The sequence below is a fragment of the Paenibacillus tabacirhizosphaerae genome, assembly GCF_040812395.1.
In the GTDB taxonomy this organism is placed as follows: domain Bacteria; phylum Bacillota; class Bacilli; order Paenibacillales; family NBRC-103111; genus Paenibacillus_E.
On the sequence record NZ_JBFNXH010000024.1, the window covers coordinates 1 to 57,671 of the forward strand.

At 46.1% G+C, this 57,671-nt stretch carries 56 protein-coding genes and 2 pseudogenes (1 of these 58 running past the window's edge); 23 read left to right on the forward strand and 35 right to left on the reverse strand.

Translation table 11 applies throughout. The annotated features are described in order from the left end of the window. Positions 1-293: 293 nt before the first annotated feature. The gene (locus tag ABRS97_RS25535; protein ID WP_367818672.1) at positions 294-1,280 is read right to left on the reverse strand and encodes a Gfo/Idh/MocA family protein; all 987 of its coding nucleotides are present in this window, start codon (positions 1,278-1,280) and stop codon (positions 294-296) included. A gap of 203 nt (positions 1,281-1,483) precedes the next feature. Here ABRS97_RS25535 and ABRS97_RS25540 point away from each other — a divergent pair, with 203 nt between their 5' ends. Then, a complete protein-coding gene (locus ABRS97_RS25540) occupies positions 1,484-2,521 on the forward strand; it encodes a LacI family DNA-binding transcriptional regulator (protein ID WP_367818674.1) in 1,038 nt (345 codons plus the stop codon). 193 nt (positions 2,522-2,714) lie between these two features. Here the strand turns inward: ABRS97_RS25540 and ABRS97_RS25545 are convergent, their stop codons facing one another. From ABRS97_RS25545 to ABRS97_RS25560, 4 genes are all read right to left on the reverse strand, one after another. Further along, positions 2,715-3,455 (reverse strand): polysaccharide deacetylase family protein, encoded by a 741-nt coding sequence (locus ABRS97_RS25545; RefSeq protein ID WP_367818676.1) that lies wholly within the window; start codon positions 3,453-3,455, stop codon positions 2,715-2,717. Positions 3,456-3,513: 58 nt separating this feature from the next. Continuing rightward, positions 3,514-4,695, reverse strand: coding sequence for an MGDG synthase family glycosyltransferase (locus ABRS97_RS25550; protein ID WP_367818678.1), 1,182 nt, complete (start codon positions 4,693-4,695; stop codon positions 3,514-3,516). After that, positions 4,692-5,366: a phosphatase PAP2 family protein gene (locus ABRS97_RS25555; protein WP_367818680.1), complete on the reverse strand. Its 675-nt coding sequence runs from the start codon at positions 5,364-5,366 to the stop codon at positions 4,692-4,694. Before ABRS97_RS25555 ends, ABRS97_RS25550 begins: the two co-directional genes overlap by 4 nt. Before the next feature lie 228 nt (positions 5,367-5,594). Continuing rightward, positions 5,595-8,270, reverse strand: coding sequence for a YhgE/Pip family protein (locus ABRS97_RS25560; RefSeq protein WP_367818682.1), 2,676 nt, complete (start codon positions 8,268-8,270; stop codon positions 5,595-5,597). Positions 8,271-8,690: 420 nt separating this feature from the next. On the opposite strand from ABRS97_RS25560, the gene ABRS97_RS25565 reads away from it, so the two are divergent. From ABRS97_RS25565 to ABRS97_RS25575, 3 genes are all read left to right on the forward strand, one after another. Beyond that, a complete protein-coding gene (locus ABRS97_RS25565; RefSeq protein ID WP_367818684.1) occupies positions 8,691-9,401 on the forward strand; it encodes a metallophosphoesterase family protein in 711 nt (236 codons plus the stop codon). 143 nt (positions 9,402-9,544) lie between these two features. Further along, on the forward strand, positions 9,545-9,967 hold the full coding sequence (locus ABRS97_RS25570; RefSeq protein WP_367818686.1) for an SRPBCC family protein: 423 nt from the start codon (positions 9,545-9,547) through the stop codon (positions 9,965-9,967). Position 9,968: 1 nt separating this feature from the next. Next, entirely contained in the window at positions 9,969-10,349 is a 381-nt protein-coding gene (locus tag ABRS97_RS25575) for an ArsR/SmtB family transcription factor (RefSeq protein ID WP_367818777.1), read from the forward strand. Positions 10,350-10,614: 265 nt separating this feature from the next. On the opposite strand, the gene ABRS97_RS25580 is transcribed toward ABRS97_RS25575, so the two are convergent. Continuing rightward, positions 10,615-10,941 carry a catDE operon transcriptional regulator CatR gene (locus ABRS97_RS25580; RefSeq protein ID WP_367818688.1) on the reverse strand — a complete coding sequence of 109 codons (327 nt, stop codon included), beginning with the start codon at positions 10,939-10,941 and terminating at the stop codon, positions 10,615-10,617. Positions 10,942-11,105: 164 nt separating this feature from the next. Between ABRS97_RS25580 and ABRS97_RS25585 the strand changes: the two genes are divergently transcribed. Together ABRS97_RS25585 and ABRS97_RS25590 are read left to right on the forward strand one after the other, a co-directional pair. Beyond that, positions 11,106-11,873, forward strand: coding sequence for a DODA-type extradiol aromatic ring-opening family dioxygenase (locus ABRS97_RS25585; RefSeq protein WP_367818690.1), 768 nt, complete (start codon positions 11,106-11,108; stop codon positions 11,871-11,873). A 40-nt stretch (positions 11,874-11,913) separates the two neighbouring features. Continuing rightward, positions 11,914-12,270 carry a DoxX family protein gene (locus ABRS97_RS25590; RefSeq protein WP_367818692.1) on the forward strand — a complete coding sequence of 119 codons (357 nt, stop codon included), beginning with the start codon at positions 11,914-11,916 and terminating at the stop codon, positions 12,268-12,270. Between the two features lie 48 nt (positions 12,271-12,318). Here the strand turns inward: ABRS97_RS25590 and ABRS97_RS25595 are convergent, their stop codons facing one another. Beyond that, entirely contained in the window at positions 12,319-12,771 is a 453-nt protein-coding gene (locus tag ABRS97_RS25595; protein ID WP_367818694.1) for a RidA family protein, read from the reverse strand. 26 nt (positions 12,772-12,797) lie between these two features. Then, complete coding sequence (locus ABRS97_RS25600) at positions 12,798-13,385, reverse strand: GNAT family N-acetyltransferase (RefSeq protein WP_367818696.1); 588 nt, start codon at positions 13,383-13,385, stop codon at positions 12,798-12,800. Positions 13,386-13,583: 198 nt separating this feature from the next. Between ABRS97_RS25600 and ABRS97_RS25605 the strand changes: the two genes are divergently transcribed. Together ABRS97_RS25605 and ABRS97_RS25610 are read left to right on the forward strand one after the other, a co-directional pair. Next, complete coding sequence (locus ABRS97_RS25605) at positions 13,584-15,098, forward strand: MDR family MFS transporter (protein WP_367818697.1); 1,515 nt, start codon at positions 13,584-13,586, stop codon at positions 15,096-15,098. A gap of 45 nt (positions 15,099-15,143) precedes the next feature. Next, the gene (locus ABRS97_RS25610; protein ID WP_367818699.1) at positions 15,144-15,752 is read left to right on the forward strand and encodes an acyl-CoA-like ligand-binding transcription factor; all 609 of its coding nucleotides are present in this window, start codon (positions 15,144-15,146) and stop codon (positions 15,750-15,752) included. 49 nt (positions 15,753-15,801) lie between these two features. Here ABRS97_RS25610 and ABRS97_RS25615 read toward each other — a convergent pair whose 3' ends face one another. Continuing rightward, positions 15,802-16,650 carry an NAD-dependent epimerase/dehydratase family protein gene (locus tag ABRS97_RS25615; RefSeq protein ID WP_367818702.1) on the reverse strand — a complete coding sequence of 283 codons (849 nt, stop codon included), beginning with the start codon at positions 16,648-16,650 and terminating at the stop codon, positions 15,802-15,804. A gap of 116 nt (positions 16,651-16,766) precedes the next feature. Between ABRS97_RS25615 and ABRS97_RS25620 the strand changes: the two genes are divergently transcribed. The 3 genes and pseudogenes from ABRS97_RS25620 to ABRS97_RS25630 form a co-directional block, all read left to right on the forward strand. Beyond that, positions 16,767-17,597, forward strand: coding sequence for a helix-turn-helix transcriptional regulator (locus ABRS97_RS25620; RefSeq protein ID WP_367818703.1), 831 nt, complete (start codon positions 16,767-16,769; stop codon positions 17,595-17,597). 165 nt (positions 17,598-17,762) lie between these two features. Then, positions 17,763-18,005: an ester cyclase gene (locus ABRS97_RS25625; RefSeq protein ID WP_483312500.1), complete on the forward strand. Its 243-nt coding sequence runs from the start codon at positions 17,763-17,765 to the stop codon at positions 18,003-18,005. Positions 18,006-18,082: 77 nt separating this feature from the next. Further along, positions 18,083-18,391 (forward strand): annotated as a pseudogene (locus ABRS97_RS25630) (NADPH-dependent FMN reductase); the annotation flags it as partial. An 82-nt stretch (positions 18,392-18,473) separates the two neighbouring features. On the opposite strand, the gene ABRS97_RS25635 reads toward ABRS97_RS25630, so the two are convergent. Continuing rightward, positions 18,474-19,160 (reverse strand): DUF6022 family protein, encoded by a 687-nt coding sequence (locus tag ABRS97_RS25635; protein WP_367818706.1) that lies wholly within the window; start codon positions 19,158-19,160, stop codon positions 18,474-18,476. Positions 19,161-19,273: 113 nt separating this feature from the next. On the opposite strand from ABRS97_RS25635, the gene ABRS97_RS25640 reads away from it, so the two are divergent. Beyond that, positions 19,274-19,996 carry a TetR/AcrR family transcriptional regulator C-terminal domain-containing protein gene (locus ABRS97_RS25640; RefSeq protein ID WP_367818708.1) on the forward strand — a complete coding sequence of 241 codons (723 nt, stop codon included), beginning with the start codon at positions 19,274-19,276 and terminating at the stop codon, positions 19,994-19,996. A gap of 91 nt (positions 19,997-20,087) precedes the next feature. After that, entirely contained in the window at positions 20,088-20,612 is a 525-nt protein-coding gene (locus ABRS97_RS25645; RefSeq protein ID WP_367818710.1) for a 5' nucleotidase, NT5C type, read from the forward strand. Between the two features lie 180 nt (positions 20,613-20,792). On the opposite strand, the gene ABRS97_RS25650 is transcribed toward ABRS97_RS25645, so the two are convergent. From ABRS97_RS25650 to ABRS97_RS25670, 5 genes are all read right to left on the reverse strand, one after another. Next, entirely contained in the window at positions 20,793-21,896 is a 1,104-nt protein-coding gene (locus tag ABRS97_RS25650) for a glycoside hydrolase family 88/105 protein (protein ID WP_367818712.1), read from the reverse strand. A 66-nt stretch (positions 21,897-21,962) separates the two neighbouring features. Next, positions 21,963-22,838: a carbohydrate ABC transporter permease gene (locus ABRS97_RS25655; protein WP_367818714.1), complete on the reverse strand. Its 876-nt coding sequence runs from the start codon at positions 22,836-22,838 to the stop codon at positions 21,963-21,965. Between the two features lie 49 nt (positions 22,839-22,887). Beyond that, positions 22,888-23,838: an ABC transporter permease gene (locus tag ABRS97_RS25660; RefSeq protein ID WP_367818716.1), complete on the reverse strand. Its 951-nt coding sequence runs from the start codon at positions 23,836-23,838 to the stop codon at positions 22,888-22,890. 102 nt (positions 23,839-23,940) lie between these two features. Then, a complete protein-coding gene (locus ABRS97_RS25665; protein WP_367818718.1) occupies positions 23,941-25,470 on the reverse strand; it encodes an extracellular solute-binding protein in 1,530 nt (509 codons plus the stop codon). A gap of 190 nt (positions 25,471-25,660) precedes the next feature. Beyond that, a complete protein-coding gene (locus ABRS97_RS25670; RefSeq protein ID WP_367818720.1) occupies positions 25,661-27,178 on the reverse strand; it encodes an extracellular solute-binding protein in 1,518 nt (505 codons plus the stop codon). A gap of 156 nt (positions 27,179-27,334) precedes the next feature. Between ABRS97_RS25670 and ABRS97_RS25675 the strand changes: the two genes are divergently transcribed. After that, entirely contained in the window at positions 27,335-29,659 is a 2,325-nt protein-coding gene (locus tag ABRS97_RS25675) for a helix-turn-helix domain-containing protein (protein WP_367818722.1), read from the forward strand. A gap of 87 nt (positions 29,660-29,746) precedes the next feature. Here ABRS97_RS25675 and ABRS97_RS25680 read toward each other — a convergent pair whose 3' ends face one another. The 5 genes from ABRS97_RS25680 to ABRS97_RS25700 form a co-directional block, all read right to left on the reverse strand. After that, a complete protein-coding gene (locus ABRS97_RS25680) occupies positions 29,747-30,235 on the reverse strand; it encodes a MarR family winged helix-turn-helix transcriptional regulator (RefSeq protein WP_367818724.1) in 489 nt (162 codons plus the stop codon). A gap of 42 nt (positions 30,236-30,277) precedes the next feature. Next, positions 30,278-31,402, reverse strand: a complete 1,125-nt coding sequence (locus ABRS97_RS25685; RefSeq protein ID WP_367818726.1) for an NADH-dependent flavin oxidoreductase — start codon at positions 31,400-31,402, stop codon at positions 30,278-30,280. Positions 31,403-31,601: 199 nt separating this feature from the next. Then, positions 31,602-31,946, reverse strand: coding sequence for a YkgJ family cysteine cluster protein (locus ABRS97_RS25690; RefSeq protein ID WP_367818728.1), 345 nt, complete (start codon positions 31,944-31,946; stop codon positions 31,602-31,604). A 481-nt stretch (positions 31,947-32,427) separates the two neighbouring features. Continuing rightward, a complete protein-coding gene (locus tag ABRS97_RS25695; protein ID WP_367818730.1) occupies positions 32,428-32,853 on the reverse strand; it encodes a MarR family winged helix-turn-helix transcriptional regulator in 426 nt (141 codons plus the stop codon). A 300-nt stretch (positions 32,854-33,153) separates the two neighbouring features. Continuing rightward, on the reverse strand, positions 33,154-33,954 hold the full coding sequence (locus tag ABRS97_RS25700; protein ID WP_367818732.1) for a putative protein N(5)-glutamine methyltransferase: 801 nt from the start codon (positions 33,952-33,954) through the stop codon (positions 33,154-33,156). A gap of 761 nt (positions 33,955-34,715) precedes the next feature. Between ABRS97_RS25700 and ABRS97_RS25705 the strand changes: the two genes are divergently transcribed. Beyond that, positions 34,716-35,390: a Crp/Fnr family transcriptional regulator gene (locus tag ABRS97_RS25705; RefSeq protein ID WP_367818734.1), complete on the forward strand. Its 675-nt coding sequence runs from the start codon at positions 34,716-34,718 to the stop codon at positions 35,388-35,390. Positions 35,391-35,479: 89 nt separating this feature from the next. After that, entirely contained in the window at positions 35,480-36,049 is a 570-nt protein-coding gene (locus tag ABRS97_RS25710; RefSeq protein ID WP_367818736.1) for a peroxiredoxin family protein, read from the forward strand. Positions 36,050-36,164: 115 nt separating this feature from the next. On the opposite strand, the gene ABRS97_RS25715 is transcribed toward ABRS97_RS25710, so the two are convergent. The 3 genes from ABRS97_RS25715 to ABRS97_RS25725 form a co-directional block, all read right to left on the reverse strand. Beyond that, positions 36,165-36,773: a transglutaminase-like domain-containing protein gene (locus ABRS97_RS25715; RefSeq protein ID WP_367818738.1), complete on the reverse strand. Its 609-nt coding sequence runs from the start codon at positions 36,771-36,773 to the stop codon at positions 36,165-36,167. Positions 36,774-36,942: 169 nt separating this feature from the next. Continuing rightward, complete coding sequence (locus ABRS97_RS25720) at positions 36,943-38,250, reverse strand: NAD(P)-binding domain-containing protein (protein WP_367818740.1); 1,308 nt, start codon at positions 38,248-38,250, stop codon at positions 36,943-36,945. Positions 38,251-38,334: 84 nt separating this feature from the next. Then, positions 38,335-38,676, reverse strand: a complete 342-nt coding sequence (locus ABRS97_RS25725; RefSeq protein ID WP_367818741.1) for an ArsR/SmtB family transcription factor — start codon at positions 38,674-38,676, stop codon at positions 38,335-38,337. A 117-nt stretch (positions 38,677-38,793) separates the two neighbouring features. Here ABRS97_RS25725 and ABRS97_RS25730 point away from each other — a divergent pair, with 117 nt between their 5' ends. Genes ABRS97_RS25730 through arsC form a run of 4 tightly spaced genes read left to right on the forward strand, consistent with a single transcriptional unit; the run spans position 38,794 to position 41,065 of the window. Continuing rightward, positions 38,794-38,964: a cation transporter gene (locus ABRS97_RS25730; protein ID WP_367818779.1), complete on the forward strand. Its 171-nt coding sequence runs from the start codon at positions 38,794-38,796 to the stop codon at positions 38,962-38,964. A gap of 30 nt (positions 38,965-38,994) precedes the next feature. Beyond that, positions 38,995-39,318: an ArsR/SmtB family transcription factor gene (locus tag ABRS97_RS25735; protein ID WP_367818743.1), complete on the forward strand. Its 324-nt coding sequence runs from the start codon at positions 38,995-38,997 to the stop codon at positions 39,316-39,318. A 9-nt stretch (positions 39,319-39,327) separates the two neighbouring features. Further along, the gene (locus tag ABRS97_RS25740; protein ID WP_367818745.1) at positions 39,328-40,617 is read left to right on the forward strand and encodes an arsenic transporter; all 1,290 of its coding nucleotides are present in this window, start codon (positions 39,328-39,330) and stop codon (positions 40,615-40,617) included. 25 nt (positions 40,618-40,642) lie between these two features. Next, positions 40,643-41,065 carry an arsenate reductase (thioredoxin) gene (gene arsC, locus ABRS97_RS25745; protein WP_367818746.1) on the forward strand — a complete coding sequence of 141 codons (423 nt, stop codon included), beginning with the start codon at positions 40,643-40,645 and terminating at the stop codon, positions 41,063-41,065. Between the two features lie 234 nt (positions 41,066-41,299). Here the strand turns inward: arsC and ABRS97_RS25750 are convergent, their stop codons facing one another. Continuing rightward, a complete protein-coding gene (locus tag ABRS97_RS25750; protein ID WP_367818748.1) occupies positions 41,300-42,127 on the reverse strand; it encodes an alpha/beta fold hydrolase in 828 nt (275 codons plus the stop codon). 148 nt (positions 42,128-42,275) lie between these two features. Here ABRS97_RS25750 and ABRS97_RS25755 point away from each other — a divergent pair, with 148 nt between their 5' ends. Continuing rightward, positions 42,276-42,758 carry an Lrp/AsnC family transcriptional regulator gene (locus ABRS97_RS25755; protein ID WP_367818749.1) on the forward strand — a complete coding sequence of 161 codons (483 nt, stop codon included), beginning with the start codon at positions 42,276-42,278 and terminating at the stop codon, positions 42,756-42,758. 79 nt (positions 42,759-42,837) lie between these two features. Here the strand turns inward: ABRS97_RS25755 and ABRS97_RS25760 are convergent. Then, a pseudogene (locus ABRS97_RS25760) lies at positions 42,838-42,912 on the reverse strand (hypothetical protein); the annotation flags it as partial. A 247-nt stretch (positions 42,913-43,159) separates the two neighbouring features. Continuing rightward, positions 43,160-45,508 (reverse strand): tetratricopeptide repeat protein, encoded by a 2,349-nt coding sequence (locus tag ABRS97_RS25765; protein ID WP_367818751.1) that lies wholly within the window; start codon positions 45,506-45,508, stop codon positions 43,160-43,162. Positions 45,509-45,684: 176 nt separating this feature from the next. Between ABRS97_RS25765 and ABRS97_RS25770 the strand changes: the two genes are divergently transcribed. Together ABRS97_RS25770 and ABRS97_RS25775 are read left to right on the forward strand one after the other, a co-directional pair. After that, on the forward strand, positions 45,685-46,068 hold the full coding sequence (locus ABRS97_RS25770) for a tautomerase family protein (protein ID WP_367818753.1): 384 nt from the start codon (positions 45,685-45,687) through the stop codon (positions 46,066-46,068). A 38-nt stretch (positions 46,069-46,106) separates the two neighbouring features. Beyond that, the gene (locus ABRS97_RS25775; protein WP_367818755.1) at positions 46,107-46,418 is read left to right on the forward strand and encodes an EthD family reductase; all 312 of its coding nucleotides are present in this window, start codon (positions 46,107-46,109) and stop codon (positions 46,416-46,418) included. Between the two features lie 143 nt (positions 46,419-46,561). Here ABRS97_RS25775 and ABRS97_RS25780 read toward each other — a convergent pair whose 3' ends face one another. The 9 genes from ABRS97_RS25780 to ABRS97_RS25820 form a co-directional block, all read right to left on the reverse strand. Then, positions 46,562-48,400, reverse strand: coding sequence for a hypothetical protein (locus tag ABRS97_RS25780; protein WP_367818757.1), 1,839 nt, complete (start codon positions 48,398-48,400; stop codon positions 46,562-46,564). Between the two features lies 1 nt (position 48,401). Beyond that, complete coding sequence (locus ABRS97_RS25785) at positions 48,402-49,958, reverse strand: SAM-dependent methyltransferase (protein ID WP_367818759.1); 1,557 nt, start codon at positions 49,956-49,958, stop codon at positions 48,402-48,404. A gap of 189 nt (positions 49,959-50,147) precedes the next feature. Further along, positions 50,148-51,977 carry a glutamine--fructose-6-phosphate transaminase (isomerizing) gene (gene glmS, locus ABRS97_RS25790; protein ID WP_367818761.1) on the reverse strand — a complete coding sequence of 610 codons (1,830 nt, stop codon included), beginning with the start codon at positions 51,975-51,977 and terminating at the stop codon, positions 50,148-50,150. Positions 51,978-52,468: 491 nt separating this feature from the next. Beyond that, on the reverse strand, positions 52,469-53,809 hold the full coding sequence (gene glmM / locus ABRS97_RS25795) for a phosphoglucosamine mutase (protein ID WP_367818763.1): 1,341 nt from the start codon (positions 53,807-53,809) through the stop codon (positions 52,469-52,471). 35 nt (positions 53,810-53,844) lie between these two features. After that, complete coding sequence (locus ABRS97_RS25800; RefSeq protein ID WP_367818765.1) at positions 53,845-55,089, reverse strand: CdaR family protein; 1,245 nt, start codon at positions 55,087-55,089, stop codon at positions 53,845-53,847. After that, the gene (cdaA, locus tag ABRS97_RS25805) at positions 55,082-55,897 is read right to left on the reverse strand and encodes a diadenylate cyclase CdaA (protein WP_367818767.1); all 816 of its coding nucleotides are present in this window, start codon (positions 55,895-55,897) and stop codon (positions 55,082-55,084) included. Before cdaA ends, ABRS97_RS25800 begins: the two co-directional genes overlap by 8 nt. A 174-nt stretch (positions 55,898-56,071) precedes the next feature. Continuing rightward, positions 56,072-56,677: a zf-HC2 domain-containing protein gene (locus ABRS97_RS25810; protein WP_367818769.1), complete on the reverse strand. Its 606-nt coding sequence runs from the start codon at positions 56,675-56,677 to the stop codon at positions 56,072-56,074. An 87-nt stretch (positions 56,678-56,764) separates the two neighbouring features. Further along, a complete protein-coding gene (gene sigW / locus ABRS97_RS25815; protein ID WP_367818771.1) occupies positions 56,765-57,343 on the reverse strand; it encodes an RNA polymerase sigma factor SigW in 579 nt (192 codons plus the stop codon). 45 nt (positions 57,344-57,388) lie between these two features. Further along, positions 57,389-57,671: the end of an EamA family transporter gene (locus ABRS97_RS25820; protein WP_367818773.1), read on the reverse strand. The gene runs 599 nt beyond the window's last position; only the last 283 of its 882 coding nucleotides appear in the window; its start codon lies beyond the right edge, outside the window; it ends in the stop codon at positions 57,389-57,391.

Consider the following 57,671-nt stretch of genomic DNA (forward strand, 5'->3'; position numbering starts at 1 on the left):
TTTTTGAACGATTGCTCGTTCGTGCTTCTTCACTCGTTGTTCAGTTTTCAAAGAACAATTTCTTTCGTTCACTGCCGTGTTACCGGAGCAGCGAGATGTAATATACCATGTCAGAAAATCTTTTGCAAGTACTTTTTTTCAAGTTTTTTTTTCGATCCATTCGTGAAGATACTCAACACATGCAGACCGTACAAAAGTGTTTCTCGTGCTGCCCGTTTAGGACAGGAGTCATAATATAGCATAGATATTTGGGCAATGCAAGCAGAAGCCTCAGGTTCTATTCCACATCTCTTTTAGATTCTATCTGCGGGAAATTCTAATCCCATTTGCTTCCGTGCCTCGTCCATAATTTCTATTACTATTTTGGAGTTGGCATGAGAGTTTATTGTGGATTCTAATTGTCCGCACTTGATTAGTCTAATAAATTCGGCAGCTTCATATACCATCGTTCTACTGGATTGTGTTCGCGTCAACTCCTCAACCTCTCCATTACGGTAGCGAATATGTACCTGCTCGGGTTGATTGATTTTATCGATGATCATTGTCGCGTTCTCGCCATGAATTTCTGATGGAAGGTAAGAACTCGTTATTTTGGAGTGCATGATTACCGCATCCATCTCTTTATAGCGCAGAAGGAGGCTTCCCTCTCCATCAATTCCCGATTTCAGCAGAACGCCATTCGCTTGAACCTGCTCAGGCTTGCCGAACAGCACAGCCATTGGATAAATGCAATAGATACCGAGATCCATGAGAGAGCCATTTGAGTAAATAGGATTGAAGGCATTCAGCACGGTTCCCTGTTTGTAGGCATCATAGCGCGATGAATATTGACAATAGCTTGCAAAGTATCGGCGTATTTCCCCTAATTTATGCAGATTCTCTCGTATAGCTTCAAAATTAGGAAGCAGCGTCGACTTCAGAGCCTCCATGAAAACGACTTTGTTCCGATTAGCGGCGGCAATCATAGCATCAAGCTCAGAGGTGTTGGAGGCTGCAGGCTTCTCGCAAAGTACATGCTTGCCATGATTCATGCACCGAACAGCCTGCTCAGAATGAAAGGAATTAGGAGTAGCAATATAAACTGCATCAAATTCTTCGCTCTTCACGAATGCTTCCATATCAGTAAACACATGCGGGATATCAAACTTATGCGCAAATTCGCGTCCCTTATCTTCAGTTCGGGAGTAAACCGCTGTTAATAAGAACTCGCCCGTTTCCCGCGCAGAGTGGATAAATTCCTCAGTAATCCAATTCGTACCGATAATTCCAAACCGTATCATAGTTACTCCTTATGCTTCGAATTTTGTTATTTAAGTATATCATTAAGTAGAGACAACAAATCAAGATTGTAGTTATGCTCGATTTAATAATGGTATTCAAATTAGTCATTTGGATTAAATTTACAACAACCTATTTGTAAAGTTAATTATTCACTATTTGTAACTTTACTTATTTTGATTGCGATACTAAAATATATAACAACATGCACATTTATTTCAAGGGGCTGATCGTCATCACCACGAAATCTTCCATGCAGGATATTGCCGATAAATTGGGTATTTCCAAAAATGCCGTTTCTCTTGCTCTTAATCACAAGCCAGGGGTAAGCGACGAATTGCGGTCGCGTATCTTTGAGACAGCCGAACAATTGCAATACCGCACCGAACCAAAAAACAAGAAACGCAATAATTTGGTGATTTTACTCCCGTCATTCATTCAGAATGACAATCCTTTTTATTATGAAATTTTTTGGGCTATTGAAAAAAGAGCTGCTGAAAACGGATATAACGCAATCGTCTGCAGCATCACGCCCGATATGGCAGATCAGCTCGTATTGCCGGATTTATATCATGAGCTGACGTTTCACGGTATATTGATCGTCGGCGAGTTCGGGCTTCACTATGCCAAAAAACTGCAAAGTCTTGGAATTCCTCTTGTAGCAGTCGACAACGATTATGATAGCTTACAACTTGATGCTGTAGTTACGGCAAATGCAGAAGGTGCCTACCGCCTTGTTTCTCACCTAATCGACAACGGCCACCGGAGCATAGGCTTTATTGGCGATATCGACTCGTCCAAAAAATTCAAAGAGCGCTGGTACGGATACCAAAACGCTATGAATGCCGCAAGCCTGCAAATTGAAAAAAATCACTGCATCCTCAACAAGCCAGCGATAGATGATCTGAACGCTATCGATTCTACCCCGACGGCTTGGTTTTGTGCAAATGATCGGATCGCGATTAGGATCATTCAAATGCTCAATTCACAAGGCCGCCAAGTTCCTGAGGCAGTTTCTGTTGTCGGCTTTGATGATATCGAAGCGGCTAGCATGATCTCGCCTCGTCTAACGACAATCCAAGTACAGCGCGAACAGCTTGGTATCGAGGCAGTAGACTACCTGATCCGCAAGATCGATCAAGGGGGAATGCACTTAATTCCTTCGAAACTCTCGATCTACGGGCAGCTTATTGAACGAGAGTCAAGCGCAGCCATTCCCTTAACACCAACAAAAAAAGCATGAAATGAGGTTTTCTCATTACGTGCCTTTTCGTATATTTGACATCTATTTTTTGTAAAGTAATAATCGCTATTTACATACAAGTTCATGCCTTTTAGTTACTCGATTCACATTTGACGATTCACTTGACTAGAATCAAACCTGCCATTTTTGATAAAACCGGTCTGATTTCAGACCCAAAAAGAGGGAGAAAGGCTTATGATCGAATGGAGAGTTGCTCCTCTCGATTCGCATTAGCCGCAGTTTGAACCATTTCATCGATCCGGACACATCGAATATGCCTCCGACGCAGATCCAAAAGCACATCTTCTAGCGCACGCAGCATGTAAACTGGAGCATCCTCATCGGCGCCCAACGTTTTTCCGCAATCATGAAGCAACACGACGGAGCCGCCAGTAATTTCACGAAGCAGCGTCGATTTCAAGCTTGACTTGCCAATACGGCTGCGCCAATCTTTGGCCATGAGCGACCATAAGACGAAGGTATAGTGCTTTTTCAATAGCAAATCAAAAATATTAAATACACCCCATGGCGGGCGATAATAGCTAGGATGCTCCCCAATAATCGATTCAATCTGCGCTGCGGAGCTCTCGACTTGTTTGCGCACGGTCCAAGGCAGCATAAACCAGTTGGATTTATGGGAGTAATTGTGCAAACCAATTTGGTGACCCTCTTGATGCATACGCAAAATCAGTTCGGGATATTGCTGAGCTCTTACACCCAGTACGAAGAAAGTAGCTTTGACGTTATGCCGCTTTAACATATCCAATAGCTGAGGCGTATATTCCGGATTCGGACCATCGTCGAATGTTATGGCAATTTCATTACCCTCTGCCCCCTTACGGAAGACGCCAATGCCGAGCAAACGTGTAACAATCCAAGGTATTATTGTATAAGCAATGCTAATTGTAATAATCGTGAATGCCAATTGTCTCATGAGCATCCTCCTTCCTCCATTTACTGCTTCAATAACGGTCCTTCAGCAGTCGAATGGATCATACATTAGCATATGTTACTTGCAATCCTTCTAGTGCAGCTCTGTGATGGTATTTTGTCTCCAGGATGGCAGTTAATGTATGAAACGCCCCTTCTTTCAATTGATTAGATTTGGCATTTCTTTTCAACTGGGATAATAAAGAACGGTTCTCGATGACTTCTTGCAGTTGGCTTTTTAACTCTGTGGCATTCCTGGCTTCAATCGCTGCACCTACTCCGACCAAATAAGCAGCATTGTCCTGTTCTTGACCGGGAATTGGTTTATACAGCATCATGGGCAGCTCTAAAGCCAGTGCCTCTGATACCGTCAAACCGCCTGGCTTGGTCACGATCAAATCAGAAAGCGCCATCAGCTCATGAATATGATCCACGAAACCGGTGATCACGACCTTATGGCGTGTTTTGGCGCCGCCAAATTCCTCTTCAAGCTTTAATTTCAGCTTCTCATTGCGGCCGCAGACGAAAATAAACTGCACCGGGGAAGCCAAATCATCCGACAAAAGCACAGATTTGAACTGTTTGCCGATCAAGCCATGCCCGCCTCCCATGACGAGAACTGTCGGCATCGTAGAATGAAGCTGGTGTTTGGCCCGAAGCTTCGAACGATCATACGTCTGCGTGAAAGGCAATCGGATGGGGATCCCCGTCACGACAATGCGATATTCGGGAATACGGTAGCGAAGCAGCGCTTTCTTGACATGCTCAGCACCTACGAGATAGCGATCCGTATAAGGATGAATCCAGTAGCTGTGATCTGTATAATCTGTCATGACCGTAACGGTCGGCACCGTCGTCAATCCATTGCTTTTCAAATAAGACATCGCGGCCGCGGCTCCCGGGAATGTACTCACAACCTCGGTCGGCCGATAGTCGTGAAGAAGCTCAAGCATACGCTCCGTACTGAATGATTTCATGCGTTTGAACATATGGGAAAACGTGTTGTCATCCCGTGTTTTTCGGTATAAATAGCCATAGACAGACGGCAGGCTTTTCACCCACTGCATATAGCAATACTTGCCCACCGAGTGCAGATAGGGATGCGTCCACTCCAGAAAGTCAACCACCTTCACTTCGACATCCGGACGATAGAAGCGAGCAGCTTCCAAAATAGCCTGCGCCGCTTTGTTATGGCCATCACCCAACGCACCGGTCAAAATCAAAATTTTCTCTCTACGCATCATCTTTCTAAACCCCTTTCCATATGGCCGTTCCGAATATTTGCTTGCAGCGGTTTGACCATAGACCCTTTGCGAATTCGCGCCACTGCGTAAATAACACCCTCTGCCACTAACACCGCACCCACGATATCCATGAGTACATGCTGCTTAACGAATTGGGTGGATAGAATGATGAGCAAAGCCATAACCGTGACTACCGCTTTATAAACACGCGGGACGGACACTGCATTCAGATAAGCTCTCATCATTAAATAGGAAGTCAACACATGCGTGCTGGGAAAACAATTAAATGGTTGATCCGACTGATATACCATCCGCATCATGCCCGACAGCAAATCGTCTCCGACAACCTCAGGGCGCGGCACATAGGTTTGATAAACCGCATAAACGCCATAACAAAGCAGTAAACCAACGATGAACTGCAGCAGTGCTTTGTAATATATACGGCGATCTTTATAGGCCAAGTACATGAATCCCGCAAATAAAAATAAGTACCAGGATATATATGGGATTACAAATATTTTTAGAAAGGGAATTTGCCGATCAAAATCAGTTGCCAAGCTGTAGTAAGCCTCTCCCGCCCGATTCAAGTACACATAAATGAGGCCAACCGCCGGGATGGACAACAAAGCGCAACAAGCCAATAGATATGACTTTAATGACTCTATTCTCACACGAACTCCTCGCTCTCCTTATCCTTACTATTATCATAGAAGAGAATGGAAACTTGAAAAACGCACTTTGGTACTGTCTTTCTTTAGCCAAAAGTCGGAACAAAACCTAGACCTAAGGCTAAGTAAAGTCATATGACTAAGCTTACGGCTATGTACTATTTTGCCCAAAAAAAGAAGCAGGAAGCCTGCACCTAAAAGGGCGCAAGCTAACTGCCGCAGCACGTTTCATTATGAAATTAGCTTGGTTTTCTTCGCTTTCTCCGCCACCCGTTTGGTGTAGCCGCTGAGCGGTTTTTTCAACGCAAGAGCAACTACGTAGCAAATGGCGATGAAGACGCAAAGGAATACAATATCCTTCAGAACGACTTCCCATAGCATGCCTCCCACCGCTTCACGCATGAGCCCAACCGCGTAGGTGAACGGCACAAATGGATTCAGTTTTTGAAAAAAAGGAGACGCCGTACTAACCGGGAACGTGCCTCCAGAACTTGAGAACTGAAGAACAAGGAAGATGATCGCAATCCCCTTCCCGATGTTGCCAAACACGGAGACTAGCGTGTAAGTAATAGAGATGAACACTTTACTGATAAGTAGGGCGAACAGAACAAACCATATTTTATCCACAACGTACGTACCTAACAGAAACATATCCCCAAATGTAACGATTAACGCCTGGAAAAATCCTACCGTCAGGAAAATTAGCATCCGGCCAAAGTAGATATGATAGCTCTTGTACAAACCGTCAGAGTTATCCACATCCACTCTCATGAGCGAAACGAGCAGCATGGCGCCTACCCACAGGGATAGAGTTGTGTAAAACGGTGACATGGCTGACCCGTAGTTGGGAATCGGGAATTTCCTATCCTCTTTGATCAGAACCGGATTAGCGAGAAAATCGCTTTGCTTCTGAATATCATTCTGAAGCAGCTTAAGCACTTCCTCGATACTGCCCCCGCCTTCGACTCGCCGTATCTGATCCGCCGCTTTACGAACGGCGGCCTCGAATGCAGGGAGATCGCTGCGAACCAGATTGGCAGCCAGATGCACCGCATTTTCCACATCCGGAAATTTCGTTTGGTATAGATCCGAAACCTTACGGATTTCATCCTCAGCGGCAGGAAGATCATTGCGAACAAAATTCGCCGCATCATGCACCTTCTGTTCGACTTTGGGCAAATCATTGCGTACATACGGCGCAACTTCATTGATGCCTTTCGTAAATTCATCCATTTTCGATTGAATGGTCGTGGAAGCTTCGTGCACTTTGGCGCGGATTTGCGGTAAATCCTTCTGCAAAGCGTCCAGCTGCGTCTGGGCAAAATGAATGCCTGATTGCGCATCCTGTAAAATCCCTTTGATATTCGGCAGTTGATCCTTGAGCGTTTTCAGCACGCTGGCCGAATTTTGCGCAACGGATTTGATTTGGTTCAGCGCCTTGGTGAGATTGGGAACAATCTCCGAATCATAACGGGATAAGATATCCCCAATTGCACCGCTAGCCTCCTTGGATAGGGTATTCAAGTTATCCACAAGAGTTTTGGCCGGTTGCTCGCCATTTTTTATTGCGGTTTGAATCTTGTTGATCGTTTGAATTTGATGATTAAAATTCGTTTTGACAGCTGTCAACCTGCTGATGGTATCGCTTAGGGCACTGTTCGGCAAATACGTGTTAAGACGGGTGAACAAATCAATCGTTCTGTCTATGACCGCTACAGCTGTAGTCAGCCGATCCGAGAGCAGTCCCAATGCCGTTAACGCTTTTTGCGGATCCAGATTCGCATCCTGGAGCATTTGCGTCAATTGAGTTGCCGCGTCTGCCGTCTGCTGCAGCAAAATCAGATTTTGCTTGATTATAGGAATCAAGGCTTGAAAAGCCGCATCATTGTTTTGCAGGAAGGCATCTAACTGATCCGCAAAAGCACCGCCTTGTTCGGCAATCGCCTCCACTTTCGGCAAAGCGTTCAGGGCTGCGCTTACGACCTCGTCGGCTTTACGGGCGGTATCGATAGCCGTATTCAAAGCCGCTTCGACCTTGTCGAAGTTTTCGTCCAGCTCTTTGATGCGATCGGCAGCCCGTTGAATCTCAGGCAGCTTCTGCTGAATGACGAGCACCTCTTGCGCTACAGCCTCAATCTTCGGCCAGCGCTCTTCAATTTTCAAAATCGTATCGCCCGCGCGATTAATTTCGGGAATTTTCTGCTCAAGCTCGATAATTTTTTGGCCTTTTTCCTTGATTTCGGGCAGCTTCTGCTCGATCTCCAGAGCTTTGTCGCCCATGCTTTCAATATCCGGGAGCCGTTTCTCCAGCTCGAAAATTTTATTTTCCATATTACGAATCGTAGGCAGTTCCTTCTCAAAATCAATGCCGATTTCCTTCATGCGGGTCAGAATCGAAGAACTCACGGTTTTAACGAAATTTTCGCTGATTTGAGCGGTTACGCTTGATGCGCCTTTACTTGTAATTTTCGGTGCAACCGCGTTAATTTTCTCATTTACCGTGTAGAGAATTTCCGGCTTTTCCATGGTGCCGTTGACAATGCTCGTAATTTTCTCCGAGAAGTCCGCAGGAATGATCAGGCTCGCGTAGTAGTCCCCGTGTTCGACGCCGCGAAGCGCAGTCTGTTCATCCACAAACGTCCAGCCTAGCGTATGATTATCCTTCAAATTATCCACAACTTCAGTTCCGATGTTGATTGCTTTATCTTCGATCTTCGCGCCTCGGTCGTTGCTTGTTACTGCAATTTTAATGCCGGATGTATTCGAATAGGGATCCCACATCGCCTCTAAATTAATCCAAGCGTATACGGATGGCAAAATCGCCAGCGCAATCATGAGCAAAAGACCTGTGGGCACCTTCCACAAGTTCATAAGATCCGTTTTATAAATACCAAAAATCCTCTTCATTCCCCAATCACCCGTTCTGTCCATTTGGTAGTTAATGTAACCTTGCGTCTTGTTTACCATACAAAAGAAATCATCTGCTGTCCATTTAAAAAATGCACACATGTGGATAAGTGATTTTGTGGATATGTGTATAAGGGCGCCGGAACGTTATTCACAGCCTTGTTTGTGGACATGTTGATACTGTGGATAAGGATGTGGATAGATGGAGGGGGTTGGGGTAAAAAGAGGGAGGGAGCAGGGCGGGATGAGAGAAGGTGAACGCAGAAAAGTTGCCACCTAATTCGCATACGGTGGATTCGCTCTGCCGAGAGTGAACAAGCCGCCGCCAATTCGCTGCTCTCGATTATTTCCTATGATCATTCCCCCAAAAAATAGCATATAATGATTGTTGATTCCCGACATCGAATACAGGGGGGACTTATGAACAGAACGCTGGTAATAAGCGATATTCATGGAGAACTTGAAAAATTTGAAGCCTTATTAACGAAGGCTGGCTATAATCCGGAACAAGATCAGCTCATTTTATTGGGAGATTATATCGATCGCGGCCCCGATGCGAGAGGCGTGCTCGACAAAGTCATGCAGCTGAAAGAAGCCGGAGCGCTTGTGCTTAAAGGCAATCATGAAGATATGATGATCCAAGCATTAACAACCCATGATGAAAGAGCATGGAATCGTTGGGTGTATATCAACGGCGGCGATCTGACATTAGACAGCTATGGTTTCGCCACGGGCGATTTTTTGGAAAATGATCACACAGGGACTTTCAGAAAGCCTCAACTGAAGTCGGAATCGTTAGAGAAGCATCTAGCTTTCATTCTTAGTCTGGACCATTATATTGAAACAGAGGCATACATTTTCGTTCATGCGGGAGTTCATCCTGCAACTGCCCTTGACAAGACAGATCCTCATATCCTTATGTGGATTAGGGATGAATTTCATGACGGATACCAAGGCGATAAAATCGTTGTTTTCGGTCATACTACGACAGACAGCTTGCATGATGACCCGGACAATTGCGATGTGTTTTTCGGCAAAAATCGGATTATCGGCATTGATGGCGGCGCTGTCTATGGAGGTCAATTAAACTGCCTCGAATTACCGAGCCGAATCGTGTATTCAGTCCAATAACGGCCGACTCCATCCCGCTTCCTAAAATCTACAACCTGAGCTTGACACGAAACTTTTTGGTTTCGTATACTCTTTTATGAAACCTTTTGGTTTCGCTTTATGAGCTTAGTCTATACATCAACCTATCACTGGAGGACACCACTATGGGAAATCAAATAAACACACTGCCGGATATTCGGCAGACGCTAGTATTTAACGCACCGATTACAAAGGTATGGGACGCTGTGGCTACATCCGAGGGCATTGCTGCGTGGTTTATGCCGAACGATTTCAAGCCCGAAGTTGGCTATGAATTTCATCTTGAAGCAGGCCCCTTCGGCAAATCTCCCTGTAAGGTTACGGAAATTGACCCTCCTCATCGGCTCAGTTTCAAGTGGGGCAAGGATTGGACGTTGACTTTCGAACTGGCCGATCTGTCGGGCAAAACGGAATTCACGCTCATCCACGGCGGCTGGGATGCCGACACCGTTACTGAATTCGGACAACCTCACACAGCAGTACGCGAAAATATGTCGCAAGGCTGGGTCGGCCTCGTCCAAAAACTCAGCGCTTACGTCGAGTCCTAGGATGGCTGCTCCCTCGCAAAAGCATGATGTCTTTCAGGCGATCGCCGACCCAACGCGCCGGCAAGTGCTGCAATTGCTCGGCGAAGAGGAGCTTCCCGTCACCGTTATCAGCGGGCATTTCCCGATGAGCCGCACCGCGGTCTCCAAGCACCTGCGGATTCTGGCGGATGCCGGGCTGGTCAAGGAGCGCAAAGTCGGGCGGGAAACCCGTTATCGGCTGGAAGCGGAACCGCTTATGGAGCTGAAGCGTTGGCTCTCCTATTATGAGCGGTACTGGGAGAATAAATTGAGCGTGCTCAAACGATTGGTTGAAGCGGATGAACCTGTTGGCCATAGCCCGTTTGCCGGGCTGGAACTGGTTGATCCGAAGACGAAGGAATAAAGGAATAGCAAAGCATCGATGATACGAATTAGAAAAGGATAGCCAGGGATAGGCGTCACCATTCCCTGGCTATCTTTATTTTAATAACTCCTAGCAATGGCAGCCGTTTTCCGCAGTATAAGAATTACTGGCACCAAAGCGACAAGGAAACAGCCGCGGGACCGAAACTCAGCTGATCTCCGGCATAGTTGTATGCTCGACTAAAGTCGCAGAATCAAAGAAAAGGCCATCCCCCCTGTATTTCCTACAAGGAAGATGGCCTATTTTATACGTTTTCCGGATGTGGGAGCCACTCCGAGGACCATTTGGAGATTTCGCCAAAAATAGGAGCTAATGCTCGCCCTTTATCTGATAACGAATATTCGATACGAACCGGACTCTCAGGGAATACTACCCTCTTAACAATCCCCTCTAGCTCCAGTTCCTTCAAACGCTCTGACAAAACCTTGCCACTTAAATTTGGAAGGGCGTGGTCAATTTGCACAAAACGCTGCGGACCCGAAAGCAATTGAAACACGATGAGCGCAGTCCAGCGTTTGCTTAGAATTTCTACAGCTTTCTCAAAGCGAGGACACATTTGCGGTTGTTCCATGTTCATCACCTCAATATATTCTCTTATTATACGTAAGATTACAAATAAAAACAATGTTACACAAAGTAAATGAATTACTTGACGAAACTTAGTATTCAATATATACTCAGTTACATTAAGTAACTTAGTAATCCAAAGTAACAAAACTATAAGGAGTGATTGCAATGATTTCACCGATATTCGTCGGCCATGGTTCACCTATGATGGCCATTCAGCAAACCCCTTGTACCGATTTTCTGCTTGCCTATGGCAACAAGCTGGCGCCTAAAGCCATTGTGATTTTCACCGCACACTGGGAGACCGAAGTGCTCACGATTTCTTCCACGGATGACGTGTACGAAACCATCTATGATTTCGGCGGATTTCCGAAGGAATTGTACCAAATTCAATATCCGGCCAAAGGCTCAACCGAGCTTGCAAGCGCACTAGCCGACCGCTTCCAGGCTAAAGGGATTGCAGCCAACCTTGACACGCAAAGAGGTCTGGATCATGGTTCCTGGGTACCTCTATCCCGGATGTTCCCTACTCCCGCCTGCCCTGTTGTTCAAGTTTCGGTGCATCCATACTTATCTCCTGCGGAGCAGTACCGGATTGGCGAAGCGCTGCGCGGCCTCGATCAAGCGGATATCCTCATTATCGGCAGTGGCGCCACCGTTCACAATTTGCGCGCAATTAATTGGAACGCTACTGAGCCCGAAGCATGGGCTGTAGCCTTCGATGATTGGCTTGTGGAGAATATGGAGAAGCAGCATCTCGACGCGCTTTTCCACTATGACACACAAGCTCCTCATGCACGCATGGCAGTGCCAAGACCAGAGCACTTCGTGCCGCTCTATATTGCTATGGGCAGCGGAGATCCACAGCGCCAACCCCAAGTGATTCATCGCAGCTACGAAGTCGGCTCGCTAAGCTATCTTTCCGTTTCTTTTTAATTCTTTTTTTCAATCATTTATTATAAGGGGTGCTTATTCATTGAAATGGATCGTTCGTATTCTACAAGGTGTATTAGCTTTAGGTTATCTAATGTTTAGTTTTATGAAGCTTTCAGGAAATGCCATGCAAGTACAGGCTTTCACGGAAACTTACGGTTATGGAACAGGCTTCATGTATGTTGTTGGTGTCATTGAATTGCTTGCAGCCATTGGACTTATCGTAGGCTTCAAGAAGCCGCGCATCGCCTTCTATTCAGCTGTTATAATTGTCATCACGATGGCAGGTGCCGTCTTGACCCATCTGAAGTCTGGTCAAGGTATGGGCATAGCCACGATGCCGCTCATACTTCTTGTACTCGCTCTGATTGTTGCAATAGGCCGCGCTAAACGCGTATGAAAAAAGCTCCTTCCGCTATCGCCCTAGGTGACAGTGAAGGAGCTTTTTTTATACTTCGAAAATCGAATCAATGACGACGGGAAGATTGTTTCTGAGCGAAACGGCTCCCAATACGGAGCGGGCATGAAGGCCCTTTTCGCCGAAAACCTCCAGCATCAAGTCCGAAAATCCATTCAACACTTTATGATGCTCTTCGTACGTCGGATCCGCGTTCACGTACCCTTGGGCTTTCACCACACGCTTTACCAGATCCAGGCTCCCCAGTGCATCCTTCAATACGGCAAGCACCTCGATACCGGCGAGCCTAGCAAACTGATAGCCTTCTTCGGTTGTATACTTCTGTCCCAATTTGCCTTTCGGTTCCCCGGAAGGCCCTTTCCCGGAAACGAAAAGCAGTCCGTTCGAAATCACGTAATTTGCATATTTCGCTGCTGGCTCGCTCGCCTTCGGCAATACGATACCTAGCTGCGTTAATCTAGCTTCAATGGATTGTTCAGACATGCCAGTTCCTCCCTTATAACGCCCATTTATTGAAATTCAATGCCCCTGACCTTCGCGAATACCATGGTATCCCGCAATTCGCCAGTCATATCACAGTTCTCGCTTCGTAAAATGCCTTCTAACGTAAACCCCAGGCGTTCAGCCACTTTAGCGCTACGCTTGTTTGCAGCGTCGCAACGGATTTCCAGCCGGTTCGCTTGAAGTTCCCTCCTTGCAAAATCGGTAATGCCGGAAACAGCCTCCGTCATGAACCCTTGACCTCCCCAGGAAGTCCTCACCCAATACCCGATCTCGAATTTGCGCGACTGCCAATTCATGCGATGAAGGCCGCTGGAGCCGATGAATTCGCCCGATTCTTTATGATACAAGTGAAGACGCAAGTCAGATCTCTCCAGGAAGCTCAGCCTCCCTTTTCTCACATTGATCTCGGATTCCTCGAGCGTTGGCACAGATCTGGCCCATGGCATCCAAGGCCGAAGCTCGTCCAAGCTTTCGCGAATGGCGCCATTCACCACTGTTCCGTCACCGTACAAAGGCGCACGGATGAGCAGTCGCTCGGTTTCGAACGCTTCTGGAAAAGAGAGGGTGATCGGGTTCGGATCCGATAATCTCATCGCTGTCACCTCTTTCTATTTTCCATAATTTAGCATACCTCGATCAATGTGACAATCAGGCGTAAGAAAAAAATTACAAGGGGGGTCCTATCGAGCAACCATTGCAGTCAAATAATGAAATAAAGTGTAAATTGACAGTTACTTTCATTTTATATACACTTCCACTATACGCACGACATGTAGAAGGAGGTTTCGACTTTGACAAGAAAAAACAACAAGGCTCTTATTGTAACTGGTTTGATTATCGGAATTATTTTCTCCGAGCTCGATGAAACGGTTGTCAGCACCGCCATGCCTACTATCATTCGGGATTTGGACGGATTGGCGCTGTATGGTTGGGTAGCAGGAATTTACATGCTGACGATGACGTCCTTCATGCCTATACTGGGTAAACTCGCGGATCTGTACGGACGCAAGCGGATTTATATCCTTAGCATGAGCTTGTTCATTATGGGATCAATCATTAGCGGGTTCGCGACATCGATGCCTGTACTGCTATCGGGACGCGGCATTCAGGGAATTGGCGCTGGAGGGCTGATGCCGCTTGCCATGGTTATTTTCGGGGATACGTTTACTGTTGAGGAGCGCGCCAAGACCCAAGGAATTTTCGGAGCTGTCATGTTTATTCCCCAGCTGTTAGGGCCGTTGGTTGGAGGATATTTGACGCAGCATATTTCATGGCACTGGATTTTCTGGGTCAACATCCCGGTCGGAGTCGTCGCTGCTATTGTGCTTTCGGCAGGATTAGTGGAGTCCAAAGGCAACAAGGAAGCGAGCATCGACTGGGCAGGGGCCTTCTTGCTCGTCGGCTCGATCATTTCACTACTGATTACGCCAGTACTTCATGAAACCGAAGGTTATGCATGGGGTTCGCCAACTATAACAGGTTTATGGGCGCTCGGCGCAGTACTGCTCGGCTTGTTTCTGGCCGTCGAAAAGAAGGCAAAGGAACCGATACTGCCGCTGCACCTCTTTAAAAATCGTACGTTCGTCGTACTATCCTTAATCGTATTCACGTTGGTGATAGGGATTATGGGATCCTTCGCCTCGTTCCCGTTCTTCGCCCAAAACGTGCTTGGTCTATCGCCTATCGCGTCCGGATATCTCACCTTACCGCTTATGGTCGGGGCTATACTTTCCAGTGTTGTGTCCGGGCGGTTAATGACCAAAGTATCTTATCGGACTATATTCATCGTGTCGATGCTGCTGCCTGCCATTGGATTCTATTTGATGACCGGACTCCATGCCAACACCCGTATTATTGAAATCTGCGGCTACTTCATCATCCTGGGCCTAGGCTTCGGAGTCTTGTTTAACAACAACCTGATCGTTCAAGAATCGGTCACCAAGGAAAACAGCGGCATCGCCCTGACGTCAGTCACTTTGTTCCAATCATTCGGGTTGACGATCGGAGTCAGTGTCTTCGGCAGCTTGCTCGCGTCTCAGATCACAGCAGGAATTGGCAAGCTAGCGAGCACGATGCCTGCTGGCAACGACAGCCTCAGCACTGCCGCCCAAGGCGGAATTCCCAAAGGGCTCGACGCGCAGTTAGTCGAAGGGATAAAAACGGTCTTCTCGGACTCTTTTCAGCATCTATACTGGATTTCTTTCGGGTTTGCCATTGCCGTCATTGTCATTTGCTTCTTCCTGAAAAGAGAAGTGCTTTCCGTATCGTCAGACAAGGAAAAAGAGGAAATGAGCTCGAATGCTTGAGAATCGGGAACATTTCAATTAAATTACAGATGAGGTGACACAACCATGCCGACCGAAAAAACGGAAACGACAAAGATGGGGCTTCGCGAGAAGAAGAAATGGAAAACCCGCATTACCTTGCAGCAGCAGGCATTGCGCCTATTCCGCGAGCAGGGTTATCATGCCACGACGATCGAGCAGATTGCGGAGGCCAGCGAAATATCGCTAAGCACGTTTTTTCGATACTTCCCCACCAAGGAGGCCTTGGTGCTTGAGGACGAGTATGATCCGATCCTTGTTTATGAATTCCAGAAGCAACTTCCCCATCTGTCACCAATTCAAGCATTGCGAGCGGCAATACGCTCGGGCTTTGCAAGGATTACCCCAGAGGGAAAGGTTACCCTTCACGAACGGATGAATCTCATCTTATCCGTTCCAGAATTGCGCGCCGCCTCTCTAATTCAGATGAATGAATCGATCACATATATAGCAGAGGCTGTCGCAGACCGCCTGGGCCGCCCGCGGGACGACTTCGAGGTGCTCACGTTCGCCGGCTCCATTCTTGGCGTGATGATGGCCGTTCATCTCTATTGCGTCAATCATCCGGAAGCGGACTTCATTGAGACAATCGATGAGGCCCTGTCCCATTTGGAATCGGGACCGCTTGCAGAATAAGGCATTCTACGCCAAAACACCCCAAAATGCTTGGGGTGTTTTGGGCTTATCACAACGCGCCGGCGTCTCTTGCCGTATAGAACGAGGGGAAGATCGGACGATAATTCAACTCGGCTCTTATGCGAGTCGTATCCACGATCATGTCCCAAGGATTGAATGCCTGCTGCTCGATTTCTGCTGATTCTTGGCCTGTAAAACCATGATGCTGAAACAGCTCCGCAACAGAAATGGGTGCGTCATCGGCAACATTATAAATTCTGCCATCAATACCCGGCGTGGAAGCAGCAAGAAGCAGCGACTGGCTTACGTCTGCATGATGTACCATATGGAGCCGTTTGGCTGGGTTCCATGTACGCATCATAGGGAGAAATTCTGTAATATGGGGATCGCGATCCCCGTAAACAAATGCAAAACGTACAATGCGCAGCCCCAATCCTTGCTCATTGTGAAGTTGGAGCAGCGCTTCTTCTGCGGCTACTTTGGTCTGAGGATACAGGAAGATTGGTCGTAACTCATCATCTTCACGGCTCGGTCTTGGTGCATTCCCTGAACCGTACACTAAATTCGTACTAGCAAACACGAACCTCGGGACATCTGCCTTTAGGGCAGCTCTGGCTAAAGCCATACTGCCATCGATGTTCGCCCTTTTCGCAGCCGCTTCATCTACGCCACGGAATTGTGCCGCAAGATGCACCACAACATCAATGCCTCGCAGCTCATTAACCAATCTCTCCTCCTGCAAAAGATCGCCTTCGCATACTTCGACACCCTGTTGTTGATACATCTGCGCCTTCGCAGCATCTCGAACTAAAACTTTTACGTTATGTCCACGCTGCAGCAAATAGGGTACGAATCGGCTTCCTACTTTTCCTGTTGCTCCACTTACAAAAATATTCATTTTCATTTCCTCCTCTGTTTTGTTGGTGCTATACTTGCATTATTACAGAATATCGAATCTACTGCCTTCCTGCGGTTATCGTATGACTGGCAGTGTCAGGATAAGGGGAATCGTGTATGGAAGTAGCTTCTTCCAGTATGAGATTGGGTGAATTTTTGCGGGCACGTCGAGAGCGCCTTACTCCCGAGGAAGTAGGTTTGCCCTCATACGGCCGGCGTCGGACGCCAGGGCTTCGGCGCGAAGAAGTGGCCCAACTTGCCCATATCGGCGCATCTTGGTACACCTCTTTGGAACAAGGGCGAGATGTTAATCCATCGGAGGATGTATTAAATAGTTTGTCAAAAGCGCTGCGCTTGACCGTTGACGAATGCCGCCATCTCCATCAGTTGGCTAAACCGCCAGAAGAGGAAAAAGAAGAGAGCCACGAATTGAGTAATGGTTTGGAGCGTACGGTAAGGGCTCTTGATCCCAATCCTGCTTTCATCCTGGGAAGAAGTTGGGATCTAATGATTTGGAACCGAGCGGCGGAGATCGTTTTTCAACTCCCTGCTTTCTCAGCTGAAATGCGGCAACGCCCTAATTGGATCAAGCGTTTTTTGACGGATCCCTCCCTACAAGCTAACAATAGCGATTGGGAAGCCAAAGCGCAGGTCATGATTGCGCGATTTCGCGCGGATTTCGCACACTTCCATAATGACTTGAGGTTTAAGGAACTAATAGAGGAATTTATGGAGATCAGCGAGCTGTTCCGCGAGATATGGCCGCGGCATGACGTCGAGACCGTCGCCGACTGCCACAAGCGTTGGAATGACCCTCGTATAGGGGAGATGGAGTTTGAGCATGTGATTTTACATCCGTCGACTCATCCGGAGCTAAAGATCATGATATATACCGCCTCACCGGCAACCACTGCACAGTTGAACGGAATACTGGGCATTATGGAGTGAAGCAAGCAACAACAAACTTTGATGGCATTAAAGAACATAAACAGGCTGCTGCAAATCATTTGCGGCGGCCTGTTTTTTTGCCAATCGGTCACACTTCCTCAGCGCGCTCCGTCATTGTAGTGAAAACAAAGGAGATGTTTATGATGAAAACGACTGAACAGCAAAATACTAGAGGCATTTCCTGACAAGCTTTACACCGTGGAAGAGATCATAGCCCAGGGGGAAAAGGTACTAGTAAGAATGGTTGTGAAAGGTACGCATACAAACATGTTTTTGGGAAACTCACCTTCGGGCAACTCAATTGATGTCACGCTGTATCGTCAATATCGCGTCGTTGAGGGTAAAATTGCCGAGCATCGCGGTTGGATTGATATGGCTACAATGTGGAGACAAATTAAAGCGAATTAATCATATCGAGGAGGCATTCATATGTTGAAAATTGGATTTGTATTGGGAAGCACAAGACCAGGACGGGTAAGTCCACAGAGTATAACCACAGCATCACAGGTGCATTAAAAAATGCACTAGATTTAGCACGTGAGGAATGGAATAACAAAGCTGCCGAGATTAGCAGTTATGGGTCCACTGGCGGGGCCCGGGCTGCCGAACATTTAAGAGGAATATTGGGAGAGTTGCTAGTCGCTGATGTGAAAGTCCCTCCGACCCTATCCATCTTTACTGATTTTGAGAATTACACAACATTTAAGTCAGCTGACTTACATCTCAGTAATCTGAATCTCATGCTGGATCAAGTGATTACATGGAGCGGAGCGCTTCAAAAACTACGCAAGTAGTGCAATCATGGTCATAAGATTAATATTCTGGTGAAAAATATGATCAACGGACCGCCTCTTAATTGGAGGCGGTCCGTTGTAGTTACCGGGCGAATGATTCCGTCAAAGGACGTCTGAAATACGCAATCACTTTGTCACCCGTTGGAACGACGGATACGAGTTCCCATCCATACCGGCCCCAATGGCCCAGCGCATCGTCCAAATTCCAGCTATATAGCTGACCGTCCGCTGCGGGCTTAAGCCCATCTCCGATTGAAGTATCTGTCGCGTACTCGTATCTCTGACCCGGAAATTCCGGCTGAGGCATTCGCTCCTCCTTTAAATCCCAGCGAATTCGGGTTGATGCATCCGAAAGTGCAGCGATAATAGCTTCCCGGTCCGTGACCTCGATCGGCAGCAGCCGTGGTGCTCTTGGCATGAAGAATGAGCGGTGCGAATGATACACCTGCAGGACCAACGTACCAAGCGCCTCCCCGCTTTCCGCTGATTTCACAACATACCATACACAGCGTTCCCGTTCTTCAGGCGGTCCCCAGTTCTCCATAGAATCGTTGCGGTTGAATCCGCCTCTGATCAGAAATCCGTCAGCAGCAAGCCGCTCGGCGACTGGCGCCATAAATTGTTGAATCCACGCGCCATAGGCACGACCACCGAACTTGATGAACATCTCTGTCAGTTCATCCTTCCTTTCGTCGTAGACTGCTTTCCAAGCATGTGAAAGTACATCCCCGGCAGTACGGGCGATGGATTCAATTGAGGTCTTTTGCATAATTATACACTCCTTCTAACCATTAATTTAACAGTGATAAATTATAATTTAATATCGTTAGATTAATCGTTTGTGATATACTTGTCAAGAGAGACAACGGAAGGTGACCTGATATGGCAAGAAGACGAATTTATCCCTTAACGACGGATAAGGATACGATTCCGGATGAGACGCTCCACACGCCCCTCGATCGCGACCGCATTGTCGGAATCATGCTGGAACTGCTGAAAGCCGAAGGCTTGAATGGCATCAGCATGCGCAAAATCGCCGACTCCCTAGGCGTGAAAGCCGCATCTTTGTACTACCACGTGAAAGATAAAGATCAGCTGCTTCATCTCTTGGCAGAAGAGATCAGCACCAAGGTTGATTTTCCCGATACCGCTCTGGAATGGAATCTGCAATTGAGACTATGGTCGCTGAGTTTCCGCCAAAGTCTGCTTCAATACCCGGACGCCGTGCACATCATGAATGCGACGCATGCGGCCAGCCCTAACCGTCTGGCTCATATCGAATATTTGTTTCGCGCGCTTGCCGAAGCCGGATTTAAGGATGACCAAGTGCCTTGGCTTGCATCCATGCTTAAGAACTTCATCTATGGCTTTGTTGAGGAAGAATGCCGATTGCGGGATCGCGCGAAGCTTGCGGAAGCAGAAAGCAAACAAGAAAAACCGGAGACAAGACACAAGGAGATCGAGGCGTTGCCTAAGGAGCGATATCCCCACTTTATCCGCCTAGCCGCTTATACGACTTCTGTGAATTGGGAGGAAGAGTTCTCTTTTGGGCTGGATGTGCTGCTCGCGGGGTTTGCTACCAAGCTCGCAAGCGGGCATGCTTAGCGCCATCGCATTTCCAGATCAGGTTACGAGCAACCGGAAATTGGAAAAGGGTGTATAATAGAGTGAAATTCGCTTAAAGGAGGCTGTACGCATGAAAAGAATTGCCATTGATATGGACGAGGTTGTAGCCGATTTTAATACGAAACACTTGCGAGTGTTTAATCGTGATTTCAATGAAAATTTGTCACTGGAGGACTTGAAGGGGACACGCCTTAGAGAATTGCGGCCTCATTTAAAAAATGAAATTCTAAGTTATTTGAACGACCCCACATTTTTTCGCGACCTGGATGTAATGGCAAACAGTCAGGAAGTCATACAGGAACTAAGTGAACGCTTTGAAATTTTCATTACAACCGCAGCCATGGAGTTTCCCTCTTCCTTCACCGCAAAATATGAATGGCTGCAAGAATATTTTGGTTTTCTGAATGAAATGAATTTTGTTTTTTGCGGGGATAAAAGCATTATCCATGCCGATTATCTCATTGACGATAATTCCAGGCACTTCCAACGGTTTGCGGGGCAAGGCATTTTGTTTACCTCCCCACACAATATGAATGAAACAGGCTACGTTAGAGTGAATAACTGGTTAGAGGTAAGGGATTATTTCAGGGTATGATTCCTCTAACTTTATGAATACGAAAACAGGCTTCTTCCGCCCCACCTTAACGGTTTCAGCGGAAAAAGCCTATTGTCACGAACTAAAGCTGATTACAAAGAAGGAATTCTAGCTTCCGCCATCGCCGATAGCGCCGTATTTCTGGATGCCGTAGATGGCCATCGGTTATCGTTTCGCTCCTTAGGATTCTCTATGGATAATCGCTTGCATAGCCACGCACGCCATGATGAAAGCGCCGATACCATGCAGATCGTTTTTACTCGTTGGACGCGTCACATAATTCTCATAGTCCCCGGCCGATGTCCCGATGCAAATGTCCGGCAAAATGACGCGCTCCTGTTCATCGAATTGCAGCGTTCTAATTAAACCTTCATAGCCTTTCCGTGCGGCTTCCGTGCATTCAGGGCCAACGACGCCTTGCTCAATCGCTCTGGCAATCGTATAGACGAACAAACACGTGCCTGAAGTCTCCAGCCAGTTATCCTTTAGGTGTCCTTTATCGACAACCTGATACCAGAGTCCGCTCTCCGCATCCTGATAGCGGATCAAAGCGTGAATGAAATCGTGCAGCGAGCTGACGAGCTCTTCACGCCCAGCTTCTTCCGCCGGCAGCTCGTCAAGGAACTGCGACACAGCTAAGCCGTACCAACCAAGGGACCGGGCCCAGAATTCCGGTGAGCAGCCGGTTTCGGCATGCGCCCAAGGCATCTTGCGGTTTTCATCCCAAGCATGGTAGAACAGCCCCGTCTTGTCATCTTTCATATACTTGCGCATCAGCCTCTCCTGGTGAAGCACATTCCATCTCAAGCTGGTATCGCCATAAGCGTTCACATATTTCAACGCGAACACGCCGCCCATGTACAAGCCGTCAAGCCACATCTGGTTCGCGTATTTATCTTTGTGCCAGAATCCTCCCTCCGAGGTCAGATTCAATGTCTTGAACAGGTTGCGCAGCTTATCCGCAGCGACGCGGTATTTGCTGTTTCCCGTGCGCTGCTCCAGACGGAACAGCAGCAGTCCCGCCTGAATCGCGTCCAGCTCATCCCGGGCAAAGAAGAAATTGCCATTCTCATCGATTAAGTTGTCTACATACTCTTGAATGTACGCATCAAATCGGCGATCCGGCTGCACGTCCGTGACCATTTCGACCCCGCAGAGAAATACCCCTTGGTGATAATGCCAGCGGCTGGCCGGCGGAAGCTCCTGTGGCGTATAGGTGCTGATAATGGAATCGCAGGCTGCTTTTGCCCACTCGATAGGTGTTCGTTCTAAACAATTCGTCATACAGTTTCCCCTTTCAACTTGCTATATGGTTTGCGAATTAATGGGCATCGTCCGGCCCCCTCGTGCTTACCCCTTAATGGATCCAACCATGGCACCCTTGGCAAAATGCTTCTGCAGGAACGGATACACAAGCAAGATCGGCAAAGTCGCGACAACGATAACGGCCATTTTAACTGCTTGCGCCGGTGGCGGTGTCGTACTATCGAATGCCGAACTGGAGTCCATCCCGCTGGCAAGCACGACAATTTGTCTGAGCAGAACCTGAATCGGCCACAACGAGCTGTCATTGATGTAGAAAATGGCGTTAATATACGTGTTCCAATAGGTTACCGCATAGAATAAGGAGATTGTTGCGATGGCCGGCATCGATAAGGGCAGAACGATTCGGAACAAGATGCCGAAGTCGCTGCAGCCGTCGATTTTGGCCGACTCTTCCAGTCCGTCCGGAATGTTCTGGAAGAAGCTTTTCAAAATAATCAAGTTGAATGCATTAACCGCTGTAGGAAGAATCAGTGCCGCATAGGTGTCGATCAAGCCCAGTTCTTTCACAACCAGAAATGTCGGAATCAGTCCGCCGTTAAACAACATCGTAAACACAATCAGGAAGTTGATAACCTTTCTTCCGTCTACATCCCTGCGGGCCAGTCCATAGGCCATCAAAGTCGTAACAAACATACTGAATATGGTGCCGAATAGCGTCGTTCCTACCGATACGCCCATCGCTTTGAAAATCGTATTTGTCGAGAAAATAAACCGATAAGCATCAAGGCTCCAATCCGTTGGAATGAGCACGAACTTCTTGGCCGCCATTTCTGCATTCGTCGTAAACGAACCTGCTACAACGTGCACAAAGGGGATTATTGTAACTAAACCAATGATGGTTAATAACACATAATTGATGATGGCAAACATTCTGCCGCCGATCGTTCTGTCATCTACCATTGTCTATACCTCCCTAGATGGTTGCGAATGTGGCTTGCATCTCAGCTAATTAGTAAACGCCCTCTTCGCCCATCTTCTTGGCAATTCTGTTTACAATCATGACAAGAATGAGTCCGATAAACGATTTGAAGAATCCAATCGCGGCACTGTAACTGAATTGGCCTTGTTTTAGCCCCGCCGTATATACAAAAGTATCAATGATCTCAGCAACATTACGGTTCATAGCGTTTAGCAGCAGGTAGACTTGTTCGAAACCGAGTTCGAGAACATGGCCGATTTTCAAAATTAACAATACAATGATCACACTGCGAATGGCCGGCAATGTGATATGCCAAATTTGTCTAAGCCGTCCAGCACCGTCCATACGAGCAGCCTCATACAACTGAGGATCGATGGAAGCAATGGCTGCCAGATAAATAATGGTTCCCCAACCCGCTTCTCTCCAAATAATTTGAAGAGTATAAATAGGTCTGAACCATTCGGGACTCAGTAAGAAGTTGATCTTCTCAAACCCAAAATACTCAATGATATCATTGATAATTCCGCCGTCCATCGTCAGCATAACGAATGTGATCGAAACGATAATAACCCAAGACATAAAGTGAGGCAGATAGACGATCAATTGAAACACTTTCTTAAAAAGTTCTACACGAACTTCATTTAGCATGAGCGCTAATAGGATAGGTATCGGGAAATAAAATAATAGATTCATGACGAACAATATCAGCGTATTGCTGAGTATCGTCCAAAAGTCCGGCTCAGTGAATAACCGGTGGAAATGCTCGAAGCCCACCCATTCGCTTCCGCTGATCCCTTTAAAAGGCTTATAGTTCTGAAACGAGATGATCAATCCATACATCGGAATATACTTGAAAATGAGAAAATATAGGATGCCTGGCAGCAGCATGACATAGATCCATTTATTTCTCCACAGACGCCTCGTGAGTTCGCTGCTGCGTCGTGCGGGCATTGCTTGTTGCTGAATGTTCACTTCCTGCATAGCACTTCTTCCTCTCCGGTAGCGTAAATAACATCGAAGAGGCCACTGTAGCACGGGCAGCCTCTCCTCCTTTTCAACCTGTATGACTCCGCACCCAATTATCTATTTCTTAGCAGTGCTATATTCTTCTATAATTTTGCTGCCGCCGCGGCTTTTCCAATCCTCAACTGCTTTATCGAATCCAGCTTTGTCGATGGTGCCGTAAATGTATTTATAAGTAGCGTCTGTGATAATCGCTTGAAGCTGAACGCCTTTCTCCAGGTTCGTCTTCGAATCCAAAGCGGCTGTCGGATCTTGCACAGCATTTTTCAAATTCGCGATTTTCAGCTCATCGGCCTTGCCGCTAGCCGGAATCAGAGGTACGCCCAGATATCTGCCTGTTGTATCTTCATCGCCAATAGAAGCATCGGCGAAAGCTTTGACTTCACGCGTCCATTTTTCTTCATCTGTTTTCTTAGCCTTGCCGTCGACTACCGTGTAATTCGCGTCTTTGATCCCCCAGGTTACCAGGTTGGCAACTTCAGGCGTCATCATTTTGTCAAAGAACGCTAGAATTTTCTTCAAGTCAGCTTCTGTTTTAATAGCCGATTTCGGGAACAGGAGAACGTTATTGTAGCCGCCAAGCGCCCATGAAGACATTTTGCCGTTAGACCCTGCCACCATACTATGAACATCCACCACTGCGTTCGGAACATTTTTGATCAGATCCTTGTTCAATGTCGATACGTCTGTCATCGCGCCGATGTAGATACCCGCTGTACCTTTGGTGAACAGCTTTTGTTGATCCGTTTTACTTGTCGCCGCGAAGTCCTTGTTGATCAGTCCCTCGTCACGCAGTTTTTTGAAATAGTCCATCGAAGCTACATATTCGGGGAACATGAACTCCGGCAGCAGCTTGGCGTCTTTTGCGCCCCAATTGTTCGGTACGCCCAACCAGTTATCCACCGTTTTGAAAGCGCCGTAGATCAGATCATTACGATCCGCCAATCCGATGGTATCCTTCTTGCCGTTGCCGTCAGGATCTTGCTCGGTAAAAGCTTTCATCATGGCATACAATTCATCCGTATTGGCAGGCGCTTTGAGTCCCAGCTTATCCGCCCAGTCTTTCCGGTAGATCATGCCTTGGCGGGCAATATCTACACCGTGATATAGCGTGTAGAGCTTACCATCTACCTTGGTATTTTCATTCGTAGTCGATTTCATCTTGCTCAGGTTCGGGAAATCCTTCAAATACGGCCCGATTTCCCAGAACTGACCGTCGCGAATGGCGGATTTCATTTGAATGAAAGTAGCCTGGTTTTTCAAATAAGTGACTTGGGGAAGCGCCCCTGTCGCCAGTGTCGTATTCACTTTCTCTTCGTATGTATCCGCAGGGAAGAATTGATACGTTAATTTCGTGTTCGTTACTTTCTCCAGTTCTTTGATGATGGTATCTGGCGGTGTCTCAGCAGTATTCAGCGGCGCCATGATTGTAATCGCTGTTGGTTTGCTATCTGCAGTTGCCGCAGGCGTTTCGCCTTTTGCCGTAGCTGAAGGAGTTGTTCCATTTTTATCGGCGTCAGAGCAGGCAACCAAAGCAACGCTGGATACGAGAAGAATGCTTAGCGGTATCGAAACTAATTTTCTCTTCATATTTATTTGACCTCCGCAAAATAGTAATGTGCTGCAAGTTCCACATTACACTGCGCAATTCAGGTACCGAAACAATCATTTAACCATTTCCGCCTTGATCCGCAAGGGATGTGAGATGATGATTATTGAGGGAGTAAATGATAATCGACAAAAAAAAACCGCCGCGCCTAAGCGCAAGCGGCTCTAATCCTTATGATTTCTTCCCGTATGCTTCGTTGTACTCTTGAATGATCTGATTGCCCCCGTTGCGCTTCCATCGATCAATTTCCTGTTGGAACGCAGTTGTATCCAGTTTGCCTAAGATATAGTTGTAGGTCGCATCTGAGATAATTTTGTACAACTCAACGCCTCTCTCATCATAGGTCTTCGACTCCAGATTAATCGTCGGATCCTTGACGACATGTTTCTCATTATCTGCGCTAAGCTTATCGGCCAGTCGCGACAGAGATTCGCTCTCCGCGACGTCCATTACATTGGGATTGCTCAGATCAGCTACCATTAGCGCATACAAGGCATTCACCTCGTTGACGCGAATCTGGGATGTCCCCTCCGATAGTTGGACCTTGTCGCCTGACGTTGTATAATGACGCCCTTCTAACCCGTATTTCATCAAATTCGCAACATCTTTATCCATAGTCCGATCGAAAAAGTGCAGCATTTGCTTCAACTCTTCTTCGGTACGAATCGCTTTCTTTGAGAACAGGTACAGCGCACTGTAGTTCGGAATTGACCATATTTTGAACCCACCCGGTCCTTCAATATGATTGACGAGCGTAAACTTCGCTTGCGGATTAAGCAATTGCGCCTCGCCCGAAAGCCGCTGCACATCCTGCATGCTTCCGATATACACACCGGCAATCCCCCGGATGAGCTTATCCCTTTGAACTTCTTTACTCGTAAGCACAAAATCGGAGTTAATCAGCTTCTCGTCGTACAGCTTTTTCATGAAGTTCATCGTATCGATATAGGCGGGCGTTTCGAATTCAGGGATGAGCTTCCCCGCGGCGATGCCCCAGTCATTCGGCGTGCCGAAATACGAGCTCAGCGTTTTGAACGCGCCGAATACCAGGTCATTCCGATCGGTAAGGCCAATCGTATCATTTTTACCATTGCCATCGGGATCGTTAAACGTAAAGGCTTTCAACACCTTGTACAATTCATCAATCGTCTGCGGTTTGGCGAGCTTCAAGTTGTTCAGCCAATCCTCTCGAATAATAATCCCTTGCCTGGAGGACGGGCGTTCCGTGTATAAGCCATAAATGTTGCCGTCTACAGCCGCTTGGTTCAAAATTTCTTTGTTCAGCTTCTTCAGATTCGGAAACTGTTCCAAATAAGGACCAATATCCCAAAACGCCCCGGAACGGATCGAATTCTTCATAAGCATATAGTCTGTGTACTTCACATATGTTGCTTTTTTAAGCGAGTTCGTGGTTAAAGCCGTGTTCATTTTATCGGTATAGATGCCTTCGGGCACCCAGTTCAGGTCCAGCTTCGTTTGTGTCCGATTCTCAATTTCCTGAATCAGCTCCGGTATTGGCGGATGCGGAAAATGCAGCGGTGCCATAATAGAAATGACAGGACGACTGCCATTCTCGGCATCGTTTGGCGAAGCGTTTTTCTTCTCGCATGCGCAGAAGCTAGCCACCATCAGCAGCAGCACAATTAAACTACAGATCTTCCTGACTCGTTGTTGTACATGTTTGCTCACGTGCCGTCCCCCTTGCAGCAGTAACGGTTTGCCATCATAATCTAAGATAATGATTATCCGTCACTCAGATGATTATTGTCCTTCGCATTCGACTTTACTAAAATGAATACAGATAGCAACTCATACTTACAACCTCTTGATAAGGTGTTGGATGCCGTGCGCTCTTTAAGCTTTCTTAGCAAAATGACAATCTTCGGGTTCTTGCTCAGCACGCTCCCTGTAATATTCATAGGCGCTTTCGCCTTCGTAACTTCTTCTAACGAGATTCAAAAGAATGTCAACGAAGGCAAGATGCAGTTGATCATGCAAATCAACTCCAATGTAGAGCAGAAACTAACAACTGTCAACCACACGTTAAATCAGGTCATCAACTCGACCGTGTTGAAAAAAGCAATGGATATGCCCTTAACTGTAACCGATTTCATGATGTATGACGATCTCCGCAGCGAGATCCGCTATATGCAATCGTTCGATACCAAATTGGAAGATGTCATCCTGATCAACGCCAAAGAAAACTGGATCATCAAGAACTCAGGTTTGTACCGTTTCGACAGCTATCCCTTTTACGATAAGCTTCTGCCTATGATGAATCCGCAAGAAAACAGCGCGTGGACGATCAATCCGTCGCAATGGTTTTTCACGGAAGAGAATGCGCAAAGCGTATCCTGTAAGATCAGCATTAGCTTGGTCAAAAAGCTGCCGACCACCGGTCTCGAGAAATATGGCCTGGCTATAGCGAACATGCCCGCCTGCTCGCTGCAGGATCTGATTCATAGCGATACCGAACAGCTGACCGATATCCTGATCATCGATGAGCATAATCAGATTCTCATGCATCCCGATCCTGCTTTTATCGGCAAGTCTGTGACGGAAACTGGACTGAAAGATATCGACAAGCTCACAGGGCCTATGGGGCAATTCTCGACGAGTATAAACAGCAAGCCCTATTCAGTTAGTTATTTGCGTTCGAATATGAACGGCTGGATTTATTTATCCGAGACTTCCATCGACAGCTTAACGAAAGAGTCCAGCAAAATCGGGACATACACCATCTACGTCTGTGTATTTATGCTGATCCTCTCGTCGCTCCTAGCTTGGCTTGGCTCGCGCAAAATGTATTCACCGATTCAACGGCTGATGAATCAAATCGGGCAGCTTGTTACCGTGAATCAGAAACGGAAAGCCAACGAATTTCAAGTCATCGGCGAACAGGTCACTCATTTGTTCCAATCCAAGTCTCAACTGGAAAAAGAAGTCCGTCAGCATATCGGTCAGGTGAGAACCTTCTTCCTGATGAAAGCCTTCCAAGGCCACATGAAGCAAAATGAGCTTCTAGAAGGTTTGGAGCAATACGGGTATGGTCCGCAAGTAAGCGATTGGCATACGATGTCTGTCCTCACGCTGCAGATCGATTCGATTGACAACACCCGTTATGAAAGACGAGATTTGGAATTGCTGCTCTTCGCCGTACACAACATCATCGAGGAGCTGATCCCTGCCGAACAGCGGCTGACTCCGATTATTATCGATCAGACCGTGGTAACACTGATTGGAACGCCTGACAGCGAATCCGCCGCTTTCCGCAACACGGTATATGGATGGACCGAGCATTTGCAGCAAAAAATATTCAGCTATCTGAATCTGCAAGTCAGTATCGGGATGAGCCTGCCTATCCATGCATTCACGAACATGTCCATCGCTTACCGCGAAGGCTTGGAGGCACTCAAGCATCGGATTAAATTGGGTGAAGGGATTATTATTCAGTACGAGAATATCAACTCCGGCAAGCACTATTTGAATTTGAATTATCCGAAATCGATTGAAAATGAATTGATCGACGCCATCAAAGTGGCCGAAAAGGATAAATCCAAAGAGCTGCTGAAGCAGCAACTGCAAGCGGTATTCGCCGCTCAGCTAACGCCGCAGGAATACCAGATACCGCTGGCCCGGTTGTTAAACAACCTGCTCATCGTGATGCAGGAATCGGGTATTAGCTTGAATCAGATTCACCCGACGAAGGGCTCTTTGTTCGAGGAACTGCTGGGCCTGCATATGGCCGCGGAAATCGAGGATTGGTTCTGGACCGAGGTCGTGTACCCGCTAATTCGTATTTTCCGCGACCGTCAAGAAGCGCAGTACCATAATGTTTCCGAGAAAATCATCGCTCTCGTTCAGCACTACTATGACACAGACTTAACACTCGAAGAGTGCGCGTCGCGTCTGCACTATAACGCGAATTATTTAAGCAGCATTTTCCGCAAGGAAACGAACTGCTCGTTCAGTGAGTACTTATCGACCTACCGGTTCAACATGGCGAAAAAGTGGCTGTCCGAGACGGATATGCCGATCAAAGACATCTCCTCCAAGCTTTGCTACAACAACTCGCAGAACTTCATCCGCTCGTTCCGCAAGCAGGAAGGGCTTACCCCCGGGCAATACCGGGAGAAAACAAAAGAAGGCTTCATAGACCCTGGTCTATAAAGCCTTCTTTTTATCGGAGAACACCTTGCGGAGAGAGCTCCAGGTTCTAGCTTCCCAGCTTGCGAAGCCCAGGTGTTGCTTCCGCGATCATGGTTCATTCACCATTTTCTCGGTGGTTGAGGTGGTGCTTGCAGGTGTAGAGCATTGTTGTATCTTTCGGAGCAGTTCCGTTACGTGTTCGCGAAATTCGCCCGCTTCTTTGGCATCCATGCCTACCTGGCAGGATAATTGTCCAGGGATGTCTGTCGCCCGCTGCCGCAATGCCTTCCCCTGATCGGTAAGCTCAATGATGACTCTCCGTTCATCATCTACCGCGCGGGTACGCGTCAGCAGTCCTATCACTTCGAGCTTCTTGAGCAGCGGGGTTAGTGTACCTGAGTCCAGATAAAGTCTTTCACCCAGCTCTGTAACCGTCACACCATCCTTATCCCACAAGGCAAGCATCGTCGCATATTGCGTATACGTAAGTCCGATCGCGTCCAACAAAGGTTTGTATAATTTGGTCATTTCCCTGGAACATGCATAAACCATAAAACAAATTTGGTTCTCCAGCTTCAGCGAATCATTCGGGTCCATACTTACCTCCACTTGAACCAAAAAGAGTTTACATTTATTCCATTATACTTCAGCGACAGGAAACCAACCAGATCTGTGAATAATCATATTCCACAAAGGATCAGGGATTACCAATTTTTCTTGATCCTGCTTAGAGATCACTGTAGCGATTTCAGCAGCTTTACCTGCTTGCACCTTTTGCACCCAATCCGGATCTACAATCAGTTCACGGCCGATGGCCACTATCGGCAGTCCCAACTTCCGTGCGTCCAGCGCATCGTCTGCCGTGCGGATTGAACCTACTCCGATCAATGGTACCCTCCCATTAATGCGATCCAGAATCCATTCTACTCGTGTCTTCGAAGGGTCTGCGCCTCTGCGCGGCAAGGAACGGAAATCCATCAAAGAAATGTGCAAATAATCCAGGTCCCGATCCGCTAACGCATCAACCAGTTCCAGTGTGTCGGCCATTGTGATCCCGGTTGTCTCTTCTTCCTCCGGCGAGAACCGGTAGCCGATTAGGAATGGCTCTTTGGCATGAGCGGCGACAACTCGCTGAACTTCTTCAACAATTGCAAGAGGGAAGGCCATGCGCTTCTCAAGGCTCCCTCCCCACTTGTCATTACGCAGATTTGTATGCGCAGAGAAAAACTGCTGGAGCAAGTATCCATTCGCCCCATGGATTTCAACACCATCATACCCTGCTTCAATCGCCCGGCGAGTCGTTTCGCCGAAGTCACGAATGATCGCATCCACTTCCGCCTCTCTTAAAGGCCGCGGTGCGATGCCGCCGACTTGTGCGCTAGCGACGTCACTTGCGCTCACAATGTCTCCATTCGGAACCAGTGCAGGTGGACATTGCCGGCCACCGTGGAAAATTTGCAGAATCGCTTTTGCGCCCTGCTCTTTAATGGTTTGAGCAAGCGATCTCAGGCTCGGAATCATATCGTCGCTGTCTCCAGCGAACTCTCCCGGAAACCCTTTGCCGTTAGGTGTCACATAAGTGCAAGCGGTAATAACCATGCTAACTCCTTGTGATCGACGTGCGTAGTAAGCAAGCTCCTCTCGCGAAACCGTGCCATCTTCGTTGGCTGAACAATTCGTCATCGGCGCCATGACAATCCGGTTTTTGAGCTGAGTACCCTTTTTAAATACCAATGGTTCAAATAACGATGAGTAGGTGGTCATAATGATTTCTCTCCTTTAATTTATCTTTATAAATCGTTAAGTGATTCCAGATGTATTTAATAAAATAAAATTGAATCAAATATAATTGTATATTAACGTATGTACTCAGTCAAATTAGTGAACGCGGGTATAAGCTAGGATTCCCGTTGAAGCGTCAAATAGTGATTAGCCTTAGAAATTAATGCCGCAGAGGACGCTATCAAAAATCCTTCCACGTATAATCCACGCTCAATATGCCGGATGGCTGTTCCTTCATATTCCAATTGTGGGCTGCCGCTGCCTCAGGTTTCCGGAAACAAACCAAATTCCGATAGTAGCCGAAAGCGCGGCAAACAGCTGGTCTCACCGCATGAATTCCGCACTTGTCGTGATCGAGATCGTAAAATATGCAGGTGCCAAAATGCCGTTCTTGATGTTCAAGCTCCTTGCGGACTTTGGCCGGCATCGATTTTACTTTCTTTTTGATTATTTGCAACTCCTGTTGCGTAACAGGTACCGGACCGCAGCACAAACCTTTGCAGCCTTGGCATGGCAGATCAGACATAAAGGCCTCCTTCTATCATGTCGCTAAATATATATTTACTTTTATTTAATTATATGGTATATTATGTATATATTATTTCAAGAAATAATACTATCATATCTACTAATCTTATACAATACTGTTATTCTATCTAAAAGATTTAAATAAATCTGATCCAAAAAAAACCTTCATCCCACTACGAGGTGGTTTTGAAGGTTTTTTTCAATCGCCGTTTCATTATGCATACGATTCGTGCTGGACTCCCGCTCCTCGCAAAGCAGATGGCGCTCATCTGCTCGCAACAACAAGTGTCGGCGGGCTAACCGGTCAATCTTTGAACTGAATTTACTGCGCAAGCAAATTTGCCGTAGAAGGCTTACTAGAAAGCTCAGCCATCTACTATAAGCCAACTTTTAACATCGATGTCACTCTGCTTAAGCTTAGAGCCATCGCTACTAATTCCGTTTATTTTAGTTGTACAAGCAATAATTATTATAAAAAATTAATGTCTATTTATCTGTTCGCTAATCAAATCAATTTCCTTGGTTAGCTTTTTCGATGCTTCTTGGCCGAGAATGTCCGAATATCTGTCATGCAGCTCAGAAGATGCACGACGGATGCTCTCCTCCAAACTATGACTTTTGTCTGTTGGATAGACGAGTACCGTCTTTCCATGCACCTTCCTTTCCAAGTATTGCTTGCCTTCCAATTTATCGATAAAACGTGTTAACGTAGAAGGTGTTATACACAACTTTTCGGCCAATTCTTTTTGCGAAATTCCCGGGGTTCCGTTAACCAGCAAAATCAGATAACCATACATGGGGGTTAATCCGGTCGATGCAAATACTTCTTCAGCCATTTTCGTAATGGCTCGACTTAAGCGGTTAGCGGTAAAAAATAAGCAATTGTGCAAGAAACCATCATTCATAGCGCACTTTCTCCTCTCTGTTTCATCCTTTTTTGTATGTACAAAGACTATATTATTTGGTTTTTTCTTTGTCAATCTATTTTAACTTACTATGATTCGGCAATGATACTGCAAAATACGCAGCCTAATCCATTATATTTCTTCCTGAACGGTTAAACCCACCCCAAATAGTGAAATCTCTAAAAAAACCAACAATGTTGCCGATCTATTCCGGCAGCATTGTTGGTTTTTTTAGCGCTCACGTTTTTCGTCACTCTATTCAAATCTCGTTCAAATTCTGGGCCAGCCACCCAATCGTCTCTAAAGGGCTGGTCTGGTTCCAATGACGACGGTGGCGTCCATGTCGTCGGAACTGGCCACCTGCGGGATCAGCCCATTGCGAACGAAGATCTCGACAGTCCGTGGCGCCTGCCGCTCACTAGTCTCGACCAGCAGGTAACCACCCGGAGCCAGCCATAGTGGCGCCGATGCTGCCACCCGGCGCTGGACGTCAAGTCCGTCCGCGCCCCCGTCGAGCGATATCAGCGCCTCATGTATGCGGGCTTCCGGAGGTAGCAACCTGATCGCCTCGGTGGGTACATAGGGAGCGTTAGCGACCAAAACTTCCACGCGACCTCGCAGCAGAGCGGGCAGCGGCTCGTAGAGGTCACCTTCGTACACGTGACCACCAACAGCAGTGACGTTGCGATGGGCGCACCGCACCGCAGCAGGGTCGATGTCGACGGAGTACAACTCGATCTGATCCAGGGCAGCGGCCAGCGCGACACCGAGCGCGCCCGATCCACAGCACAGGTCTACCACGACAGTTCTTGACCGCGCGAGAGCGGCAGCCTGGCGAACAAGAAACTCGGTACGGTGACGGGGTACGAAGACACCCGGGTCCACCGCTATTCGCAGACCACAGAACTCCGCCCAGCCGATAACGTGCTCGAGGGGGAAACCAGCGGCTCTCCTGTCCACCATGGCGTCGAGGTCGGCCGGGGTCTGCGCCGCGGAAATGAGCAACCGGGTCTCGTCTTCGGCGAAAACACAACCAGCATTTCGAAGCCTGGTAACGATGAATGTATACAGGGTATCCCCATGAAAGTCACCACAATTCACAAATGTTCCTCCTCGACTTCATCTCGGAACGACGATATTCATCACTTTGCTAGGGAGTGACTATCACTAGTTGTTACGAACTGATATTCATCATTTTATCGCCATCGCAGTTTGCTGGACAGATACAAAATCGTTATAAAAAACTATTCTTCATCCTTATTTTTCCATTTATACTTCAACCGAACTGTCCGTTAACAGAAGAAAAACACCTAGCGGCATCCTTGGTATAAATCATATGTTGGCGAATGGGGAGTGGATTGGGAATGGGTTCCGAAAAGATTTCAAATACGGGCGCCAACGCTTCTCCACCCCAGTCCCCTCCCCTCTTCTGTTCGACTTTGAGCTGCCTTCCACTTCCCTTTTCCATCACGGGTTATCGCCCAGTTGTAACGACGGAACTACGGTGCGTTATCTCTTTAAATTCCCTGTTTTTTTACCATGACGAGGAACTGTGATGCGTTAAACAGGTAATTGCTAGCGTGAAATCCCTGATTTCTGATGCATAGCGTACTGCAGTTCCGCGAAATGCCCATTCAAGCCGATATGCCTAGCCATAACGCACCGTAGTTCCGCTAGCCCGCTAATGATCACGCCTTTCAAAGAATCTAATGGTTCGGTGAACCTATAAATTCTATAACCTGAACAAAGGACCGCCTCCCGGCAGCCCTTTCCATATAACTGATGCACGCGAATCTCTTTGAGTTACTAGTACTTACAATGTAAAATAAAAATATCATTCTGTATCCGATCGGAGAACCTCTATGACTGATTTGCTTCCTGCGTCGCACAGCCTATTTGACATTTTCCCCTGTTTCCAAGCAATCCCCGCCGAAGAGTGGGACGCTGCAAAACCTCGACTTCGAACATTCCCTGCTAAATCAACATTATTTGTCAGCAATGATGCCGTTCAGTATTCCTTATTTCTCATTTCGGGAACGGTGCAAATCTTGAATTTGACTGAAGACGGCCGTGAGGCTATGTCTAACCGTCTATCCGCCGGGGATATATGCGCCATGATGGTACTGAGCGGCCTAAGCGAGCGTGAGTATCCCGGAACAATCATAGCGGAGACCGAGGTAACAGCTCTGTTCGTGGAAAAAAGAGCTTTTCTACTCTGGATTCAAAAGTATACGCCTGTCCGAAACGCGGTATTCGGGAATATTTTGGACGGGCTCCTCCGTATGGGCAGCCTTCTCTCCGATAAAATATCGCAACCCTTAGACTTGCGACTTGCTGGGGTCTTGTTGAGGCTGACATCGGAGCAGCATCCGACAGCTCGGATTACGCATCAGGATTTAGCTGCTGAACTAGGTTCAGCTCGTGAAGTGGTCAGCCGCATGCTAGGCCGAATGAAAAAGAAAGGCTGGATAGCAACTGAACGGGGTTCGGTAACCGTTCATCAACGGGGAGCATTGAGCAGGCTCGTTGGTGACTAGGTCACAGAAACCGATAGCGCCTCTTGGTAAAGTAAAGTCAGTTGAGCTGACTGCGGCTCACAATTTAGAAAACCAGGAGGTTTTATACGATGAGAAATCCATTATCCCCAGGGGTTGCAGCCCCTGATTTTACGTTCATCGGTGTCGACGGTTCTTCTCTCTACCTGTCCAATCTTCGAGGTCGCAAGGTGCTGCTCGTGTTCTTGCGCAATGCCGCTTGCGCGCTTTGCAACTTACGAGTAAGACACTTTATTAGACGCTACAAGGAGTGGCACCTGCAAGGATTGGAAGTCGTGGCGGTGTTCGAATCTCCACAGTCTAATATGTCCCTATATGTCAGCCGACAGGAGGCTCCATTCGCGTTAATTGCCGATCCTCTGGCCGAGCTGTATGATCTGTACGGCGTCGAAGTATCTGAGGAGAAATTGCAAGCGACGATTGCTGATTCGAATACGCATGTATTTGTAGCTGAGGCGGAAGCCGAAGGGTTTGCTTTAACCCCAGAAGAGGGATCCAACATGAACCGCATTCCAGCCGAGTTTCTGATCGATGAGAACGGCATCATACAGGTCGCGCATTACGGTCGCCTGGTGACCGACCACATGCCACTAGAGGTTATCGACCGTTTCGCCAACGTTGCCAAGAACAACGCGCAATAAGAGCCCTAACGATAAACTGACTCTTAGCGTAGAGAAGGGTTGCGTCACAGCAACTCTTCTTTTCTTTTACAATAGCTCCCCGTTTGCTCCAAAAGAAAGACTTTCATGCAATATATTACAGGACGCTTGGCAGTCCATGAAGACACATCTCTACGCAATCTCTACCTTGCTTTAGAGCATGAATAGTTTTAGGGTTCGGCAGATGATAAATGTTTGCATAATCAACTTCGTCGTAGTATTCTCGCACCGGAAATGCCAGTTTCTCTCCATACATGGAAAATTCGGCATGAACGCCGGCTTTATTCCCACGGGCATCCAGACGTATCCATCTGCCTATGGATTTCAAGAATACTGCATTCAAGGCATGGAGGCAGTATCCGGTCTCTGGCGTATCGCCGAGTGTAAGCCGTTGATAACAAAAACCAGCAGGAATCCCCCTGCTTCTTAAAATGGCACACAGCAAATTAGACTTCGCATAACAAATACCCTCTTTGAAATGAAGCACTTCTGAAGCCCTGCGCGTTATTCGTGAACTTTGTTTATCCCATGAATGGAAGATGTCGTCTCGAACAAATTCATACGCTTTTTTTACAAAGTCATCCTCGTTTGACGATCTACCGTATAATTCAAATGCTTTTTCCTGAATCGATTGGTCACTAAAATCGACCTCTTCAGATTCAACTAAATAATCCTCTAGCGCATTAGATTCACATATCAAATTCATGTAGCCACCCCGATTTTTTAATGCCTCCACTTTAGGATGCGATTTAATATTCATTTTATTGAATAATTATACATTTTACTCTCTGAATTGTATACCCATTTCTTTCCTATGAATACAGCCCGTTTAAAACAAAAATCGGCACTGCCTTTTAGACAACGCCGATTTATTACTACCTGCAGCAAGGAGATTTTGACATCACGGAACTAATTTGTATACGGCATACCCCTGTTTCCGGCAATTCCAGTTCTACTTTCTCAGCCGCCTCACGATCTCCTGCTAAAGCTGCAACAACGGATCTTACTTGTTCGTACCCTGTGGCCATCAAGAAAGTTGGCGCTCTGCCATAGCTCTTCGATCCAACGATATAAAAGTCCTTCTCAGGTTGTCTTAACTCTTTCTCCCCATGTGGTCTTACTGTACCGCAGCTATGAACATTGGGGTCGATGAGAGATGCTAACCCCAAGGTGCTCTCCAGGCCTGAATCTGTAATCACCCTTACTTCTCTTAGGAAGGATAGATCCGGGCGGGAACCGGTATTCGAAACGATCTCATCAATAGCATCAATTTCAACCCATTCACTGCCTAAAGAACCAACAATCCGGATTTTTTCTTTGTTCTTTTTTAACCCTTGAATATAAAATGGCGTCAGAACCTTAATTTCTCCGGACTCGACTAGCCTCTGAATGCGCGTTCCGAGCTCTCCTCTGGCAGCAAGTTGATCTTGCTCTTGTCCTCCATATACGTCCTTAAGCTTTGATTTCCTGAGTGCCCAAACGATTTCCGTTTCCTGTACTTGCTTCTTAAGTTCGCCAAGTTCCAAAAGCGTGTTAATCGCAGAGTGGCCGCCGCCCACAACAAAAACTTTCTTTCCACTATAGCGATCCTTATGCTCACCTAGAACATTTGGTATACCATAGAATATTTGTTTACTCAAAGACTGCTCCTCAGTCGTCCATACTCCTTCCGATAGGATTGGATTCGGATGGGCCCATGTACCCGAAGCGTCAATGACAGCTTTGGCTTCAACCAAAGTTCTCTCCCCATTTTTCAGTGTATGTAAGACAAACGGAAGGTCATTGCGGCCCTGTGTTTTAACCTTGTTTAAGCCTTTGCGGCTCACAGCGATCACTTTTGTATTCAAGTGTATGAAAGGTTTGATTTCAGGCAATTCAGCCAGAGGTTTAAAATAGTTCTCAATCATCTCTAACCCGGTAGGGATATCCCCTTGATCCGGAGCAATCCAGCCGTGTGAAGTAAGTAATTGATGTGCTGCTTTATCTATATTGTATGCCCATGGTGAAAAGAGACGCACATGTGACCACGTCCGTATATTGGCGCCAACCTCGTTCCCTGAATCGAATAATACAAAGGATTCCCCACGAGAAACTAGATGTGCCGCAGCGGCAAGTCCAACTGGCCCAGCACCTATAATGGCTACAGGTAATTTTGTTTTAAGTAACACTTTATTTTCGCTCATTAAAAATCCCTCCAATTAATTATATTCATCAAAATATATTGATTTATAAATCAAAAAAAATTGATATTTAATCCGTAAAAATAGCTAACATCTGCTTGGTCTAAATATGCAGCATAGCTCTTCTGAAAGCAATCCGTTGATTTCAACATGATTGATCTCGTAATAGCTCCAGGTGCCGATGACCTCTTTTGTAATTAGATTGGCATCTAATAGGATCTTTAAGTGATAAGACAATTTGGATTGAGCCATGTCCACGATATCGCATAAATCACAAACACACGTTTTTCCCCGCTGGGTCAACTCATTCATGATCTGCAGTCTCTTGCGATCCGCCAAGGCTTTAAACTTTGCCTCATACGCTTCGAAAAAGGAGTCGTTCGGTTTCGTGTTTATCTTTACTTCGTGTATTGGAATTAAGGTTTTCATTCCTATCACCCGCTTCATTAATCAATTATTTTTGATTTAATAACAATTTATCGCATTGTAAACCAAATTGCAACCTTATAGTCAAAATATTAGAAGGGAAACGCACGAACCTATAACATCGAAGGGATGGATTGCGCTTCCTGTGCGTTAACGATTGAAAATCACCTTAAATCTCAATCCGCCGTAAAGGATGTAAACGTCAATTTCAGGAAAAACGACCAGGCCAATCGGAGTGCCGAAGATATTTACAATATCTTAACTATTAAATATAATCAAGTAATTATATAATCATTTAAAAATGGACAGGAGCGTATAGTTTTGGTAGAAATCGAAAAGTTGTCTGATGCGTGTAAACTGCTCGGGGATAAAATGAGGCTCACCATACTTTCCCTTCTCAAAGAGCGCGAACTTTGTGTATATGAAATTGTAGAGATTTTACAAACAAGCCAACCTAATGTGAGTCAACATATGCGAAAGCTGAAGGACGGCGGTTTAGTTAAGGAAGCCAAAAAGGGGCAATGGGTATTTTATTCATTGAACATCAACGATAAACCGTACTTACATGATTTCTTCCAACATTTACCTTCTCAAAAAGAAAAAGTTGATGCGATTTCATGTGAACAACTAGATTGTTGCGATTAGGAGGACCCCATGGTATCAGCGATTCTCATATTCTTGATTACACTTACTTTTGTGATTTGGCAGCCCAAGGGATTGAATATTGGTTGGTCTGCTTCAGCCGGAGCCATACTAGCCCTTATTTTTCAAGTTGTTTCCTTGCATGATGTCGTAGTCGTGACGGGAATCGTTTGGAATGCGACACTCGCCTTCGTTGCCGTGATTCTCATTTCCCTCATCCTTGACCAGATCGGTTTCTTCGAATGGTCCGCCCTGCACATGGCGCGCATTGCAAAAGGGAATGGGAAAACCATGTTCGTCTACGTCATATTGCTCGGAGCAACAGTTGCGGCCCTATTTGCTAATGATGGAGCGGCACTCATTTTAACGCCAATTGTTCTGGCGATGGTTCGAGCCTTGAAATTCCCGGACAAAATGATTCTTCCATTCATTATGGCAAGTGGTTTTATTGCGGACACGACCTCACTTCCCTTTGTTGTGAGTAATCTGGTTAACATCGTGTCTGCTGATTTCTTTGGGATCGATTTTGTCACCTATGCGAGCAGAATGTTCGTCACGAGCCTATTCTCCTTGGCAGCAAGCTTACTAGTTCTCTTTGTATGCTTTAGAAAAACCATTCCACAAAATTACGACCTTACACAGCTCAAACGCCCATCAGAAGCAATTAAAGATTTAAAATTATTCCGTCTATCATGGGTGGTACTCGGCATTCTGTTAGTTGCTTACATGATCAGTGGATTCATTAAAATCCCCGTCTCGATCATCGCTGGTATCGCGGCTCTAGTTTTTATTCTTTTTGCTCGTTCCAGCAAAGTTATTGAAACGAAACGGGTTATCAAAGAAGCACCTTGGGCTGTAGTTATATTCTCCATCGGCATGTATGTTGTGGTTTACGGATTGAAAAACGTGGGTCTTACCGATACTTTGGGAAACCTGATCGAAACCATATCCGGACAAGGACTGTTTGTCGCCACTGTTGGAATGGGATTTTTATCCGCTATTCTTTCCTCACTGATGAATAACATGCCGACAGTTATGATTGATGCGCTTGCGATCAAAGGCTCACAAACAGATGGCATTATCCGTGAGGCGCTCATTTATGCCAATGTTATTGGCTCCGATTTAGGGCCTAAGATTACCCCTATCGGCTCGCTCGCCACGTTGTTATGGCTTCATGTGTTATCCAATAAAGGTGTCAAAATAACCTGGGGTTATTATTTTAAAATCGGCATTGTACTTACCATCCCAACTTTACTGATCACGTTGATCGGTTTGTTTGTTTGGTTAAGCGTAATCTCATAAATCACACTTAAAGGAGATGTTCAACATGGACAAAAAACTAGTTTATTTTCTTTGCACAGGAAACTCCTGCCGCAGCCAAATCGCTGACGGATTTTTGAAAGCTTTAGGCAGCGATAAATATGAAGTACAAAGCGCAGGTCTGGAAGCACACGGATTGAATCCCAGAGCAGTTGCAACGATGAAAGAAGCAGGAATCGATATCTCGAATCACACCTCTGATGTGATTGACCCTGAGATTTTAAGCCGCGCCGATTACATTATCACACTGTGTGGACATGCCAACGATAATTGCCCAGTTGTTCGCAATGACAAAGCTGCAAGATGGCACTGGGGCTTTGATGACCCTGCAAAAGCAACCGGAACGGAAGAGGAAATTAGAGCTAAATTCCGCGAAGTTCGCGATTCCATTAAAGACCGGATCGAGCGATTCTTAAAGGAAGGCGAGTAAAATGAGCAAACTAACAGAAATCCTAGATCAGCCCGATCTAGGATTTCTGTTAGTTTGTCTACAATACATAATTAAAGTGAACACGAACATGCGTCTTTGCCCTAATACATTGGCAGCACGCCCACCGAGAAGCAAAAAGCTGCCGGAGAAGATCGTGTAGGCGCTGACTACCCACTGTAGCGACTGATCGAGCCGATCGTTCAACAGTTCTGGATCCGATTTTCTGACACCCATTTATTTCGAGAGCAAGAATTCGAGCACTGCGTTCAAGAATTCGGCCTGCCGCTCTATATTCGGCATATGGACTGTAGGCAGCATGACCAGTTTCGCGTTAGGCACCGTCGCGGCGATCAATTCGTTATGACTGGGAAGAGTCACCGTATCGTACTGCCCGGCGATCACCAATGTCGGGCTGCTGATAAGCGCAATAGTCCGGCGCATATCCAAATCGCGGATCGCAGCATAAGTTCCTGCAAGCCCTTGCGGATTAGTGGAGAGTACCATTGCGCGAAACGATGATATGACATCCCCCTCTGTCTCCAACATATGTGGAGGGAACCAGTTCCCAATGAACATGTCAGCGATTTCTGACAGGTTCTCGGCTTGACGTACGGCGGCTATCAGTCTATCAAATGTTTCGGCTGGTCCTAAGTAGGATGATGTAGTGACCAGAATCAGCCGGTCGATCCTCTCAGGAACATGGATGCCGAGCCATTGCCCGACTATACCGCCGAGCGAAAGTCCAAGGAAATGCACTTTGCTGATATTGAGTGCGTCGAGCAGTTCGATCACATCCCGCCCCATCCGGTCAATCGAATACGCTCCCGCTGGGGCATCCGAGGCGCCATGCCCCCGGAAGTCGTAGCGGAGTACGCGAAAATGCTTCGATAACTCTGCAATTTGTCCATCCCACATGTTCAACGTGGTGGCAATTGAGTTCGCGAGAACCAATACGGGTCCGCTTGCTGGTCCATCGAATCGATAAGCAATACGATACCCATCTCCAGTCGTAAAAAATTGTAACCTGCCATTCGTTACTGATTCGTTTAATGTCATTGTCATAGTTCTTATTCTCCTTTTCTGTTTATTAATGACATTTTATTAAAGATAACGTACAATTTAAATAAGATTAACAAGGAATTCAGGGGCTAGAAACTTAAGCATTTATTTGTTTCTGACTATAAACTTTTAAAAATAAGGTGTTGTGTTTATGGACCAAATCGATTATAAAATCTTGTCGGCGCTGCACAATAACGCCCGGATTCCCATTTCCGGGTTGAGCCGAATGATAGCGATGTCGCAGCCGGCTATAACGGAAAGAGTTCGAAAGCTGGAGGAGCAAGGGGTAATAACGGGCTATCGGGCGGAGCTTTCTCCATCTAAGCTTGGTAAGCATACAACCGCATTCATTTTATTTAAATCGAATACCTGCGCGGATTTCGAAGCCTTCAGCGAGTCGTCTCCTGAGATTGTCGATCTTTACAGAATTAGCGGAGAGTATAATTATTTAATGAAAGTGTCAACGGAAACAAGTGAATCATTGACAAGTTTTCTTGATAATTGCAACACATTCGGATTTTCTACGACCCTAATTGTTCTCTCAACAAGATTCGAGGATAAAAGTCTTGTATCCAGCAATGCATCGAATGATATTTCACAAGTGCAGTCAGAACGAATCGCGAGGGGAACATAAAGCTAGTCAGGTGAGAAAGTGTGTATGACAATAGGGTAGTACCGTGAAGAACTTCACGGTACTACCCTATTAATGATCATCAGATGGAATATTGCTTGCGTTCAGCTGCAACTAGGATATTCAATTGTTCACGGTACTTGGCCATGGTTCGCCTGGAAACCTCCGTTTACACCGATCGTCACTGTCGCGTTAGCCTAGTACTTTATTTTCTTTTCACATCTACATCTCTAGCGCATAAGCCAGAACCTGCTCTCGTGTCATAGCACGGCCTTGACCCCACCCTATGAGGAATGGTTCAGGGCCAAGTTCATTCTCCACCGCACTCTTCGCATGGTCGTAGATCTCTTGAAATTGCGGCTTATCAGCAGCCCCAATCCCCTCTCTAATCCTCTCCGAAGCTCCTAATAAAATCGCTGCTTTGGTATATTCGCCAGACCATCCAGCCCTCTGGCAAGAAACCAACTTCCATGGTAGGACTGGCATATCGCAATACTTCGTTTGAATTGTGTCACGGCTTGATCATAATTGTGCTTTTGAATAGAGAGGTAACCCAATATGCGGAGTGGACCTGACATTTCCCAATAATCCCTTACTCGTTCAAACAATTCTGAGCTTCTCGTCAGCTGTCGCTGAGCCTGCTCATGATCTCCTTGCATGAGCAACACTTGGCCCAATGTGTTTAATGAAGACGCCAGATTCCAATCATCTCCGTCTTGCTCGACACAATGAACGCTCTCTCCCGCTAACTTAGCCGCTTCATCCGTCAAACCTTGATGGAGCGTTATTTGGGTGAGCAACCGCAGATTTGAGGAAAGCAATCCGGGACTCCCGAGCTTGCGGGCATCCTTCACACTTTGCTGTGCATACCTGAATGCCTCCTCGGTCTCGCCTTTCACCCATAATAGAATCCCAACACCGTGCCTGACTTTAACGAAATTCGGGTTTGAAGATTGCTCGCCAGAAACAAGAAGCGCCTGTTGAAGCCGAGTAATCCCCTCATCCAGCGCACCTTCATGAAGCCAGAAAAAGTATAAATACGCCGCCATCCGCAGCGCTGTATCTGCCTCTTGTGCCCTTGTGGAGGCCCATTCCAGAACCGAGCAAATATTCGCATAGTCTTGTCGAATCGCTAGCAAAGCTGTGTCTCGGCTTCTACTTCGAAAGTCCCTGCCCATCCTCTCTACGAGGCTGCAGTAATACTCGGCGTGAAGATGACGGATGTGATCCCGCTCCTCATCGGTCTCGCTGCTCAGCCATGTTTCCCGCGCGAATTGCTTAATGGCTTCGAGTAAAAAGAATCTACGGTTATTGCCAGCACGCAAGATTTCTGTTGAAACCATTGATTTGCTCACTAAATTTGATACTAAATCCAACGCTTCTTCCCTTTGAAATCGAATGCCAGCGAACAGCTCTGGCGGAGCTGCCATTCCTTGAGCGGTGCCTATTGCTTCCACTGCCTCCAAGTCAAATCCTCCGGTAAATACACTAAGCCGATTAAGCATCAGCCTCTCATTCTGTGTTAACAGCGAATAGCTCCACTCCATCGTAGCCCGAAGTGTCTGATGGCGAGAATTGGCGGTCCGTTGACCGGAAGAAAGCAAGCCTAACATATCGGATAATCGTCGATCAATTTGTTGCAGACTCAGTACGTTACTCCGAGCAGCAGCGAGCTCAAGTGAAAGCGGAATTCCCTCTAACCGCACGCAAATTGAAGCGATAAGATTTCCTTCCTCTTGCGAGTTATCAAAAGTTGTTGCTATTGCTTTGGCTCGTTCGACAAAAAGCTGTACCGCCTCGAACTGCATGAGTGCTTCATAAGTCATAGGCTCCGAATCGCCTTCTAGCCGTGGACAGGAAAGTGGCGGTACCTGCCAGACCGTCTCAACAGCAGTATGGAAAGGCTCTCGGCCGGTAGCCAGAACCGTTAAATAAGAGGATACAGCAAGCATACTCTCAACAAGCGCAGCGCAGGAGTCAATCAGATGCTCACAATTATCGAGCACGAGCAGCATTCTTTTATCCCGAAGCAGCTCAAGCAAAGACTCCAGCAGTGTATGTCCCCTCTGCTCCTTTACACCCAGAACAGAAGCCAGCATTCTGATGGCCATTACAGAATCGGCAGCAGCGGCCAGTTCAATAATCCAAACACCATCCCTATACCTCGGCATCGCTTCAGAGGCAACCTGATAGGCTAACCGCGTTTTTCCACAGCCCCCAGGCCCGGTGAGCGTGACAAGAGGAGCGCTAGCCAGCAGCTGCGTAATATCTGTTATCTGCTGTTGCCTTCCGATAAATCCGGACATGCGGGAGGGTAAATTAGTCGGTATACGTTCCTGAGTTGCCTGCACAACCGGCTCGCCAGCAGATACTCCATCCTGGGAGGAATTTGGCTTGGGCGCAAATTGTATGGTGTCAAACCATTGATCATCAAACTTCGGATACATGCGATAATTCCCTGACTTCAGATTATGAAAGTGACTAACCGTCTCCCATAAGCTCTGCGCTTCCTCTTGCACCGAACCTGGTAAGAAGATACCTTCCTCAGTGAATACCTGGATCAGCTTCTGCAAATTATGCGCGCTTGGCAGCCGTTCGCCTATCTCCCACTGCTGAACCGTTCTCGTCTCCACACCAATTCTCTTCGACAGGTCGATCTGTCTTAGCTTAGCCTTATTACCTGGCCTTGATCTCTGCCGAAGTCTGCGGATCATCTCTTCGGGCCATTCCTTATCGATTTCCTGCTTAGACAACCTGATTCCCCCGCTTCCCTTATTAGAGACGACGATAGCCGCACGAACTAACACGAACTTTTGGCACGAACTTCCATACATTCTAACATACGTATCTGAACTGCTACAATTCAGTTATACCGATGAGGTGAACAAAGATTTACGGAAACAATCATCCAATATGAGGAGGAATGAGCATGCCATTCGTACGCATCTCGTTAATGAAAGGGAAATCTGCAAACTATCAGAAGAACGTCGGAGACATCGTCTATCAAGCCATGATTAATACGCTTAATGTACCTCAAAATGATCGATTCCAGGTCATAACCGAACATGATCCGAGCGGTTTGATTTATGACCCGAATCACCTTGGAATTCAGCGAACCGACGATATTATTATTATCCAATTAGTTCTCAACGAAGGACGTACGGTGGACTTGAAAAAATCCTTTTACCAGCAAGTAGCTAATGATTTACATGAACAACTGGATGTCCGTCCCGAAGATATCTTCATCAATCTTGTTGAGGTGAAGAAAGAAAACTGGTCTTACGGCAATGGCATTGCGCAGTACGCACAATAGAATTACCCTATTCACTTAAATTTAAAGGAGGAATTACCATGTACAAAATGATGGCAATCTACGAGGAACCAAAAGATATAGAGAAGTTTGATGAGCACTACTTCGGCGTTCATGTCCCTTTACTGCATAAGCTGCCCCACTTGCTTAGCTTCTCCGTCCAGCGGGTCAAGAGTGTACAAAACACAGAAACCCCCATCTACCTTGTTGTTGAGTTAAAATACGAGAACGAAACTACTTTTAACCAATCCTTTGTTTCCAAGGAAGGTCGGGAAGCGCAAGCAGATACCACAAAGATGCTTCCACTCCTCTATAAGCTTCCAACCGTGTTGCTTGTCGAAGAGGTTCTCTAAGCAGCACACAGATGAACTCCTGCAATTGGTCTCAACTATGACGGATAGCTATGCACCAGGCATGGATCGGCAAGCAGGTTTCGATGCCCGCATCGCTATTCGTCCACAGCTAAGCAGAATTATCGCTCCAATTAAAACTCTATTCACGTATCATCTCTTTCATCTACGTCTGCAGCAAGTTCCTTTTTCTTTGCTATAAGCTTTTCCCTGATTCGATTCTCCTCTCTAATATATTGATTTCTATAAAGTACCCGTTGATCGTCTACTTTGTAATCTTCACTTATTATTTCATTATCCCCATGCGATACCGTCAAATTGATATTTGTGCCAACATTTGTATTCTTTACTACATCAGCAGTCCCTTCAATAACAAGTGGTTCTTCTTCTGAAGGAATAAATTTATAACCTTTTTCTTCTGCATCTTCTCCTGCGTCTTCATCCTTTTTTTCTTGTGCCATTCTGGCAATTTTATGCTCAAGAACAATCATTTTGGTGTTCATGTCATAGGAACCCGCAACCAAATTATTAGGTGTGTTAAGGCCCCCAAGACTGCTTCCAATAATATGCAGCCATTCGAATCTGCCCCCTAACTCTGTTCTTGCTGCCTCCTTCTCCTCATTAGTACTTTCTTCCTCATGCATAGAATCAATCACGTGATTTTTTGCACTCTGTCCGCCCATTACATCCGCTTGACCCGCACCTCTATCGCCTTTTATCCAACCAGGTTTTAAATGTGTAATTGTTACTTTAAGCTTGTTGGCTGTTCTCTGAGCTGTAAATACCGGTTCCTTTTTTTCTTCAAATTTCCTTGAATCAGGTTTATGAATCCTTGCCTTGTAACTAGCTTCTAATCGCGCTGGTTCTCGTGTCTTTTCTGGATTAATTATATTAAAGCGTTTATCGTATTCGTCAGCTGCAGCCCTGGCAATGCCTGATCTGGGTTGCGGTTCAACATTAATCAAGGCATATCTTATACACAAAAACTTTTCTATCACTCGCTCATCTGCATTATGGAACTCTACAAATTTTTTTAATTTAGGAATATTCGCCAATATAATCCCCCCAGGCTCTTTATACCATTGAGCATTAGAGACCAATTCATTAACTGTGTCTACATCGAGGTTCATAATATCAACAGGTCTCGCATTAGGTCCTGTAGCTAATGCTAAAACTTTTTTTGAAACTACTTTCTTTTCTTCCTCTTTTTCCTCTCCACCGCTTTCAAAATAATCACTTAACGAGATCGTATCCGATGTACTCCCTAATACTGGCAAAGCTCTAGATCGTAGTTCTATTGAAAGTGGGTCGACTGTAATCAGGGCAGAATTTGCTAATCTTTTCAAAGAAGAAGTGGCATAATTGGCATCTTCTTTACTTCTCCTCTTTTTTTCATGTGCCGCAGCACTCTCCGCTTTTTTCTTCTTCCTTTTTGTGGTAGTGTCTATGTATCTTACTAAAACTAATTTTTCTTTAGTCACACGAATCGTATGTTTCCCCTTCATCTTGTTCAATTCACTAAATTTATCCTCAAATTCATCCTCATCTATTTCGAACGACTCATTTGCTTTGTTAAATAATTTTTTTTTATCCTCATCCGAGTATTTTGACCCGGTTTTTGTAACAATCGTCCTTTGAATCATGCTGTCCTGTACTTGATCTCCCTTTAGGAAATCCCCATTTTTTAACTGAAACGACGGTTTCACTTTATCTTCAGACAGAATTCGGCTCTGCCCTGAACCATTAGGGTGATTATTCGGTTTCAATGGTGAACGGGAGACTACAAGTTGAGCGGTCGCTCGATTACCAATCGTTTTTTGAAATTGCATAATTTGAGTAGGTGTGAACGGTAGAGTTGCATCATCCGAAGAGTTCCGACGTTGTAGGTTCCCAGCGGAAGTCAGGCCTCCACTTTCATTCGACTGTGTTACTTGAGGAGCAGAACCTGATGCATTCTTTGAGGGGATTGGGGGCATGGATTGCAATTTATACGCCTCCTTTGCTAGCTATAGATGTACGTAAAGTTGCTGCTTCCATATGGCTGGGATCTAGCTGCAAACATATTTCCAAATAATCCAACGCTTTTTCATTGGCCAACATGTAATAACATATAGCTAAGTTGTAATAAGTAGGCGCTGCTTGTCCAAAACCCTCCAAGGAACGCATGAAAAATACAATAGCTTCCTCATATAAATCCATCTGATAAAGCATTGTACCCATATCAAATGCTAAATCTTGATCCTCACCAATTGGATAATACATCTCCCAAACTCGCTGAATCATGACGAACATCCCTTGTTTATCCTGCGATGAAATTTCTGATAAGATCTTTCTAAAATGCGGTATGCATTGTTTAAACAGGTGAGCATCATACCCGCTAAGTCTGATAAATGATAACAGCTGACCCTGTTTCATTTCATGAAAATGTTTTTCGAAATATTTTTTCAAGCTAAAAAAGTCATCCGGGCCAAACCCGCTAATGAATCGGTCGTAAGCCGCTTTAGTATTTGTATATAAGCCTGCACCCGGCACGATCAGAAGACCTATCAGGTTTAAGTGTTGATGGGAATGAGGAGTAAAAAAAGTTTGGCCGCCTTGATCCTCACCATATAATTTAAAAGCATGATAATTTACGGTAAGTGAAAAACTGCCATGATACACCAACGCAGGCTCGGTTTGCTCATCTAATTCCGATATACAGTGATAACCTTTATCCGCGGATAACAGCAATATACCTTCATTCGAAAATTGTCGTAAACGCTCAAGGCAACGTATGCCAACGGAAGGAATAAGCACATGCGATTTTTTTATATGGGTTTTGTAATTTTCAAGTAAATCATTAAAAAATCTCTCTTCATACGGGGAATTTTCAATAATCTTATACTGATAATTTAAATGCGCAGATTTCAATTGCTCTGCCGGAGATGGGTTTTCCGTGTTCGAATTACTGGTTAAATGAACAAGACATTCAAAAACTGTTCCGTTGTCAAAGTAGAACAAATCGTGGGGAATGCTGTCAAAAAAATAATTAGCAACCACTAATAATGGCTGAGACAAGCTTTGGATGCTAATCGTTTTATTGCTATGTATCAAGTGGATGCTGGTATCCTTTTCAACATCAAAGACGGAAAAGTCCAGATTACCTTGCTCAACAAAAGGCTTCAATTGGGGATGGCAATTCCAAAAATCTATATTCTTCGATGGCAAATCACTGAGTATGTAACAAAATTCCGGGATTGAGGCAGAAACAGATTGGCATAACTCTTGAAAATAGGTAAGAAAGTGATAGGCTAAGCGCCCAGTTCCACCACCAAGTTCTATCAAATATATTTTTTCATTCACTTTTCCATTCATTCGTTCAATATCCATGAAAAAATGAAACACAATCTCCGCATAGGACTTCGCCAAAAAGGGATTATTCGTAATATAATGTGGAACTTCGCTATTTTTCCATGCCTCAATTCCATTTTCCTTAAAATAGTCCCGTTGCAGTGACCAAATCAGCGATTCTGAGAAGACTTTTGTTTCTTCTACCATTTCCATCTACCCAACCCCTAGATTCGATTATCGTTACTACTTGAACCTGTAAGCAGCTTGGCAATTACTAAATAACATAATATTCCTTTCAATCCCATTTTCGCAAAAGAAATATTCGATTTGATCCTTGTTGTTACATAAAAAAAGCCCCGATATATCAATTCTGATAGTATCGGGACTTGCACACCTCTATACCTACTCCACTGTCACGCTCTTCGCTAAGTTACGCGGTTTATCGACATCATTTCCGCGCGCCAACGACGCGTAATAAGACAATAACTGCAATGGCACGACAGCCAGTGCCGGCGCCAATACATCCAGCGTCTTCGGAATCACGAAGGTGCTGTCGACCGATTTCTGAAGCTCCAGCTCGCCTTCCACGGCGATGCCCAGCACGTTGGCACCGCGTGCTTTTACTTCTTTAATGTTGCTGACGGTTTTCTCCAGCAGCTTATGTTGAGTAGCCAACGCAATAACTGGAATACCCTCTTCGATCAAAGCCAGCGTACCATGCTTCAATTCACCCGCAGCATAAGCTTCAGAGTGAATGTAGGAAATTTCCTTCAGCTTTAAGGAACCTTCCAACGCAACCGCGTAATCGAGTCCTCTACCGATGAAGAAGAGGTTGTCATGCTTAGCCATTTCTTCAGCAACCACTTTAATCGCTTCCGCCTGCTCTAAGATGGATTCAACTTGCGCAGGAAGTTCCTTCAAAGCAGCAATGGTTTCCTGAATCTCTGCCGCCGTTTGCGTACCCAAAATTTGGGCCAAGTGCAGCCCCAACAAGTAAAATGCGATCAATTGCGATGTATATGCCTTCGTCGAAGCTACCGCAATTTCAGGACCCGCCCATGTCGTAATGATATCATTCGCTTCGCGTGCGACTGAACTTCCTACGACATTCGTAATCGCAAGAACATGCGCGCCACAACGCTTTGCTTCACGCAGCGCTGCCAAAGTATCTGCAGTTTCGCCCGATTGGCTTACTACGATAACAAGCGTATCTTTCGTAATAATCGGTGAACGATAACGATACTCGGACGCCACATCGGTTTCAACCGGTATACGCGCCAGCTTCTCAATCACATATTTCCCGACCATTCCAGCATGAAAGGCTGTTCCGCAAGCCACAATATGAACACGGCTGATGTTGCGAATAGCTTCCGCAGAAATCGTAAGTTCATTCAACGTAACCTGGGTACCATCCGTCGAAATACGGCTGCCCATCGTATCGCGATACGCTTTAGGCTGCTCGTGAATCTCTTTCAACATAAAATGATCAAAACCGGCTTTTTCTGCTGTAACGATATCCCAGTCGACATGAAACATTTCCCGGGAAATAAAATTACCTTCGAGCGTCATCAATTCGACACCATCTCGGGTCAAAAGCGCCATTTCGCCGTCATTCAAAATAAATACATTGCGCGTATACTCCAAAATAGCCGGGATATCGGAACCAATGAAGTTCTCTCCTTCACCAATACCGATGATCAGAGGACTAGCTTGACGGACTGCAACCAAACGGTCTGGTTCAAACTCAGTCAGAACGCCTAGTGCGAATGCCCCAGTCATCCGTTTCACTGCTTTTTGCACAGCTTTGAGAATATCGCCTTCATACAGACTAGCTACCAGATGAGAGATGACCTCTGTATCCGTCTCCGAAACAAACACATGGCCTTTCTCGATTAATTCCTCTTTTAAAGAAATATAATTTTCAATAATTCCGTTATGCACAACAGAGAATTTCATCGAATTGTCCGTATGCGGGTGGGAATTCACATCAGACGGCTTGCCATGTGTCGCCCAACGCGTATGTCCGATACCAACGCTTCCGCTCAAAGGGGCTTCCTCCAGCTTTGATTCGAGATTGGCAATACGACCTTTTGCCTTCTGAATTTGGAGCCCGTTTGCTGTATAAACAGCCACGCCAGCAGAATCATATCCTCGATACTCGAGTTTTTTGAGTCCTTCCAAAAGAATTTCCTGAGAATTACGCTTACCAATGTATCCAACGATTCCGCACATAGTGTAGTACCTCCGTAGTTTTATAAGCCTCTTTACCAGAGTGCTTTTTGTCAAAGATCTGTTCTTTTTTTGCAATACAACTAAACCGTCTAAATCATATATATTTACGTTCAATAAGGTCTTATTTAACTAAAAAAAGATGTTGGATACTTGTCAGCTCAGTCGCCTAAGCGTTTTTACTCTCCAACTTAACGGCACTCCTCGTACCGGAAGGTCCCCGCCGAATGTTTCGAACACCTTCACCTCGTCAACTCACCGCGTAGTAGTCACCCTACTTTTCCGTACCGCTTGCGAGTTCTGGCGCTTTTGTTGCTAATCAACCTCTACCCTGCCTTTCCTTCTAGAGTAATGAAAACTTTTGAAAACACATTTACATCATATTCATTTTATCTTATGCTTGCAACTTATTTTTTATTGCGAGTATGCCTAATCTATACATGGAAGGACCCCCTTCACATAGTAAATCAATAAAGGGGATCGCTTTCTTTGCATTAAACGAGCTGCTCTTGAATGACCTTCGCTATGGTATGGACGTACGTCTCCACTTGTTCCTTATCAGGACCTTCAGCCATTACTCGGATCAAAGACTCCGTTCCAGAGGGACGAACAAGCACTCGGCCATTGTCACCAAGCTCTTCCTCAACCTTGCGAATAGCCGCTTCGATAATTGCATTATCTTTCAGCTTGCTCTTGTCGACAACACGTACATTGACCAGCAACTGCGGGTATTTGCGCATGATGCTTTTCAATTCACTTAATTTCTTTCCAGACTGAACCATCGTATCCACAAGCTGCAGTGCCGTCAGAATGCCATCTCCCGTTGAGATGTAATCCAGGAAAATCACATGCCCAGACTGCTCTCCGCCTAGGTTGTATCCGCCCTTACGCATCTCTTCCATCACGTAGCGGTCGCCTACTGCCGTTTGAAGGCCTTTAAGACCTGCTTTTTCAATTCCTTTGAAAAAACCGATATTCGCCATCACCGTTGTAACGATCGTGCTGTTATTCAACTTCCCGGCACGGTTCAGCGCATCCCCGCAAATACTAAGAATATAGTCGCCGTCAACCTCGGCTCCGGTCTCATCGATCGCGATCAGTCGATCCGCATCCCCGTCAAAGGCAAGACCAATGGCTGCGCCATGCTTTACCACTTCCTCGCGAAGCTTCTCGGGATGTGTGGATCCGCATTTTTCATTGATGTTGCGTCCATTCGGCTCTGCGCCGATGGTAATGACTTCCGCTCCAAGGTCGCGGAACACCTTCGGTGCCAGCTCGTACGCTGCGCCATTCGCGCAATCGAGAACAACCTTGTATCCTTCGAATGGCCCAGATACCGTTGATTTCAAGAACTCCAAATAAGCAAATTTCGCATCAGCATCATCGGAAAGCGTACCAATCTCGCCGCCTACAGGCCGCGGCAGCTCATCTACAGCAGCATCCAACAGTTGCTCGATCTCCAGCTCTGTCTCATCCAACAGCTTGAAGCCATCGCCTCCGAAGAACTTAATCCCATTATCCTCAACGGGATTATGAGAAGCTGAAATCATAACGCCAGCATGAGCCCCAAGCTTTTTCGTCAAATAAGCAACCGCAGGTGTGCTAACAACGCCAATTCGAATCACATTCACGCCAATGGATAACAATCCGGCAACAAGAGCAGCTTCCAGCATAGGCCCCGAAATTCGAGTATCCTGCCCGATTACTACTTTTGGATGCTGAGCCTGCCTCGTAAGCACATAACCTCCACAACGACCAATTTTATAAGCCAATTCAGGTGTCAGCTCTGAGTTCGCTACTCCTCTAACACCATCTGTACCAAAATATTTCCCCATGTTTTAATATCTCCTCTTTTTCTATAAGCCGACTTTTAAGGACGTGCGACTTTAGGTGTTTTCTCGCTGATTTCAACAGTTGCCTTCACTTCTTGCGGCATCCCGCGCTTCACATAAGTTGGCAAGTTCAGTGCCACATTCAGTTCATGCTTGCCTGGCGGCAAATTACTTACATCCAATATAGCCTGAATGTCTTCTGTCTTGATTTGATCGATAAGGGCTGGAGCCCCTTCTACCGTAATACTCAATTTTGCGGCTTCTGGAACAATAACTTTCGTATTGTAACTTTCGTTTTGCCCGATAATCGTGATAGGAATGTTATCTATCGTCTTTGAGACTGACGGTACGATTTCAACCTTTACAGTTACTTTAGCAGGATCCAGTTGAGTTACTTTATTCCTGAGCGGGATATCTAGTGAAAATTCTTGCGTTTCCTTCAAATCCTGCACGTTCACTTGCGGTCCCTGATAAAACTCAAGACGGTCTACCACTTCTTGCGTCCCATACACGGTAATTTTTTCAGGATTTTGCGTTACTGAAGCGATAGCAAACCCCTTCGCCGGTTCACCGCTAAGCTTAATTTGAAGAGGTATTGTTTGGAACGGACTCGTAATTGGAACTTCGACGTCAACAACCGATTGGTTCATATTGACTTGAATTTCCTTTCCATTCTTATCAAAAGCCTGCAATCTCACTTGCTTCGTTACAGCTGACTGTGCCTTGTCTACGGATACTTCGCCGCGCACGTTCTCGATCTGTTCAAGCTTGCTTGTCGCGGCCGTAATGTAGACCTTGTTCGGTTTTACAATTGGTTGTCCAGCCTTTAAGCCTGCTGCCGGCGTGCCCTTGACATTAATGACGACAGGCACCTCTTTCATCTGCAGCTCTTCGACCACTACATTGACAGTCCGCGGAATAACTTGTACTTCTACATCCGCCGGAAAACCTACAGGGGTAAGTGCAAGTTGATGATCACCTTTGCCCACTTGTGTAAGATCCAGCTGAATTTGATACGTGTTGTTTGTCGTAACTTTCTTGAGGGTCGCTTCTTTCCCGGTAAGAACAACCTGTACATTGGCAGGCGACATCGAAGAGATGAAATAATGACTATCATCATATTTCGTCGTAATCGCAACATTATTAATTGTTTCTACACGTTCTCTCAGCGGAGAACTTCCCGTTACGTTCGTTTCCTCCAGATGGACGACAACCCACAAGAAAATACCGATGATAAGCGCGACAATGCGAACCACGTTGGTATTACGCAGCCATTTATCCATTTGAACGTCCCCTCCATTTCAGGAAAGGATTCTTTTCTTTTGCCTTCGCCTTTGGTTTAAGTTCTTCGAACAGCTTCGCGATTAACGATTCCTCTTTTATATCCCGGACGATATGTCCGTTCATCGTCAATGAAATTTGCCCCGTCTCCTCGGACACGATGATGCACATGGCATCTGAAACCTCGCTCATGCCAATTGCCGCGCGATGCCGGGTACCAAGTTCCTTACTGATAAATGGATTTTCAGACAGTGGTAAATAGCATCCAGCCGCCATCAATATATTTTGGCGCATAATAACAGCCCCATCGTGCAGCGGGGTGTTGGGAATGAAAATATTAATTAAAAGCTCCGCGCTGATTTTACTTTCTATTGCAATACCGGATTCTACATAGTCGGTAAGCCCTGTTTCTTTCTCGAAAACGATTAACGCACCGATCTTCCGCTTCGCCAAATAGTTCGCAGCACGAATAACCTCGCCGATCCGCTTATTGACATCTTGGTCTTCCTCAGATGACGATCTGCTGAACAGCGTCCCGCGCCCCAACTGCTCCAAAGCCCGCCTTAGCTCAGGTTGAAAAATAATGATGATACCCAGTACCCCGAATGTCAGAGTCTGGTTCATCATCCACTGCAGCGTGCTCAGCTTAAACCATATACTGAGGGCCCAAGTGACCACTACGACAAGAATCCCTTTCATCAATTGAATGGCCCTTGTCCCGCGAACGATCAGGATTAGCTTATAGATCACATAGCTAACGATCAGAATATCGATGATATCCTTAAACGAGATGCTAGTGAGTAAGTCCATTTTTTATTCTCCCCCAACAACGCACACATTGATCTCTCTTTAATATGAATCATACCATATTACTCGCTATAGTTCTATTTGTCTCTCCATCCTGACGCTCTATACCTTGTATCGGTTCATTTTCATAAAAATAAAAGCCCCCTGCCAGCATCAGCCAGACAGAGGACCTTCCATTCAGTTCGACAGCATCCCAACGAATTCCCCAAGCTTATACCAAACCCAGCTCAGCGCTTCATCAACTTGTGTGACCTGTCCGGAAATATGGGCGGTTGATGCCAGATTTAGCGTTCCATCAATGACAATCAGGTTTCCAGTTACATCGCCTTCCACCTTCAGCTTTCCTCGCTGTACGACAAGATCTCCGTTAACGGTATGACCCTGCGGCACTGTGACCGTGTCTCCCTGAATGACGACATCCTGGAGATCGCTGCCCTTTACCATCAAATTCTTATCATCGTTCCACATCGACATGAAACTTCCGAACATAACAGCTGCGAAAATAACGGCCACAGATACAGCCGGATGCTTGCGAATCCAGTCCATCCACGTATTTCTTTTCTTCACCGGTGGAAGTCCGCTCATTATTTGCGCAGTCAAAGTGTCAGGTACACTGACAGGAGGCAGCGATCTTACAATCGCATCCGTTCTCTCCAAATCTCTGAACAAGGCATGGCACGCCGTACAAGCAATCAGATGCTCCTTCAACTCAAGAGCTTCAGATCCTTGCAAATCACCATCAAGATATTCGTGCATGAGCGGGAGGGCTTCCTTACAATTCATCGTTCACCCACCCCTTTCTTTAACTTTTGCGTATTGTGGTATACCATACGTTTGAATTTCAATTATGTTTCACATTCGAACAGGAATTTAGATGGTAACATGTTCCTCTTGCTCTAACTTTTTGCGTAAGTACTCCCGCCCTCGATGTACCCGGGTTTTGACCGTTGTGACAGGCATCTGAAGAACATCTCCGATCTCCTGCAGCGACATATCATGCAAATAGCGCAGGATGACAACCGACTTGTATTTCTCAGGCAGCGTTTCAATCGCATCACGAATTAACTGCTGTGTTTCGGATACAATCACTTGCTTTTCAGGCGTTTCCTCATGGCTGGGAAGCATTGAATAATAATCGTTTCCCTCTCCATCCGGCATCTCTGCGTCCAGCGAGTAGGTGTTCTTTCTTCTCCGCAATTTATCAATGCATAAGTTCGTTCCAATCCGGAAAATCCACGTCGAGAACTTCTGATTCTCATCGTAACGGTGCAAATTCGAATAGACTCGCAAGAACGTCTCCTGTACGGCGTCCTCAGCCTCTTGCTTATTATTTAACATACGATAGGCCAAGTGAAAGATCTTATCCTTATAGAGCTCTACAAGCTCTGCAAAAGCGTTTCGATCCCCAGTCCTAGCCAACTTCGCCAGACGTGCTTCTACAAAATTCACTTCGATATCCTCCGGCTTCTTGACAATTAAATCCTTATTTCATTCTTACGTAACTGCTCCGCTTTTGTATTCAGAAATAATTATACCAACAAGTATGAATCCCATCCCTAACCACTGCATGCCCTGCACAGATTCCCCAAGTATTAAAAAGGCAGCAATGACCGCAACCGGAAGCTCGACAGAACCAAGCATGGCTGCAAGCGTACTCCCGATCCGAGGAATGCCCATATTAAATGAAATCGTCGGCACGACCTGTCCAAGAAACCCCAGCAAAAGCCCCCAAAGCAGCAAGTTTCCCCCATTCTCCTGAAAGAATACAGTCGGTGGA

Coding starts and splice junctions, on each gene's coding strand:
- ABRS97_RS25535 (WP_367818672.1), bottom strand. CDS start 1,280: ATGATACGGTTTGGAATTATCGGTACGAATTGGATTACTGAGGAATTT.
- ABRS97_RS25540 (WP_367818674.1), top strand. CDS start 1,484: ATGCACATTTATTTCAAGGGGCTGATCGTCATCACCACGAAATCTTCC.
- ABRS97_RS25545 (WP_367818676.1), bottom strand. CDS start 3,455: ATGAGACAATTGGCATTCACGATTATTACAATTAGCATTGCTTATACA.
- ABRS97_RS25550 (WP_367818678.1), bottom strand. CDS start 4,695: ATGATGCGTAGAGAGAAAATTTTGATTTTGACCGGTGCGTTGGGTGAT.
- ABRS97_RS25560 (WP_367818682.1), bottom strand. CDS start 8,270: ATGAAGAGGATTTTTGGTATTTATAAAACGGATCTTATGAACTTGTGG.
- ABRS97_RS25565 (WP_367818684.1), top strand. CDS start 8,691: ATGAACAGAACGCTGGTAATAAGCGATATTCATGGAGAACTTGAAAAA.
- ABRS97_RS25570 (WP_367818686.1), top strand. CDS start 9,545: ATGGGAAATCAAATAAACACACTGCCGGATATTCGGCAGACGCTAGTA.
- ABRS97_RS25575 (WP_367818777.1), top strand. CDS start 9,969: ATGGCTGCTCCCTCGCAAAAGCATGATGTCTTTCAGGCGATCGCCGAC.
- ABRS97_RS25580 (WP_367818688.1), bottom strand. CDS start 10,941: ATGGAACAACCGCAAATGTGTCCTCGCTTTGAGAAAGCTGTAGAAATT.
- ABRS97_RS25585 (WP_367818690.1), top strand. CDS start 11,106: ATGATTTCACCGATATTCGTCGGCCATGGTTCACCTATGATGGCCATT.
- ABRS97_RS25595 (WP_367818694.1), bottom strand. CDS start 12,771: ATGTCTGAACAATCCATTGAAGCTAGATTAACGCAGCTAGGTATCGTA.
- ABRS97_RS25600 (WP_367818696.1), bottom strand. CDS start 13,385: ATGAGATTATCGGATCCGAACCCGATCACCCTCTCTTTTCCAGAAGCG.
- ABRS97_RS25610 (WP_367818699.1), top strand. CDS start 15,144: ATGCCGACCGAAAAAACGGAAACGACAAAGATGGGGCTTCGCGAGAAG.
- ABRS97_RS25615 (WP_367818702.1), bottom strand. CDS start 16,650: ATGAATATTTTTGTAAGTGGAGCAACAGGAAAAGTAGGAAGCCGATTC.
- ABRS97_RS25620 (WP_367818703.1), top strand. CDS start 16,767: ATGGAAGTAGCTTCTTCCAGTATGAGATTGGGTGAATTTTTGCGGGCA.
- ABRS97_RS25635 (WP_367818706.1), bottom strand. CDS start 19,160: ATGCAAAAGACCTCAATTGAATCCATCGCCCGTACTGCCGGGGATGTA.
- ABRS97_RS25640 (WP_367818708.1), top strand. CDS start 19,274: ATGGCAAGAAGACGAATTTATCCCTTAACGACGGATAAGGATACGATT.
- ABRS97_RS25645 (WP_367818710.1), top strand. CDS start 20,088: ATGAAAAGAATTGCCATTGATATGGACGAGGTTGTAGCCGATTTTAAT.
- ABRS97_RS25650 (WP_367818712.1), bottom strand. CDS start 21,896: ATGACGAATTGTTTAGAACGAACACCTATCGAGTGGGCAAAAGCAGCC.
- ABRS97_RS25655 (WP_367818714.1), bottom strand. CDS start 22,838: ATGGTAGATGACAGAACGATCGGCGGCAGAATGTTTGCCATCATCAAT.
- ABRS97_RS25660 (WP_367818716.1), bottom strand. CDS start 23,838: ATGCAGGAAGTGAACATTCAGCAACAAGCAATGCCCGCACGACGCAGC.
- ABRS97_RS25665 (WP_367818718.1), bottom strand. CDS start 25,470: ATGAAGAGAAAATTAGTTTCGATACCGCTAAGCATTCTTCTCGTATCC.
- ABRS97_RS25680 (WP_367818724.1), bottom strand. CDS start 30,235: ATGGACCCGAATGATTCGCTGAAGCTGGAGAACCAAATTTGTTTTATG.
- ABRS97_RS25685 (WP_367818726.1), bottom strand. CDS start 31,402: ATGACCACCTACTCATCGTTATTTGAACCATTGGTATTTAAAAAGGGT.
- ABRS97_RS25690 (WP_367818728.1), bottom strand. CDS start 31,946: ATGTCTGATCTGCCATGCCAAGGCTGCAAAGGTTTGTGCTGCGGTCCG.
- ABRS97_RS25695 (WP_367818730.1), bottom strand. CDS start 32,853: ATGAATGATGGTTTCTTGCACAATTGCTTATTTTTTACCGCTAACCGC.
- ABRS97_RS25705 (WP_367818734.1), top strand. CDS start 34,716: ATGACTGATTTGCTTCCTGCGTCGCACAGCCTATTTGACATTTTCCCC.
- ABRS97_RS25710 (WP_367818736.1), top strand. CDS start 35,480: ATGAGAAATCCATTATCCCCAGGGGTTGCAGCCCCTGATTTTACGTTC.
- ABRS97_RS25715 (WP_367818738.1), bottom strand. CDS start 36,773: ATGAATTTGATATGTGAATCTAATGCGCTAGAGGATTATTTAGTTGAA.
- ABRS97_RS25720 (WP_367818740.1), bottom strand. CDS start 38,250: ATGAGCGAAAATAAAGTGTTACTTAAAACAAAATTACCTGTAGCCATT.
- ABRS97_RS25725 (WP_367818741.1), bottom strand. CDS start 38,676: ATGAAAACCTTAATTCCAATACACGAAGTAAAGATAAACACGAAACCG.
- ABRS97_RS25740 (WP_367818745.1), top strand. CDS start 39,328: ATGGTATCAGCGATTCTCATATTCTTGATTACACTTACTTTTGTGATT.
- arsC (WP_367818746.1), top strand. CDS start 40,643: ATGGACAAAAAACTAGTTTATTTTCTTTGCACAGGAAACTCCTGCCGC.
- ABRS97_RS25750 (WP_367818748.1), bottom strand. CDS start 42,127: ATGACAATGACATTAAACGAATCAGTAACGAATGGCAGGTTACAATTT.
- ABRS97_RS25755 (WP_367818749.1), top strand. CDS start 42,276: ATGGACCAAATCGATTATAAAATCTTGTCGGCGCTGCACAATAACGCC.
- ABRS97_RS25770 (WP_367818753.1), top strand. CDS start 45,685: ATGCCATTCGTACGCATCTCGTTAATGAAAGGGAAATCTGCAAACTAT.
- ABRS97_RS25775 (WP_367818755.1), top strand. CDS start 46,107: ATGTACAAAATGATGGCAATCTACGAGGAACCAAAAGATATAGAGAAG.
- ABRS97_RS25785 (WP_367818759.1), bottom strand. CDS start 49,958: ATGGAAATGGTAGAAGAAACAAAAGTCTTCTCAGAATCGCTGATTTGG.
- glmS (WP_367818761.1), bottom strand. CDS start 51,977: ATGTGCGGAATCGTTGGATACATTGGTAAGCGTAATTCTCAGGAAATT.
- glmM (WP_367818763.1), bottom strand. CDS start 53,809: ATGGGGAAATATTTTGGTACAGATGGTGTTAGAGGAGTAGCGAACTCA.
- ABRS97_RS25800 (WP_367818765.1), bottom strand. CDS start 55,089: ATGGATAAATGGCTGCGTAATACCAACGTGGTTCGCATTGTCGCGCTT.
- cdaA (WP_367818767.1), bottom strand. CDS start 55,897: ATGGACTTACTCACTAGCATCTCGTTTAAGGATATCATCGATATTCTG.
- ABRS97_RS25810 (WP_367818769.1), bottom strand. CDS start 56,677: ATGAATTGTAAGGAAGCCCTCCCGCTCATGCACGAATATCTTGATGGT.